The sequence below is a fragment of the Clostridium sp. CAG:221 genome (genome assembly GCA_000435835.1).
Lineage (GTDB): Bacteria > Bacillota > Clostridia > Clostridiales > Clostridiaceae > Clostridium.
This window is the reverse complement of the sequence record FR883370.1, coordinates 1-57671: the sequence shown is the minus strand read 5'-3', so window position 1 is coordinate 57671 and position 57671 is coordinate 1. Positions and strand designations below refer to the sequence as shown.

The window sequence follows — 57671 nt, the reverse complement described above, 5'->3', positions numbered from 1 at the left end:
CAGAAGTACATTTAAAACTATTGCCAGGAGAACGTGGTGAAGGAATAGTATTTGAAAACAGATGTCATAATGATTATCTAACACCAGGACAACAAAATCTAATAAAGACCCATATCTTTGAGAAAAAGCATAGAGGAATATTAACAGGTTCAGAAATTGATGATATTAAAGTAATCTTGATTACAGGACGTGCTCATATTAAGCATACTGAAGGTGGCGATTTTAGGGAGGCTACTAAAAGGGCTTTAAGACAAGGTTTAGATAGTGCAGAAAATATTTTATTGGAGCCTTATTATAATTTTAAAATAGAAGTTGATAACCAATTATTAGGTAGAGTTTTAAGTGATGTTCAAAAGATGAATGGCACTTTTAATGAACAGCAGAGTGTAGGAGACAGAGTCATTATTACGGGAAGGGGACCGGTGGCTACATTTATGGATTACTCTTTAGAATTTCAGGCTTTAAGCAAAGGAAAAGGTGGACTTAGCTTAATGTATGGTGGATATGATGTATGTCATAATTCAGAAGAGGTTATAGAGAGAATAGGATATAATAAAGATGCTGATCCAGAATACACATCTTCATCAATATTCTGTGCTAAAGGAGTAGGATATAGCGTAAAAGGTGATGAAGTTGTGAATTATATGCACTGTTTAAAGAAATAATTATTACTGTAGTGCCTAAAAACTATTTTACGTTTTTAACAAAAGTTGTAGCATTTAAAGCAAAACTATCATAATTTAGATTGATTTGGCCTTTTTTAATTAAAGTATTATTTAATGGATTACTTTTATAAAAGAGTATAATTATAATTATTTAAAAGTTTATTTTTGGGGGAAAATAAAATGGAAAAAAGAAAACTAAATATTATTATTTTTATAGTAAGTATAATGTGTTCAGCAATAGCAATGGTGTATTTACCGGATATATTACCAAGTTATTTTGATGCAAAAGGAAATATAATTAGATATGCCAGTAAATATGAAAAGTTATTAATATATCCTATTGTATCATTACTGGTTAATGCATTATTAGATTTTATAGAAAAAAGGCTTTTTGATAATGAACATAGGCATATTTCAGGATTTTTCAAAACATATTTTATTATGTTTTTTGCTTTTGAAAATATAAAGGGAATTCTAAATGCTGTGAATATAAAAGTGCTTAATTCAGCAATGTTAATTTTTGTAATAGAGATATTTATGATAATAATATCATGGCAGTATAACATATTAATAGAGAAGAGTAATAAAAATAGAAGAAGACGAAAACGTGCATAAAAATAGGATAAACTAGAGGACTATTTTTCTTTAATGAATTTGAGAAAGGACAGCTTAGGCTGTCCTTTTTTTATGAAGCACTTATATATTTTGGAGTGGTCATTGTAGCTGGATTTAGTATAGAGTCCAATTTTTCTTTAGTAAGAATGCCGTTTTTTAGTACAAGCTTTCTTATTGGAATACCAGTTTTTAATGATGATTTAGCAATTTCAGCAGATTTTTTATAACCTATATAAGGGCATAAGGCAGTAGCAATACCAACACTTTCTTCAAGAAGTTCCAAGCAATGATCTTCATTGGCAGTTATGCCAATTATACAATTATCTACCAAGGTTGAAATAGCATGGCTTAATGTTTCTAGTGATTCAAAGAGATTATAAAATAAAATAGGCTCAAAAGCATTAAGTTCCAATTGTCCAGCTTCAGCAGCCATTGTTATAGTAAGATCATTTCCTATTACATTAAAGGTAACTTGGGATACTACTTCTGGAATAACAGGATTTATTTTGCCAGGCATTATGGAGGAACCATTTTGCTTAGCAGGAAGATTTATTTCTCCAATACCAGTTTTTGGTCCGCTGGATAAAAGTCTTAAGTCATTGCACATTTTTGAAAGATTAACGGCACAAGTTTTTAGAATTCCAGATACTGCAACGAAACAATCGATATTTTGTGTAGCGTCAATTAAGTCCCTAGCTTGCTTTAAGTCTAAATTAACTACAGTTTTTAAAGTTGGAACTATATTTTTTACATATGAAAGTGGTGCATTTATGGAAGTACCTATGGCTGTAGCTCCTAGGTTTACTGTTTTCATTTCATCTAAGCTTTTAATGAGCCTATCTATATCACGGCTAACCATTGTTGCATAAGCATTGAAGCATTGTCCCAAGCGTACAGGCACTGCATCTTGCAATTGAGTACGTCCCATCTTTAGGATATTTTCAAAAGCAAATGATTTAGCAATTAAGGCGTTATATAGCCTTTCCAGCTGTAAAATTACTTGATGTATCATTTTTATTGCAGTAATCTAACCAGCAGTAGGAAAGACATCATTGGTGGATTGGCACATATTTACATGATCATTGGGGTTTACAATATCATAATTACCTTTTTCACCGCCTAATATTTCTATGGCTCTATTAGCAACTACTTCGTTAATATTCATATTAGCTGAAGTACCTGCACCACCTTGTATAGGATCCACAATAAATTGATCATGGAGCTTTCCATGTATTATTTCATCGCAAGCTAGAATTATTGCATGGGATATATCTTTATTTAAATTATTGTATTTTCTATTTGTTAAGGCTGCAGCTTTTTTTATTTCTGCAAGAGAGATTTATATTTAATAAAAGGGGGAGTGTTAATGGATAAAATAGATAGAAAGCTTATAAAGCTATTACAAGAAAATGCAAGGTATCCTTTAAAATATCTGGCAGAACAGGTGTTTTTATCACCACCAGCAGTGGCAACGAGAATTGATAAATTGGAAAAATCAGGAGTTATTACTGGCTATAGCGCCAAGGTGGATAAATTGAAGTTAGGATACAATATAACAGCTTTTATTAATTTAGCCATGAGTCCAAAAGAAAAACCAGTATTTTATCCTTTTATAAATGCATGTCCAAATGTTATTGAATGTAATTGTGTAACTGGGGCTTACTCAATGCTTATTAAAGTTGCTTATGAAACAACTTTAGAATTAGATGCCTTTATAGGGCAGCTACAGAAGTTTGGAAATACTGAAACACAAATAGTTTTTTCAACACCAGTTGAGCATAGGGGCATAGAGATTCCTTTAGATATATAAATAGTTTAGTAGCTTTTTTATTCATAAGAGATGATTAAAAGTAAAAGACATAATGAATTTAGCTTAAGAAAATAAATAAAAAATTCATATAAAGACAAAAATAACTTTATCCATAAAGGAAAGGATAGAGTTATTTTTATGCTTAAAAGTTTAATAAAAAAATATAATGTTAATGTATATAGTATGTTAAAGAATGGTACTGTAGCAGTTATTACCATGTTTGGCGTATGGATATTATTTGGAGTTAAAAATATAATGATAGCTTTTCCTATTGCATTAACATCAACAGTATTAGGAAGGCAAAATTTTTATGTTAAGACTTTCTATAAAGTTATTTGGTTGATAATTTTAGATATGCTCATAGTGGTTACTTCATTTATATCCTCATTAAATCTTTATACTGGAATAATAATAAATTTTATATCAATATTTCTAATAATGTACAGCATAATTTCACAATATGATTTAACTTTTTATAAACCATTTATTATGCTTTATATATTTACTCAATATGCTACAGTATCTTTTAGTGAGCTACCAGAAAGGCTTTACTCAGTACTTTTTGGAGTGGCAGTTATTGTCTTAGCAAGCTTTATAAAGAAAATAAATGAAAAATCTGTATTAGGTAGCAGCATAGTTGTGTATATAAATATGTTAAAAGAGCAGGTGAAAAATATTAGGGAAAATCATTATTCAGATGAGCTTAAAAATAAATGTACTGGAAAGATGAGAGATTTGACTTATAAAATATATATAAGCAGACATAGAAAATATTTAACTACTAATATAGGAATCATTCAATTTAATCTTTTGATAAATTTAGAATATCTTAATTTGCTCTTAAAAGATATAGCTACAGAAAAAAATATAAAGGAAAAGGAACTTGCTGATATTGAGTTGTTGTTAGATAACTTTGAGAAATATACTTCAGGAAATATAGATGTGGTGGACTTAAAAGAAAAAGTAGAATATTTTATTAATGATAATATTAATAAGAGTGAGATTTTTGAACTTATTGGTAACATATTTATGGAAGTATATAAAAATTTAAAGCGTTTAGCTGAAATGAATAAAAGAGAAATTAATAAAGTATATAAACAGTGGCAAAGATCTGATTTAGATACATTTAAAAATGTTTTTAAAGAATATTTTAATGTAAATAGTATAAGGTTTAAGTTTGCTATAAGAATGGCTATAACATTGACAATAGCACTTTTAGTAGGAGAGTTTTTAGGATTTTATAAAATAATATGGGCAATTATAACAATTATGTCTATTATGCAACCATACTATGAAGATACTATAACAAAAGCAAGAGATAGAGTTAAAGGAAATATATTAGCCATATTGGTTACAGGAATTCTTATTAATATAGTTGATAATAAACTTATAACTATATTAATTCTAATAGGAGCTTTGTATCTTTTATATGGATTTAAAGAATATTATAAAATTTCATTATTTGCAGCTGTGGCATCAATTTGCGTATCATCATTAACTGAAAATATAAATGTATTAATATTTTTAAGAATAATATATGTCATAGCAGGAGTGATATTAGTTTTAATAGCAAATAAGATTATATTTCCTTATAGACTTAAAGATGGAGTAAGGCAGCTTGTGAAAAAAATAAGACGATATAATGAATATTTAATGGAAGATAGCAAGGATTATTTAAATAATAATAAAAATATTAATAATATAAGAGATGTAATAATTCATTTGATGCTTCTTATGCAGAAACTTAATCTTAGAAATATGCAGTATGGTGATGAGGGAATTAATAGATTTATAGAGATGAATAATTATTATTTGATTAAAATATCTTATGAGACACTTTTTTGTTTTCATAGCAATAGGAAAAATAAATATAATATCATAAAGGCATATGGTGAATTTAATAAATCAAATATGATTTTTAATGGATAGTGATAAATGAAAAGGATTTCTGCATATATAGTAGTGTAGTAATTAAATTGAAAGGAAGTCTAATGAAATACGAAAAAATATATCTTCCCTATTTATTTAATGCTTTGGAACCTTATATAGATAAAGAAACGGTAGAAATTCATTATACTAAGCATTTACAAGGCTATGTTGATAATTTAAATAGGGTGCTTAAAGGATATGAGAATTTTACAAAGGGTAAAACCATAGAGGATATATTAATGAATCCTAAAAAAATACCAAAGGAAATAAGGGAGAAAGTGATAAATAACGGAGGAGGAGTATATAATCATAATTTATACTTTTCAATTTTATATCCTAAGCCTAAAAGAAAACCTGAAGGAAAACTAATGGATAGAATAAAGAAGCAGTATGGTTCCTTTGAACAGTTGATAGAACTTATAAATGAAAATGCTTTAAATAGATTTGGTTCAGGTTATAGCTATCTTGTGAAAGAGAAATGTGGCAGATTACATGTTATGAGTACACTAAATCAAGATACACCACTTAGATGTGGTCTTAAACCAATTCTTTGTATAGATGTATGGGAACATGCTTATTATTTGAAATATAAAAATCTTAGAGGAAAATACCTGGAAAACATATGGCAAATAATAAATTGGGCTAAAGTAGAGGAATTATATAATTGTTAAAAAATACATAATGCAAAGCAGGTTTAGAAATATAATAGCAATATTTTAAGGGAAGCAAATAAAAATAAAGGAGATTGTGTTATGTATCATTAGTATAACAAAAGAAAAAAGTATATTGACAAATAATAATTATTAGTTAATAATAAAGATAAAGAATGTTTATACTAAGGAGAAAAAACATGAGTAATATATGTTTATGTAACAAAGTAACAAAAGAAACAATAGTTTTAGCAGTTAAAAATGGAGCTAAAACTTATGAAGAAGTTAAAGAAGCTACAGGTGCTGGAGCAGGATGCTGTAGAGGAGCAAGATGTAAAGGAAACATAGAAAAACTAATAGATGAAAATAAATAGTAGTTTTTTTAGAGGAGATTAGATAATCTTCTCTTTTTTATTTTATATAAATAAGTAATTGGGGCAATAATTATTAGTTAAATAGAATATAAATACTTTAGGATGGCTTTTTTTAAAAGCAATAGATATCAATGGAGTGAAAATATGAATAAGGCAATAATAAAGTATGCATACATCTTTATAAGTATGGCAATGGCTATAGTTATCATGTTATCTTCAAGATCACTATTAATTAAGATTGTGATAATTATATTACAGATACCTGTTAATATAATGTTAGACAGATATTTTTTTGATAAATTTTATAAAAATATAAAAATAATTAAATTAAAAAAATTAAACTTTTTAGGCTTGAATCCAAAGATAGAAATATTAATAGATATTTATGTTTTTTGCTTTGTATATATATTATTTTCAATATATATGTTAGGATATGATGTAAGCTTTATATCTAGCAAAGTTGCGAAAGTAATATTGATACTCCCTATAATTTTAGTAATAATTGATAGCTTATATAGTAAACATATAGATGTAAGAAAGCAGCAAGATGGAACAATTGTATATGGTGTAAGCTACAATGATAATGAAAATAGCAGCATATTTGGATTAAGAGTTGGCAAGTTTGATAAAGGGATAGTAATAGATGACTATATTTTTTATGATGAGGAAATAAACTTTACTACTTATAGTCAGGATTTTGAATTTATTTTTATTTTAAAAGATGAGAGTAAAATAGTAATTAAAGACAAGCGAGCAGTGAGATTTTTTAAAGAAATGTTTAAGTAATTGAAAATTAAAAATAAAAAATTAAAAATAAATGATAAATTGAGGAATAAACTCACAGAGTTTAAAAATAAGTTTTAAAAATTCTGTGAGTTTTATAATTATTCATAATTAACTAAACTTGTGAAAAGTATTTATGGTTAACTTTCATATAGTTTCATATAGTATATAGTAGAATGAATAAAAATAAAAAAGAGGATAGAATTTACAAAAAAATAAGGAGTGATATATATGAAAAAGTGCATATGTTGCGGAATGCCTATGAATAAGAAAAATGATTTTGCCATGGGAGATGAAAGTAAAGATTATTGTGTTTATTGTGCAAAAGAAGATGGCAGCATGAAATCATTTGATGAAGCTGTAGAGGGAATGGCTGAATATATGTCAGAAAGTGAAAAGATAGATAAGAATTTTGCTAGGAAAAAAGTATTAGAATATATGAAGTCAATGCCAGTATGGAAAGAAAATTTTTAAAAAGTAACTTAACTAAAGTTAATTTTTTTATTATACTTAATTAATGAGGTAAATAGGCATAATAAAAAAAGAGGTGATAGCAATGGTTCAAATAATAATGATGATAATAAATATAATAAATTTTTTGGCTATTTTTTATATGATTTTTAAAGAAAAGAGATCTGCCAATAGCATAATAGCCTGGGTGCTAGTAATTTATATTGCTCCAGTGATAGGATTTATTGCATTTTTATTAGTAGGAAGAAAAATGAATAATTCCAATATGTTTGGTATTAAAGAAATTGAAGCAAAATTATTTAAGGATTATATAAAGCAGATACATAAAGAAGGTTATATTGAAAAAGATAATAAAAACTTTGATATGATTAATTCCATAGAGCAAATGGGACATTCGCCTTATAGGGAAAATAATGAAGTTATGATGTATAGCGATGGAAAAGAATTCTTCACTGCTTTATTGGATGCTTTAAGAAAGGCTGAAAAGTGTATCAATATAGAATTTTATATATTTAAGATCGATGGAATAGGAAGTGAAATACTTTCAATTTTAGAAGAAAAAGCTGCAAAAGGTGTAGATGTAAGGCTTTTATATGATTCTGTTGGTAGCAGGACTTTAAATAAGAGGGTCCTTAAAAATTTCATTTCAGTAGGAGGTAAAACTGGTGAGTTCTTCCCATCATGGCTTAAGATAATAAATCTAAATATGAATTTTAGAAATCATAGAAAGATTGTTGTTATTGACAATAAAATAGGCTTTGTTGGAGGCTTTAATGTTGGAGATGAATATTTAGGTAAGAACGAGAAGTTTGGCTACTGGAGAGATACTCATGTAAAAATAGAAGGAGATGCTGTTAAGGATTTAAATTTAAGATTTCTAGCCGATTGGAGATATGCTACTAAAGAAGAAGTGGATATAGAACATATAGTTGAAGAAGAGAGCAGAGTATGTACAGGAAATAAAGGTATTCAAATATTATCAAGTGGACCAAATCTTAGTGATAGATTTGAAATTAAGCTTGCGTATTTAAAAATGATTCAAAAAGCAAAAAAGTATATTTATATACAATCTCCATATTTAATTATAGATAATAGTATATCTGATGCATTAAAGCTTGCTGCATTATCTGGTGTGGATGTAAGAATAATGATTCCTGGAAAAGGAGATCATCCATTTGTTTATTGGGCTAATCTTTCCTATGCAGGTGATCTTTTAGATTTTGGTGTAAAGATATATCATTATGATAGAAATGCATTCTTACATGCCAAAACTCTTGTTATAGATGATGAAATTTGCTCTGTAGGTACGGCTAATATGGATACTAGAAGTTTTGAGCTAAACTTTGAAATAAATGCATACATATATTCTAGTGACATAGCATGCAAGCAGAAAAAACAATTTGAGAAAGATATCCTAAAAAGCAATCAGCTTACTTTGAAAATGTATAAAGGAAGAAATAATAAAACGAAAATTAAAGAAGGTTTATCAAAACTATTTTCATCAATATTATAAAAGGAAAAACATGGATTATATTAATCCATGTTTTTTCATTAACAGTTAGTTTTTTTGGAAAAGTTATTTAATTCATCGATAAAAACTTGAATTGCCTTTGACATAGTAATGTTTTTTGGTGTTATATAAGAGAAATATCTGTTATATTCATCATTAAAGTTATTAATACAGATTTCTCCATTTGCAACAGCTTCTTCAGTAACTAGACTTGATGTAAGAGTGATTCCAAGGTTGTTTTTTACAGCTTCTTTAATAGCGTAGTTACTACCTAAAACTAATATTTTATTAGGAATTATCTTATTGCTTTCTAAGAACATATTGAAATATTCCCTAGTACCTGAACCATCCTCTCTTACAACCCATAAATGATTATTTAGCTCTTCAAAGGACTGGATATTTGTAAGTTCACTATTATTAGGATTAAAGGCTAAGACCAATTGATCCTTTAGGAAATATTCTTGATTAAAGCTTCCGGTGGAAGGAGTTCCTTCTATAAGTCCAATATCAAGAGTTAAGTCTTTTAAATGTGAACATATTAATGAAGTGTTTTCAATAATAATTTCCACATCTATGTCAGGGTATTTTTTTGAAAAAAGTGAAAGGAATTTAGGAAGAAAATATTCTCCTATGGTAAGACTTGCACCTACCTTTAAAGTGCCTTTTAATGAATTACTATTATCCTTAACTTCCATATATGTAATGTCAAGTAAATTTATTATTTCCTTTGCTCTTTCATATAATTTATATCCATTTTCTGTTATAAATATAGTTTTTTGTTTAACAGAACGATTTATTAAGGTAACACCAAAGGATCTTTCTAAATTTTTTATATGTGTACTAACGCTTGGTTGTGATAACTTTAAGTATTCTCCAGCTCTGGTAAAGTTTTTATATTCTACTACTGCAATAAAAGTTTTTAATTCTTCTAGCATAATATTCTCCTTTTAGAGTGATAATAAAAATATAAGCGTACTATCAAAAATGTTAATGATATTTATTTTTAATATTTATTTTACTTATGAATCTATGAAGATTATACTATACAAGTAACATCTAAGGGAATAGAATTCTAAAATAAATCTTTTAAACATAAGAAAAGGAAGGAAATAGGATGAGAAAAATAAAAGAAATATTTCCAGGTCTAGTGGTATCAGTATCAGTTGGAATAATAAGGATATTATTAGGAAGATTTATACCTAAACTTGGAGCCGCAACAATAGCTATATTTTTAGGAATGTTTGTAGGGAATTTATTCTTAAATCAAGATATATTCCAAAAAGGTTATAAATTTTCCGAAACTGATTTATTATCGTATTCAATAGTATTATTAGGAGCTACATTAAGTGTTTCAACACTTATGGAATTAGGTATAGGAGGCATTACATTTATAGTTGTACAAATGACTATAACTATAATTGGTGCTTTATATATAGGAAAAAAACTTGGCTTTGGACAAAACTTTAGATTTATGATGGCTAGTGGTAATGCTGTGTGTGGTTCATCGGCTATAGCAGCTACAGCACCGGTTATAGATGCAGATGATAAAGAAAAAGGCATTGTAATTACCATAGTAAATGTTACAGGTATATTTTTAATGTTTTTACTACCACTAATAGCTAACTTATTATATAATTTAGAACCTATGAAGACATCGGGATTAATTGGTGGTACATTACAATCTGTCGGACAAGTTGTTGCCAGTGGAGCCATGGTAAGTGAAGAGGTAAAGGACTTAGCAACAATATTTAAAATAGTAAGAGTTATTTTATTAGTAGTTGTTGTATTGATATTTGGACATTTAAAACATAAAACTAATGAGGAAATAGTTGAAGAAGAAATTAAAGATGTAAAGAAAGGGAAAGTTAAAGTACCTTGGTATGTAATAGGATTCTTTATTACATGTGCATTATTTTCAATAGGTATTATTTCACCAGCCTTATCAGATGTATGTAAGGCTGTAAGTAATAAGCTTGAAATATTTGCTTTAGCGGCAATAGGTTTAAAAGTTAATGTAAAAGACCTAATTAAGCAAGGGAAGGCAGTTTCTCTTTATGGATTATTTGTAGGTGTATTACAAATAATTTCAGCAGTGATTTTAATAAGTATATTTATAGTATAAGAAGATTTTTAGGATATAATAATTAAATTATTATATCCTTATTTTTATATAAAATGGTATAATTTTACATATAGACTATATGGATGGAAGGTGAGGAGATATGAAAGTAAACATTAATAAGTTTACAGGATTTTGTGGATGTGGTAAGGAACATAAGATTTTAGTGAAGGATATAATAATCGAAAGTGAAGCTATTAAAAAACTACCAGAAATCATGGAAAAAGAAGGATTTAAAAATATAACAATAATATGTGATGAAAATACTTATGTTGCAGCAGGAGAAGAGGTTGAAGAAGTTATTCCTAAAGGAAACTTTATAAAGTTAAAGTCTGAAAATCTTCATGCTAATGAAGTAGCAGTACAAAAAGTGTATGAATGCTTAGTAGCAGAAAGCGATGTCTTGATAGCATTAGGGGCAGGGACTATACATGATATAACTAGATATGTGGCATATAATAAAGATATTCCTTTTATATCTGTTCCTACAGCTGCAAGCGTAGATGGATTTACTTCTACAGTGGCTGATATGACTTGGAGAGGGTATAAAAAAACATTTACAGCAGTATCACCTATTTATGTAGTAGCTGATACAGATATATTTAAAGAAGCACCATATAGGCTTACAGCATCTGGAGTATCAGATTTAATAGGAAAATATATAGCTTTAGTTGATTGGAAAATCTCAAGTATAGTTATAGGGGAGTATATTTGTAATAGAATATGCAATATGGAAATAGATGCAATAAATAAAGTTTGCCAATGTGTAGATGAATTAGTGCTTGGTAATACGGAAGCTTATGAACAATTGATGTATGCTTTAATTATATCAGGACTTGCTATGCAAATAATAGGAAATTCAAGACCAGCTTCAGGAGCAGAGCATCATATGGCTAATTTGTGGGAAATGGAAGTAATAAATGAACATTTAAATGCATATCATGGAGAAAGGGTATCAGCAGCCTTAATATTAGTAATGGAGGAATATGAAAAAATAAAAAAGGCTATTGAAAATGAAAGGTGTAGAGTTAAGAAGTATTCTGGATTGGAAATGGATATGCTTAAAGAGGTATTTAGAGGTAGAGAAATGTATAATTCAATTATTAAAGAAAATACACCAGATCCATTATTAAATGTAAATAAAGTCATATTGCAAAATAGATTAGAAAATATTGCAGAAATATTAGAAAAGCTACCTACATTGGATTTTGTAAAGAATACATTAATGAGAGCAAAAGCTGTTACAACTTTTGAAGAGATAGGTTTGCCTCAGGGAATAAAAGAAAAGAGTCTTAGAATATCACCATATACGACCAATAGGCTTACCCTTATGAGACTTTCAAAGATGTTAGATTATTAATAATATAAGAAATGCTATAGAAATATAGCATTTTTTAACTGAATATAATAATTAATAAAATTGGAATATATTGTTGAGTATTTTTAAGGCCTATTATATAATATTAGAGAAAATAATAAAAAATAAGGAGAAAATAATGGTTATTATAGCTGTTTTTTGTGGAGTTTTATCTATTTTGATAAGCTGCATAGCTGTTTATCAATCAGAGCATTTTAATAAATTATCAAGAGAATTAAATAAAGATACTATGTTAATGATTGATTGCAATGAGAAGTCTATAAATAATTTACATAGTACACTTGAGGAGATAATAAACAAAGAGGAAACAAAATCTGAAATTATAGAGGAAGAGTTAACATTTATAAAAAATGAAATAGTACTGATAAAGATGAGCAATTATGATTTAGAAAATAAGTTTAGTGTATTACATAGCATTATGTATTTAAGTAATATGTTGGCATCAAAATCTATATCAGATTTAGAAATGTGGCTTGATAATGATGAACCTAAAGTTATCTTAAAGCTTTCAAAAGATATTAATCCAGAGGAATATAAAAATATTGATGTAAATTTAAAACAATTAGAGAAATACGGAATATGGATATGTTTGAATATAGATTTATATAGAAACATAAAAGAGAAAATAGAGATAAATTAGAAAATGATGAATGGGGAAATAAGATGGAGATTTTAACTATTATATTTAGTACTATATCAATAGCTATAAGCTTATATGCTTTGTATCAATCAGAATCATTTAATATAGAGACTAAAGAAATAAACAGTGAAACAAGAAAAATGATTGCTTCCAATGAAAAATCAATAAGCAATTTACATATTTCTTTAAGAGAAGTAATGGAAAAGGATTCCATAAGACTGAAAACAGATGGGTTAAGTATTATTAAGCTTCAAAGTTATAGTAAGTCATATAGTAAGATTGTTATGAAAGAAATTAGCAAACTATATAAAGTCTTAGATACAGTGAAGATGAATGAAATAGATAGCTGGTTAAACTCAGAAAAAGAGTCTATAGAAATAACTTTAAATAAAGAGCTAACAAGAGCTAATTATAATGATATGGAAAGTGTTTTTGAAAATGTAAGGAAGTATGGCATATGGATTACTGTAAATATAGCTGGTTATAATAATATTGAACGTGCTGGATAAAGAGATGTTATTTATAAAAAGGAGCTACGCTAGCTCCTTTTATTTTTATGGTGTTAAATATTTTTTTGATAACTCAGTAAGGATTTGAATATGGACTTCTTCATCAAGTATTATCCTATCAATAATTGAAATTATGTTGGAATCATTTATTTTTTTCTCGGCGCTAATATATTGTTTAATGGCGAGCTTTTCATCAGCAATATCATAATTTATCATTTCAGTTACATTTAAGCCATAGTTAACAAAGGAAGAATTCCAGTTTAAATTTCTATCTTTTTTGTTAATCCAGTATCCTGGGTTTCCACCAAGTTTTATTATTAGCTTACCTAAGATTTCTAAATGATACATTTCAACTATGGCAATAGATTCTAGGGCTTTTGAAATTTCAGGATATTGGTCTTCTGTTCTTAAGTGATGATATATATATTGAGATATGGCAGAAAATTCAGATACAGCACCAGCAAAGCTAGTTTGTATTATTTCAGCATAATGCTTATTTGGCTTAACAACAACTATTGGAGGATAAGGAAGCTTTGCTCTGTATAAGTCAAGATTATTTTCCATAATAAAAAAACTCCTAAAAACAATTATATATATAACTATGTTTAAGGAGCATTAATAATTACTATACAAGAATTAGTTTTATTTTTAGAGAATCAATTCTATTTTTCCATTCATCTGATAAATTTGCATCTGTAATGATAGTATCAAATTCATTCAAGTCAGCAAAGTAAGAAGAATTTACTTTGCCAAACTTTTCAGAATGTAAAAGAAGTATCTTTTCAAAGGAAGAGTTTAGAATTGCTTTTTTTGTAGCTACTTCATAATTGTTAGAGCAAGTAACACCAAGTGTTTCATGGACTCCAGAAGCAGAAACAAATACTTTAGAGGCTCTTATATTTTTAATTAAAGATATTCCTTCTGGAGACTCAAACATTTGTGTATTTGGATGATAGTATCCACCAGAAAAAATCATCTTTATATTTTTCTTTTTTCTTATAACATCTAAAATATTAGCATTATATAATAATGCTGTAATTTCTAAGCTATTATCAATATTCATAGCAAGTTTCTCAGTGGTAGTACCTGTATCAATAATAATTACATCATTATTTTTAATAAGCTTGGCAGCAGCTTTACCTATTTTATTTTTTTCATGTTCAAATTTAATTAATTCGTCATTGATATTATAATTTGAAGATAATTTATCTATACTATTAGATGGATTATAAATGGTTGCACCGTATACTTTAGTGACAATATTGTTAGATTTAAGAAACTCTAAATCACGCCTTATGGTCATTTCAGATACTTGTAAAATATTAGCAAGCTCCTTAACGGAAGCACCATTTTTTTCTTTTAGTATTTCAATTAGTTTGTTAGTTCTATCTAACTTTTTACTCATAATTATTTCACCTATAATAGTTTTTATTTTATTTAAATGAATACTTAATCTTAGAGATAGATTATTGGATTTAAAGTATCATTTAAATTTTAACATCTTTCAAGAGAGGATGCAAAAGTATGAACAAAAGATAATAAAATGTTAAAGTTCGCACAAAAAATGTTTGACTTATTTATAAGCGTTGCTTATTATAATAAATAGATAATTTAAAATGTCATAAAGAAAGAGGGAGTATTATGGATAAAAAAGAAATATTAAAACATATAGATCATACGTTATTAAAGGCTGTTGCTACTTGGGAAGATATAAAAGTATTATGTGATGAAGCTATTAAATATGAAACAGCTTCAGTATGTGTTCCTGCATGTTATATTTCACGTATTCATGAAACATATGGTGACAAAATTAATATTTGTACAGTAGTAGGATTCCCTTTAGGATATTCTGTTACAGAAGCTAAGGTTTTAGAAACAAGAAAAGCAATTGAAGATGGTGCCAATGAAATTGATATGGTTATCAACATTAGCGATGTTAAAAATGGAGACTTAGAAAAAGTAACTAAAGAAATAGCTGCTTTAAAGGAAGCTTGTGGAGATAAAATATTAAAGGTAATAATTGAAACTTGCTATTTAACTGAAGAGGAAAAAATAGCTATGTGTAAAGCTGTTACAGAAGCTGGTGCTGATTACATTAAAACTTCAACTGGATTTGGTACAGCAGGTGCAACTATAGAAGATATAAGATTATTTAAGAAATATATAGGGCCAAATGTAAAGATGAAGGCAGCAGGTGGTGTTAAGACTGTAGCTGATTTAGAAATGTTTATAAATGAAGGATGTGACAGAATAGGAACAAGTTCTGCTGTTAACATGCTTAAAGGTGAAGAAGTAACTGGATATTAATTAATTTTATTGATGTTTACTTGTTATAGTGTTAGAATAAAATATATTATATTAGGAGGAATAATTATGAAGGCAATTAGTATTAATAATCAAAATTTAATACATCATCATTACTGGTAGGCTTGGGCTGTCTTTATGGCAGATACAGGCCTAAGATTATTGGGTTTGTATCTGCTGGTAATGAAATAAAAGTGCTTCATAATTATTGAAAGCCATGCAGATTAATTTATCTGCATGGCTTTTTTTTATATAAATTAATTTTGAAAGGAAGTAATAAAATGAAAGACAATAAAATTAAACCATCAATATTACCAGGATTTATGGAACTATTACCTAGTGAACAGATTATTTTTGAGGATATTGTTAAAAAGATAAGAAAGGTATATGAAGAAAGTGGGTGTCTTCCTATGGATACTCCTATAATTGAAAAATCAGAAGTATTATTGGCAAAATCAGCAGGAGAAACTGAAAAGCAAGTATATAGATTTAATAAAGGTAAAAATGATTTATCTTTAAGATTTGATTTAACAGTACCATTATCTAGATATGTAGCTCAGTATTATAATGAACTCACTTTTCCATTTAAAAGGTATCAAATAGGAAAGGTATATAGGGGGGAAAGAAATCAGAAAGGAAGGTATAGAGAGTTTTATCAATGTGATTTAGATATCATAGGCAATGGAAAGCTTAGTATAGATAATGATGGATTTGTTATTAGTGTTATTAATAAAGCCTTTAAAGCCATAGGATTAGAAAATTTTAAATTTCAAATAAGCAATAGAAAAATATTAACATCTGTATTAAAGTATTTAAATATTGAAAATGATATGGAAGTATTAATTTTAATTGATAAGTATGAAAAAATATCTATAAGTGAATTTAATAATACTTTAATTTCTTATATAGGAGCAGAAAAGGCTGATATCATTAATAAAATAATGAATATAGATGGAAGTAATAAGGAGATATTAAAGCAGCTTAAAGAAATGAATATTAATGATGACACTTATTTAAAAGGTATAAATGAATTAGAAAGAGTACTAAGTATATTGAAGATTTTGGGAGTGTATGAAAAAAATTATAAGATTAATTTAAAAATTATAAGAGGGTTAGATTACTATACTGGAACAGTGGTTGAAACAGTATTAGAAGGTAATGAGCAGTATGGGTCAATATGCTCAGGAGGAAGATATGATAATTTAGCAGAAAATTATACTAAAAATATATTGCCTGGAGTTGGAATTTCCATAGGATTAACAAGATTATTTTTTGTTCTTAAGGAAATAGGATTTTTAAATAATTATAAGGTAGATAGAAATGAGAGATATCTTATAATTCCTATTGGGGATACTTTAGAAGCCTGTGGATTAATAAAAAATAAATTAGAGAAAGAAGAAAAATCTGTGGAAATATATTTTGAAAATACTAAGCTTAAGAAAATCATGGATTATGCTAACAAAGCAAGCTTTGATAAAGTTATCATAGTTGGCGAAGACGAAATTAAAAGTGGCGAATTTATGATAAGAAACATGAAGAATGGTCAAGTAGAAAAAATAACTTTATAGGAGATTGGATGAAAATTTTTGAATAAATAGCAGATATAGTGTATTATTAACAGTGGAAAAATGTATAAAATATGTATTAAGGATGATATTATGGCAGATGTTAATAATAAATTTTATATGGATTTAGCTAGTAATTTAAAAATAGACTGTGAAAAATGTTTTGGCTTTTGCTGCAGCGCACTTTATTTTGCCAAGGCTGAAGGATTCCCTGAAGACAAAGTGGCTGGAAAGCCATGTATGAATTTAAAGGAAGATTTTAAATGCAAGATCCATGAAAGCTTATCTAAAAAAGGGTTAAAAGGATGCACTACTTATGAGTGTTTTGGAGCAGGGCAAAAGATAGCTCAAGATACTTATAAAGGAGAAAGCTGGCTTGATAACAAAGAAAAGGCTAGTTAAATGTTTGACGCCTTTGTTAAAATGATGCAGCTTCATGAAATGTTATGGTATTTGGCAGAAGCTTATAGAATTGAAAGAGAAGGAAAAGCTAAGGATGCAATTAAAAAGGTTATTGATGAGACAAAAAATATTTCTAATTTAGCAGGAGATAAATTAATTAAATATGATTTAGTAGCACATAGGTTTAAGGTAAATAAATTACTCTTAAAAACCAGTGAAAGTGTAAGAAAATATTATAAGGGAAAATATAAAGGTAATTTTAAATGCAAGAAGTTTATGGCAGGAAGGCCTAATTTAATAAATGCTGACTTAAGAAGAAATGAATTAAGAGGAGAAAATTTAAGCAGTGCTCTTCTTATTGCAGCCAATTTAAGCAAGATGGATTTAAGTGGAATAGATTTTTTAGGCGCAGATTTAAGAGATACTGATATTACTGGAAGCAATTTAAGAAATGCAGTTTATCTTACACAATTTCAAATTAACTCTGCTAAAGGTGATGGGAAGACAGTCCTTCCGCCAACTTTACAGAGGCCGCTTAATTGGCTAAAATAAATTTTAAAAAGCCTATTGACCTTCACGCTGCGTAAAGGTGTATATTAAATTTGTCAGGAGGTGAAGAGGTTTGGAATATAGTATTAAAAAGTTAAGTGAAATTGCAGGGGTATCTACTAGAACACTTAGATATTATGATGAAATAGGACTTTTAAAGCCGGCAAGAGTTAGTTCATCAGGATACAGAATATACGGAAAAAAGCAAGTGGATATATTGCAGCAAATATTATTTTATAAAGAGCTTGGAATAAGCTTAGATGGAATAAAAGAAATAATACAAAATCCTAACTTTGATAGAATTAATGCTTTAAAAGAGCATAAAATTAAGCTTCTTGAAAAGAGAAAACAAATTGATATGCTTTTAGATAATGTGGAAAGAACATTATTAAGTTTAGATGGAGGTTGTAAAATGTCTGATAAAGAAAAGTTTAAAGGGTTTAAGAAAACTGTAATAGATGAAAATGAGAAAAAGTATGGAAAAGAAATTAGAAGTAAATATGGTGATGAAACCATTGATAAATCTAATGAAAAGTTTATGAAGATGTCAGAAGAAGAATACAATGAAGCAGATGCTTTAGCTAAGGAAATAATAGAACAATTAATTGCAGCTAAGAAAATAGGTGATCCATCATCTAAAGAAGCTCAAGCTTTAGCAGAATTGCATAAAAAATGGCTATCTATTTATTGGGATAAGTATTCTAAAGAAGCCCATGCAGGGGTGGCACAAATGTATGTGTGTGATGAAAGGTTTAAGGAGTACTATGACAAGCATGGAGAAGGTTTAGCAGAATTCTTAAGAGATGCAATTGTAGAATATACCAGTAGATAGTTAAATAAAAGAAAGATAATTAAAAGAAGATGTTCTCTTTAAGAATGAGAGCATCTTCTTGCCCTTAATTAAGATGATTTATGTTAGAACAGATATTGTTCTTTTTTAAAAAATTAGTCATGGTATTATAGCCAGAATTAAAAAGTTTTTCTTTATTGCTATAAGAGATATAAAAATCTGTAACAGCAATATCAAAGGTAGGTAGTTCTAAGGTATGGATATTATTTAGTGAGCTAAAATAAATAGATTCATTTTTAGCCATGCAGGCATCTATAATGTCCATTAAGTATTTGTTTAAAGAGCATTTTTCAGCATAAGTTATATTTTTATCTTGATTACTTATAAGTTTTAAGGCAAGGGTAGGATACTTTGTATTGCTATTAAAGAGCCAGATAGGGAGATTACTTATAAGTCCACCGTCTACTATGTAGCAGGAACCTTTAGGAGTTTTTATCTTTTCAGGGATAAATATTAAAGGTAGGCTTATACTCATTTTTACAGCTTTAGATATTTCAAAATTCAATGGATCAATATTATATTTTTTTAAATCTTCAGGAAGAATCAATATTTGTTTTTGAGTTATATCAGTAGCAATAAACCTTATATAATTGATATCTTTATTAATATCTTTAAAATATTTTTTTCCTTTCACACTATAAAGCTTTGTAAGTAACTCTTCAATGGCTGTAGTAGAAAAGATGCCTTTGGACTTGAAGAGGCTTAAATTTTTTCCTAAAAGCGGTATAGATGCCAATACGGTTTTATTAATATATAAGCTAAAATCAAGATCAAATAAGATTTTCTTTATTTCATAAGCTGAATAACCTACAGCCATAAGTGAAGTTATTAAGGCACCTACTGAAGTGCCAGCAAAGGAATTGAAGGTAAAACCGTAATCTTCCAGTGCGCATAAAGCACCTATATGAGCAATTCCTCGCACTCCTCCTCCTTCACATACCAAGTTAATTTTCATAAATATCACCTAAAAAAATATTTCTATAAATAGTTTAGCAAGAGAAATTAATATTGTGAAATATAAATATTGTGAAATATATATTAAAGGGAATTCCATAAGGAGTTCCCTTATTAATTCTCTATTTTACATTGTATATTATTAATTGTTTCTGTAATTTTCAACGTAAATATTAAAGTTCCATTTATCTAAGAATTCTTTAGCTGAATTGTAGCCGGAGTTAAAGAGTTTTTCTTTTTTTTCTTTTGATATATAGAAGTCTAATGTACTTATATCAAAGGTTGGTATATCAATGGTACGAATGGAATCTTTATTATTTAAATAAGCCTCTTCATTGGAGGAAATTGCAGTATCAATAATATTAAATAAATATTTTAAAAGTCCTGTGTCTTTGGCAGCAGTAAAGTTATCTTCATCATCACTTTTTAGCCTTAAACCAAAAGTTGGCCATCTTGGAATACCTTCCACATCAAAAAGCCATACTGGAAAATTACTGATTAATCCTCCATCTACCATAAAGCTTGATTTATCATTGTCTTCTATAAGGATAGGTTTAAAGATAAAGGGAATTGAAATGCTCATTCTGACAGCTTTAGCAATACTAAAATTCAAAGGGTCAATGTTGTATTTCACCAAGTCATCAGGCAAAACAACTAATTCCTTTCTTGTTGAGTCAGCTGTGATAATCTTTAGAGGGCTTGTACCATTGATAGATATATCCTTAAATTGGGTTTTACCTTTTGCTTTTAATTTTTCCTCCATAAATTTTTCCAGAGCATCACCTTTGAATATTCCTTTATTTTTTACAATACTTAAGAAAGGACCAGCTAAAGGAATCTTGCTTAGTGATGTTTTGTCCATGAAGTTCTTAAAGTCAAGAGCAAATGAAATTTCTTTTAGTTCATAACCTGTATAACCAACAGCTACTAAGGAAGCAAAAATAGCTCCAGCTGAGTTGCCAGCTATCTTTTTAAACTCATATCCATGTTCTTGTAGATAAGTAATTGCACCAGCTAGAGCAACCCCTTTAACTCCTCCGCCTTCACATACAAGATCAGCATTCATATAAATCACCTCCTAATTTTATTATATGCTTGTTATGTAAAGTTGTAGCAATTAAATTTCATTTTATAATAAAGAAGCAATATAAATTAAATTTTTCTAGCTCAAAAATGGAGAATAAGAATATTATAGAGAAAAAAGAAAATCCTAAAAGGTTGCAGAGAGAAATCAATAAGGAGCTTAAAAAGAAAACTATTGGAACAAAAGCACAAATTGCCTTGTCAAAAGCTTATGAAGAGAATAAAATTGAACGTAAGAAGAAAATCAAAGACAGTTTGTAATTAAACAGATAAAGAAAAAAGCATAAAGGCCATTAAAGGAGAAATGTATGAAAAAATGTTTATATTGTAAAAGAGAATTAGATAAAGATTACCTAGTTAATAAAATAGGGGAGTTTTGTAGTGAGGAGCATTATGATGAATACTTAAAATCTTTATCAAAGGAAGAATATATAGAGTTGCAACATTCATTGTGTGTATGTAGTGATGATTAATAGAAAAAAGATAGTAGAGTTTCTACTATCTTTTAAAACTATTGAATGCCTAAAGTATTCTTAGCGTCAGTTACTAATTTGTGTAATTCCATTCTTGCATCATGAGGAGCTCGTGCTAAAGCTCTTAATCCCTTAATAATCTCATCTTTAGATAATTTAGCATAATCCTTGGCTTTTTCAGAAAAAGTTGAATTATAATCATCCACAGATATAATTGCTTTATCAATTGAAGTTATAACTTCTGCATTAACTTTATCAACTTCAGCATTTCCTTTAGCAACATTAGTTTCTAAATCATTTTTAAATGATACTAAATCTCTTTTTAAATCCTCATAATTTCCGTTATAAACTGTTATAAACTCATCATATGTATCGTCAAAAGTGAAGTCATCTACATATATATCATATGTAGTATCTAAGGCATAATTATCAAAATAATAATTATATCTATCTGTCAAATATGTATAGTATTCTTCATTAGTAGGAGCAGCAGTGTTATTAGAATTATTATTTGTAGAATTGTCAGCTGCAGAGTTATCAGTTGTATTAGTGTTGTTAGAGTTATCTGAGACATTATTAGAAGTATCGTTGCCACATCCAGATAATAAAAGCATGCTTATAGATAGAGATACAATTAGTAAAGATTTAATTTTAAATTTCATTAAAAAGACCTCCTAAAATAATTTCTACATATAGTTTGCTTTAGAAAAAAATTTGTATACATTTTAGTGATAGAAAATATAAAAGCATCTTTTAATAATAGTTATTGATTAAGAAGTGAATATGATGAAGAATATTGACAAAAAATGTGTGGTGTGATAATCTGAAAACAAGTAGTTTTAAAAACTACGTTATTAGGTTTTGGATAAATTAAGTAAAATATAGAGGAATGGGGAAATAAAAATGATTAGAATAATATCAGATTCATCATCACTTTATTCAGAGAAAAAAGGTCAAAAAAAGAATATAACAATTGCCTCACTAACAGTACACATAAATGGTAAAAATTATAGAGAATACGAAGATATAGAAACAGAAGAATTTATAAATATAATAAATGAAGGACATATACCAACTTCATCTCAACCATCAATTGGACATGTTGTTGACATGTACAATCAGTATGAAGAAGATGAAATAATAAATATTTCAATGGCTGATGGTTTATCTGGTACATATAATTCAGCTTGTGTAGCAAGAGGAATGGCTAAAAATCCAGAGCGTATACATGTAATCAATTCAGAAACTTTATGTGGTCCACAAAAATATTTAGTAGACTTAGCAGTAACACTTGTGGAAGAAGGAAAAGAATGCAAAGAAATAGTTGATGAAATTAATAAGGCTTTAAAAGAATCTAAATCATATTTAATTCCACATGATTTTGATTATTTAGTGCGAGGTGGAAGAATATCTTCAATAGTTGGTAAGATAGGAAGTGCGATAAAGTTAGTTCCTGTAATGACAATGTCAGAGGATAAGAAATCTTTAGTAAAGTTTACCACAAAGCGTACTTATAAAAAAGCTGTTCAAAAGATAATAGAACAGATGGCAGAGGATGGTATAAATTCTCAACATAAGCTTTATGTTTATCATGCATGTAATGAAGAGGTGGCAGAGGAAGTTAAGAAAATAATATTATCAGCTATGCCAGATGCTGATATTGAAATGGGATTATTAGGACCAGCTTTCACTACTCAAGGTGGACCAGGATGTATTTCAATACAACATATTAAGAAGCATGATGCTTTAAAATAAGCTTTAATTAATCTAGAATTAAGGAATATACAGATAAATAATTGAATTGCTAAAACAATCATAACCCCTACAATATAAATTTAAATTATTTTGTAGGGGTTATGACTATTCTATAATAAATTGATCTAATATTTTACCTTTAATATTTATGGCTGTAATTTTAATATAATCATGGTATGAATCAGCAAGTAAATAATGATATTCGGCAATAGGTGCAACTATTACATCTTTCTTACTTTTATATTTATCTCTAAGCTTTTCACCAGCACCACCAGTTATAATTTGATATAAGTCTTTTAGATTATCAGTTTTATTTATAAGGCGTCTAGAGTAATTATGCTCATGTCCGCAAAAAACAGCATCAATGCTACATTCTTCTATAGTAACTAATAAATCATCACGATTAGCTGTATATAAATCTAAACAGTGCCCTAAATGAGCTCCTGTTGGAAAAAGTGGAGAATGTATGAAAAGGAGTTTTTTCTTAGTGCAATCAGCTGTTATTTCCTTAAGCCAATTAAGAACTATTTCACTAACTTTTTGAATTTCACCATAGTGAAATGAGTTTAGAACAATAATCCGTATATTAGAAAAGTCTAAGAAGTATACTGTTTTATTATATTCCACAAGACAATTGCTTTCAGGAATCATATTATCATAAATTGATGCAAATATTTTTTCAAAGCGATCATCTGTAGGATTTATATTAACTTCATGATTACCAATTACAGGTAAAATATGGGCGCTTGGATAATGTTTATTTATTATGCTATTAAAATCTTCAAGTTGGAGTTTTAAAAGTTTAGGGTCTTTTGAACCAGCAATTGAATCGCCACAAATTACTATAAAATCAGGTGAAGGAGCATATTTTTTAGATGATTTTAACAAGCTATTTAAAACTTTTTTATTTATACCATTGTCTTTTCCTTTAGAATCCCCAAAAATAATAAATTTCATATAAACCTCTCCAAGAATAAGTAGTAAATATTTTAGATATTTATTATATAATTTTAAATTAATTATTTTTACATAATGTAAAGTTAATCTCTAAATTCAATAATAATATATGATGTACTTAATTTATTTGTCATAAATATAAATGGCATACGAAAAATTCATATGCCAAAGAAAACTAATTAATAAAAAATTTAAAAGAATAAAAATAATAATGGAAGCCAGTATAAGCTATTGTTAAAACCAAAATTTCCATAACCATAGTTTCCATAGTATCCATTATAGCATTGACAAGGATTACAGCAGCAGTTGTTATTATACATGCTAGTTACCTCCTGAACATTTATATACTACAGTATATTCAACATATTTTAAAAAGTGTCTAGTATTATATATTTATTTTTTGTGAATAGAATTACTATTAGGAGGCGAGTTAATGAAGAAGTCATTGTATTAATAAAAAGTTCAATAGATGAATTTCTTTTGTTATAGGTATAGGAAAATTTTGATGATGAATTATAAATAAAGTATAATTAAGGTATAAAAAATTAAGTGGATTTAAAAAAATAGTAGGTGAAAAAGGATGAAGATAGGGTTAGTTTTATCAGGTGGAGGCGGAAAAGGTGCATATGAACTTGGAGTATGGAAAGCATTAAAGGAGCTTAACTTAAATAAGTATATCTCAGTTTTTTCAGGAACATCTATTGGAGCTTTTAACGCAGCTTTATTTGCCATGGATGATTTGGAAAAAGCAGAAAAATTATGGGATGAAGTTACTATGGACAAGCTAGTACCAATCAGTAAAAAGGAATTAATAAAAAGAGGAATTGGACTATATTTAGGCGGAAAAAGCCCACAGCTTGCAATGAGATTCTTAAGTGATAAATTAGATCATGGTGCAATAAGTAATGAAGGCGCTATTGAAGTATTAAATAAGTATATTGATTGTAATAAAATTAATGAAAACAATAAAATATGTTATGCTGCATGTACTAAGATTCCAGAGTGTTCTGTTAAATATTTCAGAATAAATGATTATGAAGAGAATGAAGCTAGGAAAATGATTTTAGCTTCGGCATCACTTCCGTTAATTTATGATAGTACAGAAGTGTTAGGAGATAAATATATTGATGGTGGTATGGTGGATAATACGCCTATACAGCCAGTTTATGATGAGGGATGTGACATAATAATTGTTGTACTGCTTTCCAAGGAAGTAACAATAGATAGGAGTCTTTATCCAGAGGCAAAATTAATAATAATTTCTCCTGAAAGACTTGTGGAAAATACTTTAAATGGAACTTTGAATTTAGATGCAGATGCTAAAAGAATACGGATAAATGAAGGATATAATGATACTATGAACAAGCTTATGCCTATAGTGGAAATGGTAAAGTTTATTAAAGAAAAAGAAGAGGAGAAAGCTAATCCTAGATTATATAAAGCTTATAATTATTCTAAAAAGATAGTGGATAAATTTATATCTAGGTAAATAGATTTTTATAGAAATAGATTAATTGATAAATATATTATATAAATTTGTTAAAAATATTAAGGGAATATAATAATTAAATATGGAGATAAGAAATGAATGAACTTGTTTGCGAATTATGTAAAAGATCTGGCGTGCCTAAACTTACAGAACATCATCTTATTCCCAGGGAAAAGGGAGGAAGAGATAAGGAAACCGTATTGTTATGCGAAGATTGCCATAAACAAATTCATGCCTTATATACTAATAAGGAACTTGCCATGAGACTCAATACTTTAGAAAAACTTAAATGTGATTATAAGATTGAAAAATATCTTAAGTATGTAAAAAAGCAATGTCCATCAAAGAAGCTATCCATAAAAAAGTCTAGGGAAGTAAGAAAGAAAAGCAAGAGGTAAAGAATAAATAAAATACTTACAACTTAATTAGTTTAATATACCCATAAATAAGATAATATATCTTATTTATGGGTATATTTAGCTATTATATTTTTGAAAGAGATTCAAAATAACTAAACAACATAATATAGATAAAAATTATGATTTATTAATACTTAAAATAAGAAAAGTCTTTAAAGGGATATATGTAAGTGGTAAGATAAAGAAAGTAACCGGTTGTGTAACCGGTAAAATATAAAACTAGTTAAATTAACTAGTTTTATAATGTATTAATAATATTAAAACCTTTTGACTCCCTATAGTCTATTGAGGTTTTTACATGAACAGTTTTAAATGGCGTAGAATTATCTTTGATACGTGAAATAATTAATTCAGCTGCTAAATTGCCCATATCATAACTAGGAATAGTAATAGTAGTAAGTTGAGGTACTATAATTTTTGCCTCCAATGAACCATCAAACCCACATACTAAAGTATCTTCAGGAATAGAAATATTAATTGATTTTAAAGCATTTACCAATGATACAGCAATAAAATCATTTGCACAGATAAATGCATCAGGAAGTTTATCTAGTTTCTTAATATTATCTCTAAGCCATGAAGAATCTGAATATGGATTTGAATCATTATCTAATATACATGTGCTTTTATCAAGTTGAATATTATAATCAAGTAATGCTGAGCAGTATCCTTGCCAACGTTCATAAAAGCTTTGGCAATGATTAGGATCACCTACGAAACTTATATTTTTACAACCATTATTTATTAGGTTTTTAGTTACAGTATAAACACTATTATAATTTTCCATCAGTAGAATATCTGATTCAAGATTAGGACATTCTTTAGTAGTAGGGCAATCGATGAACAGTGTAGGAATTCCTAGCTTACAAATAAAGTTGCTATAATTAGCATCAAACATTTCTATGCAAATAATTGCATCTATTAATTCAGTTTGAAAGTTGCTTGGTAGCTTTCTAGAGAGTAAATCATCTTCTCTAATTATATATATTGATAACTTTATCCCCAAACTACTTATCTTTTTTTCAAATCCAGATAAAAATTTAGAACCAAAGTGTGAAGAGTTTGGCATATTAGTGGTAAAAAGTGCAATTTCTTTATTTTTAAAAGTAATATTTTTATTTTCTTGAGAAAAATTCTTATAGCCCATCTCAAATGCAGTTTGGATTACTTTCATCTTAGTATCTTCAGATATATTTCCAGTATTATTTAGCGCTTTGGAAACAGTGTTTCTTGATATATTTAATTTATCAGCTATATCTTGTGCTGTAATTTTCTTGTTTTGCATTATTTATAACTCCTCATTTTTACAAATTTACAAATTTTTAAAATATTTATAATAAGTATAGCAAACTAACTATAAAAATAAAAGATAAATACATAATTATTGTTACAAAAGTAAAAGAGTATAGTTTACAATATAAAAAGTATATAGTTTACAATATAAAAGTAAAATATTGGTAAATGTAACAAAAATAGTTGACAATGTAAAATAATGGTGATAATATTAGTTTATAGAGAAATGAAAATGTTTGCAATGGTATAAAGGTAAGCGGAATTGTTTCTAAAATTATAAGAAGGGATGAGATTATATTGAGAGAGCTAAAAAGTGATGTTTTAGTTACAAATGAAAAAATACAGGGAGAATTTTTCAGCAGTAAAAAGCAAGATTTAAAAGTAAGTATTTATAAAAAATTAGATTATATGAAAAAAAACTACCAGTTATATTTGTTTTTTACATTACCTCCATTACTGTTGTTAATAATTTTTAAGTATATTCCTATAGGTGGAATACTAATTGCTTTTGAAGACTATAACCCTATCAGTGGAATACTAGGAAGTGAGTGGGTTGGATTAAAACATTTCCAAAGATTTATGTCCTCACCAGATTTTATGACCTTACTGATGAATACTTTAAAATTAAGCGTTTATGGATTGTTATGGGGATTTCCAGTACCAATTATTTTAGCTTTACTTTTAACTAGGGTAAAAAGTGAAAGAATAAAGAAAATAGTGCAATTAATAATTTATGCACCAAACTTTATTTCTGTAATAGTAATATCAGGTATGATTATATTATTTTTATCTCCTGTTGGACCTGTAAATCAATTTTTGGGAACATCAATTAATTTTATGACTAAGCCAGAAGCATTCCGTACTATATATATTGCCAGTGGAATTTGGCAAGGGGCAGGTTGGGCGTCTATTATTTACACCGCAGCTCTTTCTAATTCAAGTAAGGAACTAACAGAAGCTGCTGTCATTGATGGAGCTAATATTTTTCAACAGATTTGGAATGTTGATATTCCAGCTATAAAGCCAATTATGATTATTCAATTTATTTTATCAGTAGGTGGAATAATGAGTATAGGATTTGAAAAAGCACTTGCTTTACAAACAAGTTTAAATATGCCTACATCTGATATATTAGCTACTTATACTTACAGAATGGGGTTACAGTTAGGTGATTATAGTTTCTCTACAGCAGTTGGATTATTTAACTCAGTAATAAATATAATACTACTTATTATGGTGAATGTAACTATAAAGAAAATGAACGAAGATGAAGAAGTAGGCTTATAGGAGGGTAAAATGGTAAAGAAAAGAAAAAGAAATCTTTCAATGTCAGATAAAATTATTTTAAATAGTGGATATATATTGCTAGGAATTTTTCTACTTGCTATTATAATTCCACTTGCATATATAGTTATTGCTTCATTTACAGATCCTACTGTGCTAAGCAGTGAAGGAATAACATTCGATTTTAGCAAATGGTCATTAGATGGATATAAGAGAGTTCTGCAAGATGATATGATTTTAAGAGGATTTTTAAATTCTATTTTTTATTCAATTTCATATGCAGTAATTTCAGTTGCAGTTACACTTATGGCAGCATATCCGTTATCAAAAGATAAGTTTGTGGGTAAGACATTTATAAACACTTTATATGTAATAACTATGTTTTTAGGTGGAGGATTAATCCCAACATATTTATTGATGGATAAATTAAATCTTTTAAACACTATATGGGCTATGTTATTACCAGGAGCCATAAATGTATGGAATATAATGCTTGCAAAAACATATTTTAAGTCACTACCTAAAGAATTAAGAGAAGCTTCATCTATAGATGGAGCAAGTGAAATAAAGCATTTCTTTAAAATAGTGTTACCAGTATGCAAACCAATTATAGCAGTATTGATGTTATACCAATTTGTAGCTCAATGGAATGGATATTTTGATGCAATGATTTATTTAGATGATTCTAAGCTACAGCCACTACAACTAGTAATAAGATCAATATTAATTCAAAATTCACCATCTACAGGAATGATAGCTGATATACAAAATATGGCTGAAATGTCTAAGATGGCCGAATTATTAAAGTATTCAACAATAGTAATTTCAAGTTTACCATTGTTAATTATGTATCCATTTTTCCAAAAATATTTTGATAAAGGTATAATGATGGGCTCAGTAAAAGGCTGATATTATATAAAAGGGAGAGAGTAAAATGAGAAAAAATAAGATAAAAAGAATTTTAAGTATTGTAATGTTAACTGTAGTAACTACATCTTTAAGTGCTTGTGGAAGTAAGAAGGAGGAAAATGTAACTGTACATTCTGATGTATCATTTCCACTAGAGGAAACTGCCACTTTAACTATGCTTACAAGTGCACCAGCAGTATCAGAACAAAATCCTAATAATAGACTTATATTTAAAAGATTACAAGAAAAAACTAATGTAGAAGTAGATTGGACATGCTATCCAGATGATCAATATGGCGATAAAAAAAGTTTAGCATTATCTAAAAAAGATACACTACCTGATGTAGTTTTTAATGCTGGAATGAGTAATTATGATTTACTTCGTTACTCTAAACAAGGCGTAATTATTGCTGTTGAAGATTTGATAGATGAATATATGCCTAATTTAAGCAAGATATTAAATGAAAATCCTGAGTATAGAAAGATGATAACAGCTCCTGATGGACATATATATTCATTCCCTTGGATTGAGGAATTAGGTACTGGAAAAGAAGCTATACAGGCTGTAGGAGATATGCCTTTTATAAATAAAAAATGGCTAGACGAATTAGGGTTAGAAGTACCAACTACAACTGATGAATTAGTTGAAGTGCTAAAAGCTTTTAGGGATAAGAAACCAGAAGGTAGAACAGATGTAATACCTATGACGTTCATTATAAATAATGGAGACCAAGATCCAGGAATATTATTAGGAGCTTTTGGAGAAGGGGACAATAGTGATCATTTTCTTGTAACAAATGATAAAAAGGTTATTTATTCAACTGTACAAGAGGGATATAAAGAAGGTATAAGCTGGCTTCATTCACTTCAAGAAGAAGGACTTATAGATCCAGAAGCATTTACACAAGATTGGGCAACTTATGTATCTAAAGGTAATAATGGAAGATATGGAATGTTCTTTACTTGGGATGCAGCAAATATAGTTACAAATCCAGAAGATTATATTGCATTACCAGCACTAGCAGGACCAAATGGGAACGTTAATGTACCAAGATCAAATGGAGCAGGTATAGACATTGGAAGATGTGTAATAACTACTGCTAATAAGAATTTAGAATTAACAGCAAAATGGATAGATGAATTATATGATCCATTACAATCAGTACAAGATAACTGGGGAACTTACGGAGATGAAGAACATCAAAATGTATTTGAACTAAAAGAAGATGGTTCATTAGCACATTTACCTTTAGGAGATACTTCACCTTGGGAAGTTAGAGTAAATCAAAATGTAGGTGGTCCTTTAGCAGTTCTTAATGAATACTATGGAAATTATACAACATGTCCAGAGGATGCCCAAGAAAGGTTAAATATACTCCATGAAACTTATGTAAAAGATATGAAGGCAGAGTATAACTATCCTGTATTACTTATGACTCAAGAAGATATAGAATTGTTTACTCAATATGAAACAGCAGTACGACAATATACTGAAAGAAAAAAAGCTGAATGGATTTTAAATGGAGGCATAGAAAAGGAATGGGATTCTTATCTTGATGAGATGGAAAAATTAGGGCTATCAAAAATGTTGGAAATAAAGCAAAAATATTTAGATGAATATTTTAAATAATAAACATACGCAAGTGGCAGATTGTCACTTGTGTTTACTGAAAAATATTAGAGGAGTGGATTAGGGTAATTATGAGTAGTTCAGTTTTAGAGAAAGCAAGAGATTATGAGAATAGATTTATTGAGAGTATAAAAAGCGAAGAAAGACCAGCTTTTCATATATCAGCACCAATTGGTTGGATTAATGATCCAAATGGATTTTCAATTTTTAATGAAGAATATCATTTGTTTTATCAATATAATCCATATGGTACAGTGTGGGGGCCAATGCATTGGGGGCATAGTAAATCAAAAGATATGATAAAGTGGCAACAGCTACCAGTAGCTATGGCACCAGATAGTAAATATGATATAGATGGATGTTTTTCAGGGAGTGCTATAGAAGATAATAATAAACATATACTTATGTATACTGGAGTAGTTGATAAGAAAAATGAAAATGGTGAGCATTATGTAAGACAAGTTCAATGTATAGCTATTGGTGATGGAGAAAATTATTTTAAGCTAGATAGTAATCCAGTTATAACTGATGAATTATTACCAGAAGGAAGCAGTTTTGAAGATTTTAGGGATCCTAAGATATGGAAAGAAGATGGAGATTTTTATTCAGTTGTTGCTAGTAGAAGTAAAGATGGTAGTGGACAGATATTAATGTTTAAGTCAGAGAATTTAAAAACTTGGGAGTTAGTTACTATCTTAGACAAGAGTGAAAATAAATTAGGTCGTATGTGGGAGTGTCCAGATTTCTTTAATATAGATGGAAAAAATGTACTTGTAATTTCACCACAAGAGGTTAGAGCTACCAAAGATGGATTCCATAATGGGAATAATACTGCATTTTTAATTGGAGAGTATGATAAAGAAAATAAAAAATTTAATAGAGAAAAAACAAAGGTAATAGATTTTGGATTAGATTTTTATGCACCTCAAACATTTGAAGATAAAGATGGTAGACGTATAATGATTGGATGGATGCATTCTTGGGAAAATAGAATTATTCCTAATGAGTTTAAATGGTGTGGAATGATGACAATACCAAGAGAAATTAGAATAAAAGATAATAATGTAATTCAAACGCCAATTAAGGAAATTGAAAATTACTATGGTGATACAGTAAAATATGAAAAAATAACTATAGATAAAGAAGTTTCGCTAGAAGGAATTAACGGAAGAGTACTTGATATGACTTTAGATATCGACGCTTCAAAAGCTGAAGAATTTGAAATCAAATTTGCAAAAAATAATGAGTATGAAACGATAATAAGATATTATTCAAAAAGAAATACAATAGAGTTTGATAGAAGTTATTCAGGAAAATATGGAGATATTCTTCATAAAAGAGAGATGAAGGTTAAAGATAATGATGGTAAGTTAAGAATGAGATTAGTTTTAGATAAATATTCTGCTGAAATATTTGCAAATGATGGAGAACAAGTAATGACTTCAACATTTTATACACCATTGGATGCACAAGATATAACACTTTCATCAAAAGGAAAATCAATACTTAGCATTGAAAAACATAAAATCGACATATAAATTATAAAAATTAATCAAAATATTTAAAGTTATAAAATAGAGTACTAGGAAATGGAGATTAAACTATTATGAAAAAAGTAATTTGTCCTGGAGAGGCGTTAATAGATTTTGTATCAACAGATGTAGGTAAATCATTAGAGAATACAAATGGATTTGTAAAAAAAGCTGGTGGGGCTCCAGCAAATGTAGCATCAGCTATATCTAAATTAGGAGCAGAAGCTTATTTTGCAGGAACTGTAGGAAAGGATGCTTTTGGAGCATTTATAGAAACTACTTTAAAAGCTAATAATATTAATACAAGTTTATTGTTTAAGCTAGAAAATCATAGTACTACATTAGCATTTGTTTCGTTAATGGAAGATGGAGAGAGAGATTTTGAATTCGCAAGGGATGCTGATTCGCTTTTATCAATTGATATGCTTAAGGATAAATTAGAGTGTTTTGATTTATTTCATTTTGGAAGTGCCACAGCATTTCTTGAAGGAGAATTGAAAAAAACATATTATAAATTAAAAGAGTATGCAGTTGAAAATAACAAGTTAATAACATTTGATGCTAATTATAGAGAAAATTTATTTGCTGATAAAAAAGAAGAATTTATTAAATGCTCTGTTGATTTTATAAAGGATAGTTTTATTGTAAAACTAAGTGATGAAGAAGCATTGTTAATTAGTGGTAAAAATGAAGTTAAAGAAGCTGCCCAGTATATTGTAAAATTAGGTTGTGAAAATTTGATTATAACATTAGGTAAAAAAGGCTCTTTAGTAACAACGAAGAAAACACAAGTATTAGTGCCAACAAAAGAAATGGTAATGATAGATGCTACAGGAGCAGGAGATGCTTTTATGGGAGCTGTCATTGCTCAGATTATAAATAAACCAGATAAAGATATTGTTGAAATTGTTAAACTAGCTAATTTAGTAGGAGGAATAACCACAACTAAAATAGGTGCACTTGAATCAATACCTACTTGGGAAGAAGTTGAAAAGTATAAATAAGGAAATACTGAGATTTAGTTAACTAAATCTCAGTATTTTTTATACGTATAAATATTAAGAAGTTGTCTCTCTTTGAATTAATTCAGTGTCTATATTAATATGTTCAATAGTTATAGGCATATTTTTATTTTTAGCATTAATTTGTCTAAGAATTAATTTCATTGAGTCCTCAGCAATTTTAACAATATCTTGCTTAACAGTGGTAATTGGAAGGATAGACTCCATAGAAATTGGTGAATTATCAAATCCTATTATTTCATATTCATCAGGTATATTTTTTTTATTTTTTATTAAAATATTCAATAAAATATTGGCATGAGTGTCATTGCTTAAAAATATACCTTTTTTTCCATTAGGATATTTTTTTTCAATGTCTTCATATATATTATAAATATTATGATAAGCTGTATCAAATGTACTTCCTATTTTAGAAAGATAACATTTATAATTAATGTTATTAGTCTCACAAGCAGTTTTAAACGCTTCAATACGTTTATAAGAAGGAGTGTCTTCCTTTACACCTCCGTTTATATGAATTAACATATCACAATTATTGTTAATTAGTAAATTAGTTGCTTGCAAAGAGCCATAATAATTATCACTATTAACACTTGAAATATACTTGTCTTCTCTTTCAATAGAGACTATAGTAATATTTAATTCACTTAGGGTTTTAGAATCTATAGAATGGCTTAGTATAATTAATCCTTCGATTTGATAAGCTAATAATTCGTGTATATAATTCATTTCTTCATCTCTATTGTTATTTCCAACAAATACTAAAAATTTATACTTGTATTTTGGATAAGTATTAATAAGAGAATCTAAAATTTGAGAATAGTAATGTAAAAATAAATCAGGAATAATAATACCAATCATTTCTGTTTTACCATTAGCTAAACTTCTAGCAACTTTATTTTCTTTGTAGTCTAATTCAACTAAAGCATTTTCAATTTTTTTCTTAGATTCTTCAGTTAAAGAATCAGGATTATTGAAATATCTAGAGATAGTTGTTTTAGAAAAGTTTGTTTTTTTTGCTATATCGTTAAATGTAATTTTTTTCTTCATACGCACCTCACCTAAGTATATTATATCAAAAAAGGATTTCAAATGAAAATAAAATGCTTATAGAACATTGACATGTAATCGATAACACGATAATATTACCTTAAAATAACCGCTTATGTTACCGGTTACTAAAACTAGGAGGGAATTATATGGGGAGACCTAAGATACATTTAACAGCACCGAGAAATTGGATTAATGATCCAAATGGATTTATTTATTATAAGGGAGAATATCATTTGTTTTATCAATATTTCCCATATGACTGTAGATGGGGAACAATGCATTGGGGACATGCTACCAGTGGTGATTTAATTAAGTGGAAACATCATCCTATAGCATTATATCCAACAAAAGAATATGATCAAAATAGATGTTTTTCAGGAACAGCGTTAATTAAGGATGATAAATTACATCTTTATTACACAGGAGTAAAATATGATAAACATAAAGTGGGAAATATTCATTCTCCATATGATAATGAGTCTTTTGAGTCATCACAAGTAAAAATATTTTCTGAAGATGGATATACATTTAATAATTTAGAAGATAAGAAAATAATTATAAAACCGATTATGGATGAAAAGTTAGGACATAGAACTCATACAAGAGATCCAAAAGTATGGAAATATAAAGATAGATATACGTTAATACTTGGGAGTAAGTTTATAGAAAGTGGTAGTGATAAGTTTACTGGAGAAGTTCTATTTTACACTAGTGAGGACGGCGAAAACTGGAGTTATAAAAATAGGTATTATGATAAAAAAATAGGAGATATGTGGGAATGTCCAGATTTATTTGAAGTCGATAATGAATATATATTAATTATGCTCCGGAACATTTAATAAGTGATGGAAATAATTACACTAATAATACTGTTTACTCAATAGTTGGCTTTGATGAAGAATCCTGTGATATGAAGATTGATGATGAAGTAATGATATTAGATGAGGGATTAGATTTATATGCAGCACAAACAAATATTGATAAATACGGAAATAGGATATTAATTGGATGGATGCGTATGCCTAGCAAGCCTTCTAATGAAGAGTGGATAGGAATGATGACACTACCAAGAAAAATAACAGTTAGGAAAAATCAAGTGTATTTTAGTATACCTGACTATATCGATGATAAGTTTAATAAAAAAATAGATATAGGCAAATTTGATATAAATAATCCATGTAAAATAAATGTTACGTTAAAAGAAAATAGTGTATTAGATATAGGAGGATACAAGATTTTCATAGAAGATGATAGAGTAGTAGTTGATAGAAGTGAAGTTTTTGTGGAGACAAATAAAGTATGAAAAATGTTTAAATCATCAATTTTAAAAGGAAAATATGAATTAAAAATATATATAGATAATGGAATAATAGAAGTGTTTATAAATGATGGCAAATATGTAATTTCCAATATAGTTTATGATTTAAAATCTTATGTAAAAGTTAATGGTATAGAGAAAATAGAAATAAATGAAATGATTTTTTAAATAATTATAAAAAATGTGGGAGGGCTAACTTTGAGTAAAGAGAAAATATATGAGAGAGCTGCAGCACAATTATTACAACTTATTGGAGGAAAAGACAATGTAATAAGTGCAGCTCATTGTGCAACAAGATTAAGAATTGTATTGAAGGACGACAAAAAGGTAAATATTAAAGAAATAGAAGAAGTTGATTTAGTTAAAGGTAGTTTTAATATCTGCTAAAAAAGCAAACGTATTGCAAAGGTTCTTAAAGGCTCTTGCAGATGTATTTGTACCAATATTACCAGCACTTGTTGCAGCAGGGTTATTAATGGGTCTTAATAATGTACTTACAGCTGAAGGTTTATTTATAAAGGGACAGTCATTGATAGAGGTATATCCTAAATTTACAGATTTGGCAGAAATGATAAATACTTTTTCTAGTGCTGCATTTACATTTTTACCAGTTTTAATTGGTTTTTCAGCAACTAAAATTTTTGGTGGAACGCCTGTTTTAGGTGCAGTTATTGGGGCTATAATGATTCATCCTGATTTATTAAATGGATATTCATATGGACAAGCACTTTTAGATGGAACAGTACCAGTTTGGAATATACTTGGTGTTGAAATTGCTAAAGTAGGATATCAAGGAACAGTATTACCAGTAATAGTATCCTCATTCATAATTTACTATTGTAGGACCTATTATGAGGACAGTAGGAGATTGGATGACTGCAGGAGTTATGTGGCTGTTTTTTGATTTGGGATTTATAGGAGGGGCAATTTATGGAGTAGTTTATCCACTATTAGTTATAACGGGAATGCATCATAGCTTAGTAACTGCAGAAACGCAAATATTAGCTAATATTGAAACATTAGGGGGATCACCTACATTTGCAGTAGTTGCAGCTTCTAATGTTGCACAAGGTGCAGCAGCACTTGCAGTATTCTTTATTATGAGAAAAAATGCAAAGATGAAGAGTATTGCTTCAGCATCAGGAATTTCAGCTCTATTAGGAATTACTGAGCCAGCCGTATTTGGGGTAAATTTAAAATTAAAGTATCCATTTGTAGGTGCATTAATAGGTTCTGCCGTAGGTTCAGCATATGCTACATTTATGAAAGTATTATCATTATCTCAAGGACCAGCTGGGTTACCTGGAGTTATAGTGATTAGACCAGAGTCTATGGTACAATATATGGTAACAATGGTTATTACATTTGTTACAGCAACTATAGCAACAATTTTGCTATCCACGGTTTTTCAAAAGAAAGAGAATAGCACTAACTAGATAATTTAATAAATATATAAGGCTGTATCAAAAAGTTTATTATTTTTGGTATAGCTTTATTGTTTTGAATAGATAGTTTTAAATATATGTAAGATTAATAAACTAATAATTATATTATACTTGAAATATGTTTTATTAATATATATAATATTGAAGGAATTAGTATGGTGCTTTTAGTTTATAAATATAAATAGGCAAAAGTTAAAAGGGAATGTGATGAAATTTCACAACAGCCCCCACTACTGTGATAGAGGATGAAAGCTAAAATTATAAATTCCATTGAGAGATTTTCTTGAGAAGGAGTTTAGTGAGTAAAGAGATTCTTAAGTCAGGAAACCTGCCATAACTTTAATAGTGTTTTTCTTTGGGAGGGAGAGAACAAAAAAGGAGAAAAAAATGAATAAATTATTTAAAAGGTTTGCAGCAATATCTTTATCCACTATGATTGCTTTTGGCTTAATTAGCTGTGGAAATAATGCAGAAAAAAAAGATAATACTGCAAATCAATCATCTCAAGTTGGAGAAGTAGTATATCCAGTAACTATAACAGATTCTTTTGGTAAAGAGGTAACTTTAGATAAGGAACCTAAAAAGATTATTTCTGTAGCACCTAACATAACAGAAATGATATATGAACTTGGAGCAGAAGGCAAACTTGTAGGAAGAACTGATTATTGTGATTATCCAAAAGAAGTAACAAATATTGAATCAATTGGTAGTTTAATGACGCCAGATATTGAAAAAATAATAAGCTTAGAACCAGATTTGGTAATTACTTCAACTCATTTTGATAAGGAAAATACAGCTAAACTTGAAGCAGCTGGTATTAAGATTATAGGATTATATGAAGAACATGATGTTGATGGTGTTTACACTATGATGGAAACATTAGGAAAAGCTTTAAATAAACAAGATGAAGCAACTAAGGATGTAGCTGCAATGAAATCTACTATTAAAGAAGTAACTGATGCTGTTAAAGATTTAGAAGAACCTACAGTTTATTATGTAGTAGGATATGGAGAATATGGTGATTTCTCTGCACCAGAAAATACTTTTGCAGGAGAAATTATTAAATTAGCTGGTGGAGATAATATAGTACCAGCACAAGACAATTGGTCATATAGTTTAGAAGCACTTTTAGAAGCAGATCCTGAAATAATCATTATAGGTAATGGTATGAAGGATGGATTTGAAACAGCTGAAGGATATAAGGAGTTAACTGCTGTTAAAGAAGGAAAAGTATACGAAATAGATAATAACTTAATAGACCGTCAAGGTTATAGAAATGCAGAAGGAGTAATGACTTTAGCAAAGATATTCCATCCAGAAGCCTTTCAACAATAGGAGGAGCATATTTTGGAATCAAAGAAAGCAAGAAACTATATTTATATTAGCTTATTGTGCGTTTTTTTATTCCTATGTATAGTGGTTTCTGCATCAGTAGGATCATCATCTATTAATCCAGTGGAAAGTTTAAAGCTTGTGCTTAATAAAATTCCTTTGATAAATAGAGTTATTGATACTACTGATATAAAGGAAATATATGAAGTAATTATTTGGAAGGTGCGCTTACCAAGAATTTTGCAAGCATCTCTTGTTGGAGGTGGGCTTGCAGTGGTAGGTTGCACCTTTCAAGCAGTATTTAGAAACTCTTTAGCAGATCCACATATATTAGGTATTTCATCAGGAGCATCATTAGGAGCAACAATTGCAATATTGTCAGGTTTAACACTTAATTTTTTAGGAATAGGTATTATTAGTATATTTGCTTTTATTGGAGCAATAGCAACTGTAATGTTGGTATATAAAGTAGGTGGCTTAGGTGGAAAAATAATAACTACAAATCTTTTATTAACTGGTACAGCTATAGGAACAATGTTAAGTTCTGTTATTTCACTACTTATGATTTACAATAGAGATAATTTAGAAAAAGTTTATTTATGGACACTAGGCAGTTTTTCTTCTGCCAATTGGAGCAAAGTATTATTTATGTTTATAGTATCTTTAATATCCGTAGTAATATTATTTGTTTTCAGTAGGGATTTAAATGTAATTCTTACAGGTGATGAGGTGGCAGCAAGTTTAGGAATAGATACTGTAAAATTAAAAAATCTACTTATAATTTTTTGTGCTATATTAGTTGCAGCAAGTGTATCAGTAAGTGGAACTATTGGATTTGTAGGGCTTATTATTCCTCATTGCATGAGATTACTAGTAGGTTCAGATCATAGATTACTTTTACCATTTTCATATTTTGGTGGAGCTGCATTTATGATAATATGTGATACTATAGCTAGAACAATAGCTGCTCCTACAGAAATACCTGTAGGAGTAATAACAGCTGTTTTTGGAGCACCATATTTTATATATTTACTTTATCGTAATTCAAAAAATGGAAAGTTTTGAGGTGGATTAGATGAATGAAAATATTTTATCAATTAGCAATCTAAGCTGGCAACCCAATAATGAAGAAAAATATATATTAAATGACATATCCAGTGATTTTAAAGAAGGTGGCTTTTATGGTATATTAGGGCCAAATGGTTCAGGAAAGACTTCTTTAATAAAACATATTCTTAGATTTTTAGAAGTGAAAGAAGGAAGCATTTCCTTAGATGAAAGAAACATAAATAAGTATTCAAGAAAAGAGTTGGCAGCGAATATTTCTTTTGTGCCTCAAAATGTTAATATGGATGTGAATTTTTCTGTATATGATATTATTGCTATGGGAAGAACTCCATATTTAAAAAGATTTCAAGATTTAACAATGGAAGATAAGAGAATTATCCAACATGCTATGGAAATTACAAATTGTGTTTATTTAAAAGATAAGATGTTTGCTAATTTAAGTGGTGGTGAATCACAAAGAGTATTAGTAGCTAGAGCTATAGCACAAGATACTAAGTATTTAATCTTAGATGAGCCTATTTCACATCTTGATATAAGATATCAAGTAGAATTGATGGAAACATTAAAAAGACTTAATGATGAGGAAAACAAGACAATTATTGCTATTTTGCATGATTTAAATTTAAGTTCAGCATATTGCAAAGATATAATACTTATGAAAAATGGGTCCATTTATTCTAAAGGAAGTGTAGAATCAGTACTTACTAAGGAAAATTTAAAGGATGTATATGAAATGGATTTTGAAATACAACGCTTAACTAAAAGTAATCAATTATTTTTTGTACCTTTGGTATCTGGATTATTAAATAAATATAAATAGAAAATATGCTATTATGAATTGCCCTCTGTCTATGTGACAGAGGGCAATTCATAATAGCATATATTTTTTTTAAAAATAAATTAAATATAATAAATAATAAATGATGTGGAAAGATATATAGTAGTAAATTTAAAGGAGGAATATAGAATGGAAAATAATATGGCTATGGAGTATCCAATGTTTTGTTATCAATGTGAACAAACAGCAGGGGGAAAAGGATGTACTAAGATGGGGGTATGTGGAAAAACACCAGAAGTAGCCAATCTACAAGATTTATTAATATTTCAGTTAAAAGGAATAAGTTGTTATGCAAATGAACTTATAAAAAAAGGAGAAAATGTTGATAAATCAATAATAGCTTTTATTGAAGATTGTTTATTTACAACATTGACAAATGTAAATTTTGATGCAGATAATCATGTTAAGTTATTAAGAGAATCTCAAAAAATAAAAGATGATTTAAAGAAGAAGGTTGGTAAGATTAAAAATGATACAGCTCATGTAACTTATACATTAAGAGAAACAAAAGCAGAAATGCTTGAAGATTCAAAAATAGCAGGAATTATGTATGATCAAGATTTAGATCCTGACATACGTTCATTAAGACAAACAATTGTATATGGATTAAAAGGTATAAGTGCTTATGGGCATCAAGCAAGATATTTAGGTTATTATGATGATCAAGTAGATAATTTTTATGTAAGAGCTTTGGAAGCAACAACAGATGATAGTTTATCAGTAGAGGAGCTTATAAGATGGACTATGAGAACTGGTGATATGAGTATTGCTGTAATGAAAAAATTAGATGAAGCAAATAATGAAGTATATGAACATCCTTCACCACATAAAGTAGATGTAAAGATTAAAAAGGGTCCTTTCATTATAGTTTCTGGTCATGACTTAAGAGATTTAGAGCAACTATTAGAACAAACTGAAGGAAAAGGTATAAACATATATACTCATGGAGAAATGCTACCTTCACATGGTTATCCAGGATTAAAGAAATATCCGCATTTGATTGGAAATTACGGAGGTGCATGGCAAGATCAACAAAAAGAATTTGATGGTATTCCTGGATGTATACTAATGACTACCAATTGTCTTATGAGACCAAGAGAAACATATAAGGATAGAATATTTACAACTAATGTTGTTGGATGGGATGGAGTTATAAATATACCAAAAGGAAAAGATGGTAAAAAAGATTTTACACCAATAATTGAAAAAGCATTAGAATTAGGTGGTTTTGAAGAAGACCAAGAACCACATGAAATTACTGTAGGATTTGGTCATCATGCAACTTTAAGTAATGCAGAAGCTATTGTAGAGGCAGTAAAGGATGGAAAAATAAGACACTTCTTTTTAATAGGAGGTTGTGATGGAGCAAGACTAGGTAGAAATTATTATACTGAATTTGCAAAGAAGGTACCTGATGATTGTATAATTCTTACTTTAGCATGTGGAAAGTATAGATTTAATAAATTAGATTTTGGTGAAGTAGCAGGTTTACCTAGATTATTAGATGTAGGACAATGTAATGATGCTTATTCAGCAGTTAGAATTGCAACAGCTCTTGCAGATGCATTTGGAACAGATGTAAATGGATTACCATTATCTTTTATTATTTCATGGTATGAACAAAAAGCAGTAGCAGATCTTTTGGCTTTATTGTCTCTTGGGGTAAAAGGAATATTTTTAGGGCCAACATTGCCAGCATTTTTAAGTCCTAACGTACTTCAATATCTTGTTGATACTTTTAATTTAAGACCTATAAGCACTGCAGAAGATGATTTAAAAACTTGTTTACAACAAGGAGTTTAATTTAAAGTTATTAAAAAAGTGATTGTTTTAGACTTAGAAAATAAGCTATAAAACAATCACTTTAATTACATAACGAAAAGATAAAGATATAAACTAAGAGGAATTTTAATTTGCGTAACAATTGTTACATAAGTTTTAATCATAGGAAGCTATACTAATATCATAGAAGATAAGAAAATTATAAAAAGGAGAAAAACAAATGAGTTTATTTTTAGGTAAAATACATTTTTGGTTATTTAATAAGGTATTATGGTTTGAAGGTTTAGAGGATGAAATTATAAAGTTAGCACAAGAAGAAGGTTTAAATGTGGAAGCATTAAGCGCTGAAATTAATGCTAAGTATGGACAAAAAACTGAAAATAAAAATTTAGAAGAAATAATAGACACAAGTAATATTCATGGATGGTTACAAAATAAAATTCATAGTGCAGAAGGAAGAATGGCAGCATGGACAAAAGCTATCTTAGAAAATAATGAAGCTGCAATTGGAAAATTAGAAAGTGTATATGCTAATCAAGGAATAAAAGCAGCTAAAGAAGTGAAAGAAGAAAAGGACATTATTAGTGCTAAAGAAATATATGATAGCATAAATGATTATATTCTTGATGGTATGCCTTGTGACAGAGTTAATGAAGTTATAATAGCTGAAGAAGACAAAGTGCAATGGAAAAGAAGAATATGTGTACATAAAGATATTTGGCAAAAAGAATCAATGGATGTGTCTGTATTCTATCAATTAAGAAATATATGGATAAAAGCATTTGTTCAAGAAATAAATAGTCAATATGAATATGTTGAAATAGATGAAAGTACAATGGAAATAAATAAAAAGTAATGAGGAATAAAGATATGAATGCTATAGAATTAATGAATGAAGAACATAAAAATATACTAAGAATCATTAAAGTTGTAAGGAAGGTATGTTTCAACATAATGAAGGGTACAGAAATTAATTATAAAGATTTAGAAGATATAATTGAATTCATTAGAAATTATGCTGATAGTCATCATCATAAAAAAGAAGAAGACATATTATTTAATAGGATTACTGAAAATTTAGGTCAGTTAGGAGAAAAGCTTGTAAAGCATGGAATGCTTGTGGAGCATGATTATGGAAGATTTTATATAAGTAATTTAGTTGAAGCTATTGAAAAGGTAAAAGGTGGCGATGAAGAAGCTAAGCTAGATATAATAGCAAATGCTATTTCATATACTCATCTAATGGAAAGACATATTGATAAGGAAGATAGGGTAGTATATACTTTTGCAGAAAGAAATTTAAAAGAAAATATATTAGATGAAATCAATAGTGAATGTTTAAAATTTGAAGATGATAATGAAACTGTAAAAAATAAATATTTAGAAATCTTAAGTAAATTAGAAGCCAAATATATTATGTAATGATAAGGTAGCAGAAGAGTAAATATCTGCTACCTTATTATTAATAATTAGAATCTAAAATCTCTTTTACCATCATTTAATTCACTCAAATGCTCCAGTACTATTTTCCTAACTTTTTCATTAGGTATTTTTTTAATTTCTGTAGCAATTACTTTTTCTCCATTTTCTTTTGTAATAGGAGAAGCATAATCTTCTAAATACTCCTTTAAAGTCATAAGGGCATTTGGTAAGCAGCAATTGGCTATTTGACCACTTTTCACAAGACTCATAAATCTATCGCCAGTTCTGCCTTCTCTGTAGCAGGCTGTACAGAAGCTAGGTATATGTCCCATTTCCAATAGCCAATTTACAATCTCGTCTAAAGTTCTGTCATCACTTATATCAAACTGAGCAGAGCTTTCCTCTTTTTTTTCTTTATTTACATATCCTCCAACGCTTGTACAAGAAGCACCACTTAATTGAGATACTCCAAGCTCTAATACTTTTTCTCTAGTTTTTTGTGACTCTCTAGTGGAAACTATTAAGCCAGTGTAAGGCACTGCAATTCTTAACACAGCAACTATCTTAGCAAAAATTTCATCAGAAATGGCATTGGCAAATTCATCAGGATTAATATCGTCAGCAGGTCTTATTCTTGGCACACTTATGGTATGAGGACCAACCCCCTTAGCTGCTTCCAAATGCTCAGCATGCATTAAAAGACCTACAAAATCATATCTATAAAGATTTAATCCAAATAATACTCCACAGCCAACATCATCAATACCACCATCCATGGCTCTATCCATTGCTTCTGTATGATAAGCATAATCATGTTTAGGACCAGTTGGGTGTAATTCTTCATAAGCTTCTTTATTGTAAGTTTCTTGGAATAAAATATATGTTCCTATACCGGCTTCCTTTAATTTTTTATAGTTTTCTACTGTAGTGGCAGCTATATTCACATTTACTCTTCTAATAGCTCCATTTTTATGCTTAATGCTATAAATTGTTTTTATGCTTTCAAGTACATATTCTATAGGATTATTAATGGGATCTTCACCAGTTTCTAAGGCAAGCCTTTTATGTCCCATATCTTGTAGTGCTATTACTTCTCTTTTTATTTCCTCTTGAGTAAGTTTCTTTCTAGGTATATGTTTATTTTTAAAATGATAAGGACAATATGTGCAGCCATTTACGCAATAATTTGATAAATATAGAGGTGCAAACATAACAATTCTATTACCATAAAATTTTTCTTTTATTTCTTTGGCTAAACTATAAATTTTATTATTTTCTTCTTCTAAATCACATTCAAGAAGTACAGCAGCTTCTCTATGGCTAAGGCCTTTACAATTTCTAGCCTTTTCAATTAGTTCATTGATTAATGTTTTATTATTTTTATTTTCTTCTGCATATTTAAGTGTTTCAAGTATTTCCTCATGATTTATAAACTCAGTTGCTTTATTTGATTTTACATTATACATATTTAAACATCTTCTTTCTTTAATAGTTTATTTAAAATTCTATTCTTTAATGTATACTAATTTACTTTAAATTACATATAAGTAAATTTTATCATAAAAAGTTACTTATATCAAAAGTTATAATAAGTAATAAATTATAGAAAAATAGTTTATTTTTACATAGATTTGTTAATAATAGATTTTGAAAGGAGAGATGTAATGTGGATTTAGAAAAAACATTCTTAAAAGCTTTTCTTAAAAACTTTGAAGAAGAATCATTTATTGTGAATTTATGGGATGGTGAAAAAGTAATTGTAGGAGAAGGTGAGCCTCAGTTTACCATTAATATAAAAAATCCTTTAAAAAAGAAGGATTTAATAAATAGTACGTCCTTAGCTTTTGGAGAAGCATACATGAATGGTAATGTTGAATTTGAAGGGGATTTATATACTATACTTGATGTGATTTTAAGGCATATTAATAAATTTAGTACTAAATTTGAAAACTTACCTCAAATTTTTCACAAAGTAACTAATAAGTCTAAGCAGAAAGAAGAAGTAACGTCACATTATGATATAGGAAATGATTTTTATAGCTTATGGCTTGATAAGACTTTAAGCTATTCTTGTGGGTATTTTCAAAATAACAATGATTCTTTATATGATGCGCAAATGAATAAAATAAATCATATATTAAAAAAACTTAATTTAAAAGATGGGTTATCTTTGCTTGATATAGGCTGTGGATGGGGAGGATTACTTATTGAGGCAGCTAAGCAGTACAAAGTAAAAGGACTAGGTATTACTTTAAGTGAAGAGCAGTATATTAAGTTTAAAGAACGTATAAAAGAAGAACATTTAGAAGAATATTTAGAAGTAAGATTAATGGATTATAGAGATTTAAAAAAATCTAAGATGAAGTTTGATAGAATTGTAAGCGTAGGAATGCTAGAACATGTAGGCAGATCAAATTATGATTTGTTTTTTGAAAATGTTGATGCAGTTTTAAAGGAAAGTGGTTTATTTCTATTACATTACATAAGCGGAATAAAAGAAAGTGAAGGAGATGCTTGGATTAAAAAATACATTTTTCCAGGAGGAGTGATTCCAACATTGAGAGAGATAATATATATTTCAGCAGAATATAATTATCATACTATAGATGTTGAGAGTCTTAGGATGCATTATACAAGAACACTTTTGGAATGGTATAAAAATTTCCAGAATAATAAAGACAAAGTTAAGGAAATGTTTGATGAGAAGTTTATTAGAATGTGGAGCCTATATCTTTGTTCTTGTGCAGCTGCATTTAATAATGGTGTAGTGGATCTTCATCAAATTTTATTTAGTAAAGGAATTAATAATAATTTACCAAGTACAAGAAAATATTTGTATGTAAAAGAATAAATATTTTATCAATAAATTATTAAAAAGCATAAATTAGAAAGTGAAATACTTTATTGAGGTAACAAATATTGGAATTAAAGGATTATATTTTGGTGTGGAAAAAGGATATAAATGTTGGTATTATACACAATTTAAAGGAAATTATTTATTTCATTCAATAATATATAATTTAGATGGAAGCATACGTGATGGTAGGTTAGGTATGAAGCTATCTGATGGATGTATAAGATTGGCAAAAGTTAATGCAAAATGGATATATGATAATGTTCCAGCTGGTAGCACAGTATATATTGAATAAGGGGAAAATGTCAAGATGAGCCTAAAAATGGCTCATCTTTTATTTTAACTCTGTTAAGTGATTCCAATATCTTTTAGGCATATATTGACGTCTAAGCTTTGGATTTTCTCGTTCTTTTATATTAACAGAGGAATAAAAAGTCTTCCAAAGATTTTCAAAGTAGCCATCGCTGTTACTATTTAAAAAGATATTAGCATCTTCTTTATTAAATTCTGTAATAGTAACATTTTTTTTATTATAAATAATGGCTGTATTTCTTTTTAAATCGTGTATTATAAAATTCTGATCAGAAAATCTCTTTGTAAAATGATTAATTAATAATGGAAGAATATTATGATCAGGTTCAATACTAGCATAAAAGTTTAGAGGTGTTATTTCTTTAAAGCGAACAAAACCAGTAAATCTATGGGCTTCGCAAGTAACACGACGGCTATATTTATCCACTAAAATAATTATATCATTGTTTTTAGCTAAATTAATGCTAGCACCGTAAGAATAGCAAAGCTTAAGATAATTTAGCACTAAGGTATCAGTTTCTTTTATGTCACTTAAGTACAAATGATATATTTTTATTAAAACTGAATTATCAAGTTTTGTTAGTATACTATTATATACACGTTCAAACTTATCTATTTCTGTTTTCACTTCTAATACTTCATTAAGTAATGAAGGAAGATAATCCTTATTTTTTGTTATGATGGAATCTTTTTCAGTATAAGCATAAAAAATAGCTGTAAATAATCCTTCAAAGCTATTATCATATACAAATTCTTTCAATATATCATCTCCTATAATTCACCTGTTAAAGATGTAGATTTATCATTTAACAAAAGAAGCTTATTATTTTCGCTTATAGAAGGAGCATCAAAGAAGCTAATTTGTTCTATATCTTCATCTATATAATTTAAATCTACTTTTGGCTTTAAGGCTTTTTTTATTTTAAGTTCATCAAAACTTACAGCACCAAAATATTTTCCGCGGCAAGTTATAAAATATTGTGCTCTCTTTAAAACTATTCCTAGTTTTTTTAAATCTAAAAAATCTAAGGAATTAACTCTTCTTGCACTAACTATTTTTTTAGCACCACGTATACCGATACCTGGTACTCTAATAAGCATTTCATATGGTGCTTTGTTAATTTCCACTGGAAAAAGATGAATATTGTTTAAAGCATAAGTAGTTTTTGGATCAAAATTAATATCAAAATTAGGATTGGCTTCATTTAATAACTCATTAGAATTAAAGCCATAAACTCTTAATAACCAATCACCTTGATATAACCTATGTTCTCTTAAAGTAGGTGGATTTTTTATATCAGGAAGATTTTTACCACTATTTACAGGAACATAAGCAGAGTAATAGACTCTTTTTAAAGCAAACTTATTATAGAGATTTTCAGAAAGTGTAAGGATATTTAAATCCGTTTCTTTTGTGGCTCCAACAATAAGCTGAGTACTTTGTCCGCCTGGTACAAAAATAGAAGAGTTTTTATACTTTCTACGTTCCTCTTTATTAATAATTATTTGATTTTTTATGTTCTTTATAGGTTTGAAAATTTCTTCTTTATTTTTTTCAGGTGCAAGTAGTTTTAAGGATTTATCAGAAGGGAGTTCTAAATTTACACTCATTCTATCCACAAGTCTGCCAGCTTTATTTATAAGTTCTTCATCAGCACCAGGAATAGCTTTTAAATGAATATACCCTCCAAAGTTATGCTCATTCCTTAATTTTTCAACTACTTCAGTAAGTATTTCCATAGTAAAATTAGCGTTTTTTATTATAGCAGAACTTAAAAATAATCCCTCAATATAATTACGTCTGTAAAAGTTCATAGTAAGATTCACTACTTCATCAGCTGTAAAAGTAGCTCTTTCAACATCATTAGATCTTCTGTTAATGCAGTAAGAGCAATCGTAGATGCAGCAATTAGTTAAGAGTATTTTTAATAGCGAAATACATCTACCATCAGGTGTAAAGCTATGACATATTCCACTAGAAGATGCAGAACCAAGGCTTCCTTTCTTTCCACCTCTGTTTGAACCAGAAGAAGAGCAAGAAACATCGCATTTAGCAGCTCCACTAAGGATTCTTAATTTTTCACTTAATTCCATATACATCACCACTTTTATATTATTAATAAAATTATAACTTAAGTGCTGTTTAAGAACAAGTGTTCTGATGAAGGAAAGTAAGTATTTATTATGGAATGAAAGAATTAAAATGGAAAAGTTACTTATTTGAAAGTTGTATACGAATAAATATTAAGTCATAGCATAAAGCAGAATTGAATAATAATAAGTATATAATAGCAGAGCTGTAATCATACAGCTTTTTAATATTTTGGAGGGAATTATGGGATTTAAAGAAGATATTAGAAAGTTTAATGAAAATCATAAGATGAATACAGTAAAGATTGGAGGAAGTAATTTTAATTATATACTTTCAGGTAATGGAGAGAAAAAGGTTGTATTATTTACTGGAGGAAGTGGCTTATATGAAGGATTTTATCGGCATATACAATTGCTGGAGAAAAAGTATACGGTAGTAGCTTTTGATTATCCAAAGGGGAAAGAAAATATTTATCAGTTAATTAATAGTGTTGCAGAATTTTTGAAGAGTATAAATTTTAACAAATCTTATTTAATTGGAGAATCATTAGGTGGATTAGTAACAGAGTTATTTATGAAAGAACATCCAGAAATGATAGAAGGTGTGGTGCTTACTAACACTGGAACTATAACTAGAAATATCTCTAATACCATAAGAAAAGAAGTTATTGATGGAATAAAATCTGCAATTAAGACTGTACAGATGACACCTGCATATATCTTAAAGTCAGCAGTAATAAAAAAGGCCTTAAAAAAGATTAAAGATGATTTTGATGGTACCATTGATAGCACATATGCTAAGGAATATGTAACATATCTTATGGAAAAAGTAAGTAAGGAAAAAGCTATATATCTATGTGGTATTGCTTTAGATTTTGCTGAAAATGTAACTTTTGATAAAGGAGATTTTAAAGATTTTAAAGGAGATATATGTATAATAAACACCAATGATGATGAGGTTTTTGATGAAAGAATTAAAGCTGAATTAAAGAAACTATTTGAAGATAGTATTAGTAAAACAATAAAAAATGGTGGACATGCATCATTTTTATTTAGACCAGAAGAGTATGTAAGGATGTTAGAAGATATAATCATTTAATAATTTATGAGTATTAGAAAAAGATATTAATAACTAGCTTGTTGCTAATTATTAATGTCTTTTTTTAATCACATTTTAAATAAAAAAATAATACTATAATATGCAAACCCATTTTTGTTTATGAATATGTACAGTATCATAATGTTTAATTATTCGAGAAAGATTAAGTAACCAGCTAAAAAACAAGGTCATAATAAAGTAGAAAATAAAATTCCATTAAATTAATAATAACTTTCTATTATTATTGGGGGAAGGTTTTATGATTATAGACAACGGAATTAATGAGGAAACGATTCTTCATGTGTGGAATTGGTCATTTAAAACCATAAAAGAAAATATCAAGGAAATAGTTAATGCAGGATATACTTGGATACAAATATCTCCAGTTCAAGGTACAAAAGATAAAAGTTTAGTAGTTAAGGATTGGTGGATGTTATATCAGCCAATTAATTTTAAAATAGGTAACTTTCAAATAGGAAGTAGATCAGAATTTATTGAAATGTGTGCAGAAGCTCATAGGTATGGATTAAAAGTAATGGTAGATGTGATATTAAATCACATGGCTAATAGAGGTGGAGGTAGTGATAGTAATTTCCCACATGAGACAGTTGAATCATTTATTAGAGATGACATTAATTTTTGGCATGAAAGAAAAAAAGTAGAGAATTGGAATGATAGATGGCAAGTTACTCATTGGTGTATAGGGCTTCCAGATCTAAACACATCCAATCACATGCTTCAAGATATGATTATAGATTTTCTAAATGACGTTATTGAATGTGGTGCAGATGGGCTAAGATTTGACGCAGCTAAGCATATTGAACTACCTGAAGATCCAGGTGGAAGTGATTTTTGGCCAAGAGTTATACAATCATTAAAAAATAAAGAAAAATTGTTTTTATATGGAGAAGTATTGCAGTGCGGAGCATCAAATTATGAAAAGTATACAAAATATATGAGATTATCAGCAGAAGGTTATAGTTATGCTATAAGGAGAAGTGTTGGTTATAAAGCAGAAAAAAATATTAATAATGCTAAAGAATATCAAGTACCTTATGGTGTTAATGGATCAAACTTAGTGACCTGGGTAGAATCTCATGATGATTATGCCAGTGATATTGAAAAAAGTTTTGCATTAAGTGAATGGCAGATAAAGATGGGATGGGCAATAATTGCAGCACGAAGTGAATCAATACCATTATTTTTCAATAGGCCTAAAGGTAAAATGTGGCTTGAAGGGACTATGGGAGAGGCAGGAAATGATTTCTGGAAAAGTAGTGAAATTGTTGCAATAAATAAATTTAGGTTAAAAATGAAAGGGGAAAAGGAAAATATCATTACTTTAGGCAATAATCTAATGATTATTGAAAGAGGTAATAAAGGTGTAATAATGATTAATATTGGTCAGCGCTACCATATAAATATATATACTAGTTTAAAGGATGGCATGTATAAAGATAAAATTTCAGAAAAAGTATTCTATGTAAGAGATGGACAATTAAATGGAACTGTTGAAGAAGGAAAAATCTCAATAATATATCATGAAGTGGACGAAGATTTCATAGCAGAAGATATATATTATCTTCGTGATAATAAGGTGTTTTTCACAAATCCTTTAAGATGGAATAAACCAAGAGTATATATATATAAGGAAGTAAATCATAAAGCTATAGAGCTATCACAATGGCCAGGAAGAGAAATGTATAGAGAAGGAGAAAATATATATAGTTATCCAATTGAAGATTATTGGAGTAGCGGAAGAGTTATATTTACCAATGGTATTAGTCAGATACCTGAGTTTGCTAAAGAAGGATTGCTTATTTTAAAGAATAAATAAAATTTTAAAGTGTAACTTTATCTAAGTGTATGGTTATTTAGGAACTATAAACTTAGATAGAGTTGTTTTTTATTTATACATATTAAATAAAATGAAAAAATTTTAGTGAGTATCATAGAAAGAAAAATAATTAATATACTTTACTAAAACTAAATGAAGGAAGTGTTTAGTATGGCTATATTCAATAAAGAAGAAGGTTCAAAGATTATACTTACAGACCATAAGCTTATTATAAAAAAAGGTATTATAAAAAAGACATTTAAAAGACGAAAGATAAAGAGTATAAAAATCACAGAGGATTTTAAAATAAGTATTTTATATGGTAATAATATATATTCAATAATTATAGATAGGATAAATGAAGAAGAACTTCAGAGAATTAAGGAAATATTTGATGTGTTAAATAAAGAAAAAATACTTTTCTATTCTGAAGATAATAGGGTAAAGGAAAAGAGTTATATATTCATATGTATACTATTTTGGGGCTTATCAATTTTAAGTGGTTTTAAGATGATTTCTTTACAATATATTTTATTTGTTATAGGATTAGGGTATTTTATTGGTTTTTTATATATTAAATTGACACTACAATATAGTTATAAAGTACTATATAAGGCAAATACTAACGAATTTATAATTAAATACGGAATAAATAAGCAGATGAAAATATTTCTTAATGATGAACAATATAAGATAAAATATGATAGAGAAAAGCATAAATATTTGCTCAGGAAAAATAATAAAAAAATCATAAGTTTTTATAATGGAGTTATTTATCCTCTTTATTATAAAGACCATTTAAATAAGATGATGAAAGAAAAATTGGATATAGATTAATGAAATGTAATAAAATTAGGAAGGAGCTACAGCTTCTTCCTAATTTTTTACTTAGTAAAGTATGCAACACCAATACTTCCAGGGCCAACATGTAGCCCGATTATTGGTCCAATAGTATCAATTTGCACGTCTACACCTAATTGTTTTTTTATTTTTGCTGCTAGGCTAAGTCCTTCATCTTGACAATTTATATGATGGACAATAACTCCACCTAATTCTTTACCTTGCAAATCATTAACTAATGTAGTAACAAGAGTATCTACTGCTTTTTTCTTAGTTCTAACTTTGGTAAATACAGTAGTTTTTCCATCACAAACTGTTAGTATAGGTTTTATTTGAAAAAGAGTACCTAAAAGGGCTGAAGCTCCACCAATTCTTCCACCTTTTTTTAGATAGTCTAATGTATCAGGTGTAAATAAAAATCTGCTGTTATTAATAACAGAAGTACATACATCAATTACTTCCTCCATGGATTTACCAGCTGCTGCTGCTTTTGCAGCTTCAATGGCTACATATCCCATCTGCATACAGTTGCTTCTAGAATCAACAATTTCTATATGAGCAGTTGGATACTTTTCTAAAAGCATATTTTTTATAAGGTTAGCACTAGATACAGTACCGCTCATATCTGAAGAGATAAAAATACCAACTATAGAATTACCTTCTTTGATTATATTTTCAAAGGTATTATATATTTCATCTGGTGATGGCTGAGAAGATGAAGGGATTTCAGTGCTTTCTTCCATTTTGCTATAAAAAGTTTCATTGTCTAAATCAACTTCTCTTATAGATTCTCCATTCATAATTACGTTAAGAGATACTACAGATATGTCATATTTATTTATAAATTCCTCTGGTATATATGATGTGCTGTCTGTAACAATTTTTATTGCCATATATAGAGTCCTCCTCGTTATTCTTTTTAATTATATAATTATAGCTCAAAAGTTATAAAAAAAATTATTAATTATCAATAATTATCATAAATTTAATATTAATCCTTAGCAAGTACAATTAACAAAATATACTATAATTATATTATATTATATTACATAATTATTATATTTATAGAACAGTTGTCAAATAAATGAGAAAAAAATATTTAATAAACGAACATTATTTTCTTTTCATGAATAGTATAAAATGTAATGTATATTACAAGGAGAATAATGTAAATGAATGGCTATGAACTTATAAGAAAGCTACAGAGCAAGATGCAAGATCCTAATTTTGCTCAAAAGTTTAATAGATTAGCTCAAGAATTAAATAGTATTCCAGGATTACAACAGGAGATAATGAGAATAGCTCAAATCACTAATGAAAGAGAAAGGCAAAAAGCCATAAAAAGATTGCCGGATAATGTAAAAAACTCTGTTGCTGAATTAATTCAGTTATTAAATAATTAAATATATACCAAAAAGTTCCTCAATTAGAGGAGCTTTTACTTAATACTTAATAAATATATATTTGTTAATTAAAATACAAAGAGTAATTGAGTTACTTAGTGTAATAATATATAATAAGAATATATTTTTTAATTTATATAAATATACATATGATTTAAGGAGATATACAGATGAATATAGTTATAGTAGGAGCAGGGAAAGTAGGATATGCCTTGGCCAAATATCTTTCTATAGAAGGTGACAATGTTACTATAATAGATAATAATATTGCTGCTTTAGAAAGAATTAACAACAGTCTAGACGTAATGTGTGTTAAAGGAAATTGTACAAGTTTGAAGGTGCTTAATGAAGCAGGGGTTAAAGATGCAGATTTATTAATTTCTGTAACAAATAGTGATGAATTAAATATGCTTTGTTCTTTAGCTGCTAAAAAATTAGGTACTAAGTATACTATATCAAGAGTAAGAAACCCAGAATATGATGAGGACATAACTTTATTATCAGATGCTGTAGGAATTGACTTAGTAATTAATCCGGAAAAAGCTGCAGCTAATGAAATAGCAAAACTAATAAAGTTCCCATCAGTATGTAGTATAGATGATTTTTCCGAAGGAAAAGTAAATTTAATTGGATTTAAAATTACTCCTAATACTGACTTAGTGGGAAAGAGAATTTCTGAGCTAGGTTCTATTAGAGGTAATATATTATTTTGTGGAGTTGAAAGAAATGATGCAGTAATAATACCTAAAGGTGATTATGTTTTCCAAGTAGATGATAGAATATACGTTATTGGAGAGCATAAAGAAATTCAAGATTTCTTTAAAAGATTAGGAAAATATGAAAAAAGAGTTAAAAATTCAATGATTATTGGTGGAGGTAAGATAAGCTACTATTTAGCTAAGAAAATCAACGACGTTGGTGTAAGCTGCAAAATAATAGAAAAGAATATTAAAAAATGCGAAGAATTAACTGAGTTATTACCAGATTCAATAATAATTAATGGAGATGGTATGGATCAGCAATTGTTAATGTCTGAAAATTTAGGTGAAGTTAATAATTTTATTGCCTTAACTGATAGAGATGAAGATAATATAGTGGCTGCCTTGTTTGCAGCAAATAAGAGTGTTAATAACATTATTACTAAGGTTACAAGAGAAAATCATATCACTATAGCTGAAAGTGTAGGAATTAATTCAATAGTTAGTCCTAAACTTGCAACAGCTAATAAGATAATTAAATATGTAAGATCTCTTAAAGGGCAAAGAAAATACTTAATTGAAAACATGTATATGATTTGTAATGAAAAGGTTGAAGCAATAGAATTTATAGTGGATGAAAATACTAAAAATTTAAATAAAAAGTTCAAGGATATAACAATATCTGATGATATAATTTATGCAACTATAGTTAGAGATGATAAGATAATCATACCTACAGGAGATGACTGCTTAAAAATTAATGATAAAGTAATAGTTGTGTCACAAAATAAGAAGTTTGAAGAGATAATCTTCGGAGGTGACAAATAGCATGAATTATAGAGTAGTACTAAAGCTACTGGGTAATGTATTAAAATACGAAATCTTCCTTTTAATGATTCCATTCTTAGTAGCTTTATATTATGGTGATGGAGACGCATTATCATTTTTTATAACAATGGTGCTTATGTTACCTATAATGATTTTCTTATGTAATATTAGGACTGATAAGGAAGAAATATATGCAAAAGAAGGATTCCTAACAGTAGGATTAGCATGGATATTAATTTCAGTAGTAGGTGCACTTCCTTTTGTAATCAGTGGGGCAATTCCTTCATTTATTGATGCATTTTTTGAAACATCATCAGGTTTTACAACAACAGGAGCTTCTATATTAACAGAAATTGAATCACTTCCAAGAGGAATATTGTTTTGGAGAAGTTTTACCCATTGGATTGGAGGAATGGGATTCCTAATATTTATACTGGCATTAATACCATCATTATCAACTAATACAATATTTTTATTAAAAGCAGAAAGTCCAGGACCTAATCCAGGTAAAATAGTTCCTAAAATAAAAGAAACAGCAAAAATATTATATATGATTTATTTTATTATGACAGTGATAGAAACCATACTGCTTATGATGGCAGGATTATCACTATATGATGCTTTAATTCATGCATTAGGAACTGCAGGTACAGGTGGTTTTTCTAATATGAATAGCAGTGTTGCATCATTTAATAATCCAGCAGTTGAATGGATTATAACAATATTTATGTTGCTGTTTGGAGTTAACTTTGTGTTATATTTCCAAATGTTTAAAGGAGATTTTAAAAGCGTATTTAAATCTGAAGAGCTTAAATATTATATATTAATGGTAGTGGTATCAATTGTCCTTATTACAATAAATATAATTGATTTTAATGGAGGAAATATTGGTCTTTCAATTAGAGAATCATCATTCCAAGTTGCTTCAGTTATAACCACTACAGGATATGCCACAACAGACTTTAATCTATGGCCTACTTTTAGTAAAATCATATTAACATTACTAATGTTTGCTGGTGCCATGGCAGGATCAACAGGTGGAGGAATTAAAACCGTAAGAATAGTTTTAATTTTAAAAGCTATTAAAAGAGAAATAGATAAAATATTACATCCAAAGAGAATACAAAGAGTAAAAATGGATGGAAAAGTAGTTGAAGAAGAAGTAGTTTCAGGGGTATTATTATTTATTGGATCATACATAGTCATATCATTAATTGCTATTTTTATAGTAGCTTTAGATGGATTTGACTTAGTAACAACTACAACATCAGTTATTGCAACTATAAGTAACATAGGACCTGGATTTGAAATGGTGGGAGCTACAGGTAACTTTGCAGCCTTTTCACCTTTAAGTAAGATTGTTTTATCTTTCTGTATGTTAGCAGGAAGGCTGGAAATATATCCAATGCTAATTTTATTTAGCCCATCAATTTGGAGAAAAAAATACTAATTTATAAAAAAATCACACAGCTATGGCTGTGTGATTTTTTACAGACTGTTGACAAAGTGTCAACAGTCTTTAATTTTA

General features: G+C 28.3%; 57 protein-coding genes, 4 pseudogenes and 1 riboswitch (1 of these 62 running past the window's edge). Of the genes and pseudogenes, 46 read left to right on the top strand and 15 right to left on the bottom strand.

The annotated features are described in order from the left end of the window. Positions 1–665 carry the 3' portion of a translation factor GTPase family protein gene (locus Q5O44_RS02695; RefSeq protein ID WP_022166849.1) on the top strand. The gene continues 1285 nt to the left of window position 1, outside the view, so 665 of the gene's 1950 nt are visible here — the last part of the coding sequence; its start codon lies beyond the left edge, outside the window; the stop codon is at positions 663–665. A gap of 180 nt (positions 666–845) precedes the next feature. Further along, entirely contained in the window at positions 846–1280 is a 435-nt protein-coding gene (locus tag Q5O44_RS02690; protein ID WP_022166848.1) for a DUF1648 domain-containing protein, read from the top strand. A 70-nt stretch (positions 1281–1350) separates the two neighbouring features. Here the strand turns inward: Q5O44_RS02690 and Q5O44_RS02685 are convergent. Further along, positions 1351–2619: pseudogene (locus Q5O44_RS02685) on the bottom strand (aspartate ammonia-lyase); the annotation flags it as partial. Between the two features lie 27 nt (positions 2620–2646). Between Q5O44_RS02685 and Q5O44_RS02680 the strand changes: the two are divergent. From Q5O44_RS02680 to cls, 7 genes are all read left to right on the top strand, one after another. After that, positions 2647–3090, top strand: a complete 444-nt coding sequence (locus Q5O44_RS02680) for an Lrp/AsnC family transcriptional regulator (protein WP_022166846.1) — start codon at positions 2647–2649, stop codon at positions 3088–3090. Between the two features lie 138 nt (positions 3091–3228). Then, entirely contained in the window at positions 3229–5019 is a 1791-nt protein-coding gene (locus Q5O44_RS02675) for an FUSC family protein (RefSeq protein ID WP_022166845.1), read from the top strand. A gap of 62 nt (positions 5020–5081) precedes the next feature. After that, complete coding sequence (locus Q5O44_RS02670) at positions 5082–5690, top strand: superoxide dismutase (RefSeq protein ID WP_291735587.1); 609 nt, start codon at positions 5082–5084, stop codon at positions 5688–5690. Positions 5691–5869: 179 nt separating this feature from the next. Continuing rightward, positions 5870–6043, top strand: a complete 174-nt coding sequence (locus Q5O44_RS02665; RefSeq protein WP_022166843.1) for a (2Fe-2S)-binding protein — start codon at positions 5870–5872, stop codon at positions 6041–6043. Between the two features lie 144 nt (positions 6044–6187). Next, the gene (locus Q5O44_RS02660; protein ID WP_022166842.1) at positions 6188–6829 is read left to right on the top strand and encodes a hypothetical protein; all 642 of its coding nucleotides are present in this window, start codon (positions 6188–6190) and stop codon (positions 6827–6829) included. A gap of 228 nt (positions 6830–7057) precedes the next feature. Continuing rightward, positions 7058–7300, top strand: coding sequence for a zinc ribbon domain-containing protein (locus tag Q5O44_RS02655; RefSeq protein WP_022166841.1), 243 nt, complete (start codon positions 7058–7060; stop codon positions 7298–7300). An 82-nt stretch (positions 7301–7382) separates the two neighbouring features. Further along, positions 7383–8810: a cardiolipin synthase gene (cls, locus tag Q5O44_RS02650; RefSeq protein WP_022166840.1), complete on the top strand. Its 1428-nt coding sequence runs from the start codon at positions 7383–7385 to the stop codon at positions 8808–8810. Between the two features lie 38 nt (positions 8811–8848). On the opposite strand, the gene Q5O44_RS02645 is transcribed toward cls, so the two are convergent. Continuing rightward, on the bottom strand, positions 8849–9742 hold the full coding sequence (locus Q5O44_RS02645) for a LysR family transcriptional regulator (RefSeq protein WP_022166839.1): 894 nt from the start codon (positions 9740–9742) through the stop codon (positions 8849–8851). Between the two features lie 179 nt (positions 9743–9921). Between Q5O44_RS02645 and Q5O44_RS02640 the strand changes: the two genes are divergently transcribed. The 4 genes from Q5O44_RS02640 (at position 9922) to Q5O44_RS02625 (ending at position 13453) form a co-directional block, all read left to right on the top strand. After that, complete coding sequence (locus Q5O44_RS02640; RefSeq protein WP_022166838.1) at positions 9922–10929, top strand: YeiH family protein; 1008 nt, start codon at positions 9922–9924, stop codon at positions 10927–10929. Positions 10930–11029: 100 nt separating this feature from the next. After that, positions 11030–12286, top strand: coding sequence for an iron-containing alcohol dehydrogenase (locus Q5O44_RS02635; protein ID WP_022166837.1), 1257 nt, complete (start codon positions 11030–11032; stop codon positions 12284–12286). Between the two features lie 136 nt (positions 12287–12422). Continuing rightward, positions 12423–12944 carry a hypothetical protein gene (locus Q5O44_RS02630; protein WP_022166836.1) on the top strand — a complete coding sequence of 174 codons (522 nt, stop codon included), beginning with the start codon at positions 12423–12425 and terminating at the stop codon, positions 12942–12944. 23 nt (positions 12945–12967) lie between these two features. Then, complete coding sequence (locus tag Q5O44_RS02625; RefSeq protein WP_022166835.1) at positions 12968–13453, top strand: hypothetical protein; 486 nt, start codon at positions 12968–12970, stop codon at positions 13451–13453. A gap of 45 nt (positions 13454–13498) precedes the next feature. Here Q5O44_RS02625 and Q5O44_RS02620 read toward each other — a convergent pair whose 3' ends face one another. After that, on the bottom strand, positions 13499–14017 hold the full coding sequence (locus Q5O44_RS02620; RefSeq protein WP_022166834.1) for a ferritin family protein: 519 nt from the start codon (positions 14015–14017) through the stop codon (positions 13499–13501). Positions 14018–14078: 61 nt separating this feature from the next. Next, the gene (locus Q5O44_RS02615; protein WP_022166833.1) at positions 14079–14858 is read right to left on the bottom strand and encodes a DeoR/GlpR family DNA-binding transcription regulator; all 780 of its coding nucleotides are present in this window, start codon (positions 14856–14858) and stop codon (positions 14079–14081) included. A 236-nt stretch (positions 14859–15094) separates the two neighbouring features. On the opposite strand from Q5O44_RS02615, the gene deoC reads away from it, so the two are divergent. The 4 genes and pseudogenes from deoC to Q5O44_RS02595 all read left to right on the top strand — a co-directional run bounded on the left by deoC (position 15095) and on the right by Q5O44_RS02595 (position 19105). Then, on the top strand, positions 15095–15760 hold the full coding sequence (gene deoC, locus Q5O44_RS02610) for a deoxyribose-phosphate aldolase (RefSeq protein WP_022166832.1): 666 nt from the start codon (positions 15095–15097) through the stop codon (positions 15758–15760). A 278-nt stretch (positions 15761–16038) separates the two neighbouring features. Continuing rightward, positions 16039–17325: a histidine--tRNA ligase gene (gene hisS / locus Q5O44_RS02605; protein WP_022166831.1), complete on the top strand. Its 1287-nt coding sequence runs from the start codon at positions 16039–16041 to the stop codon at positions 17323–17325. Between the two features lie 117 nt (positions 17326–17442). Continuing rightward, positions 17443–18276: pseudogene (locus tag Q5O44_RS02600) on the top strand (pentapeptide repeat-containing protein). 70 nt (positions 18277–18346) lie between these two features. Next, complete coding sequence (locus Q5O44_RS02595; protein WP_022166828.1) at positions 18347–19105, top strand: MerR family transcriptional regulator; 759 nt, start codon at positions 18347–18349, stop codon at positions 19103–19105. Positions 19106–19169: 64 nt separating this feature from the next. Here Q5O44_RS02595 and Q5O44_RS02590 read toward each other — a convergent pair whose 3' ends face one another. Next, the gene (locus Q5O44_RS02590; protein WP_022166827.1) at positions 19170–20078 is read right to left on the bottom strand and encodes a patatin-like phospholipase family protein; all 909 of its coding nucleotides are present in this window, start codon (positions 20076–20078) and stop codon (positions 19170–19172) included. A gap of 141 nt (positions 20079–20219) precedes the next feature. After that, on the bottom strand, positions 20220–21143 hold the full coding sequence (locus Q5O44_RS02585) for a patatin-like phospholipase family protein (RefSeq protein WP_022166826.1): 924 nt from the start codon (positions 21141–21143) through the stop codon (positions 20220–20222). 29 nt (positions 21144–21172) lie between these two features. Here Q5O44_RS02585 and Q5O44_RS02580 point away from each other — a divergent pair, with 29 nt between their 5' ends. Beyond that, positions 21173–21421, top strand: coding sequence for a DUF2992 family protein (locus Q5O44_RS02580; RefSeq protein ID WP_302637185.1), 249 nt, complete (start codon positions 21173–21175; stop codon positions 21419–21421). A 47-nt stretch (positions 21422–21468) separates the two neighbouring features. Then, the gene (locus tag Q5O44_RS02575; protein WP_022166825.1) at positions 21469–21633 is read left to right on the top strand and encodes a hypothetical protein; all 165 of its coding nucleotides are present in this window, start codon (positions 21469–21471) and stop codon (positions 21631–21633) included. Positions 21634–21671: 38 nt separating this feature from the next. On the opposite strand, the gene Q5O44_RS02570 is transcribed toward Q5O44_RS02575, so the two are convergent. Beyond that, positions 21672–22295 carry a hypothetical protein gene (locus Q5O44_RS02570; protein ID WP_022166824.1) on the bottom strand — a complete coding sequence of 208 codons (624 nt, stop codon included), beginning with the start codon at positions 22293–22295 and terminating at the stop codon, positions 21672–21674. Positions 22296–22536: 241 nt separating this feature from the next. Between Q5O44_RS02570 and Q5O44_RS02565 the strand changes: the two genes are divergently transcribed. Continuing rightward, entirely contained in the window at positions 22537–23388 is an 852-nt protein-coding gene (locus Q5O44_RS02565; RefSeq protein ID WP_022166823.1) for a DegV family protein, read from the top strand. Positions 23389–23493: 105 nt separating this feature from the next. Here the strand turns inward: Q5O44_RS02565 and Q5O44_RS02560 are convergent, their stop codons facing one another. Both Q5O44_RS02560 and Q5O44_RS02555 read right to left on the bottom strand, forming a co-directional pair. After that, the gene (locus tag Q5O44_RS02560; protein WP_022166822.1) at positions 23494–24345 is read right to left on the bottom strand and encodes a metallophosphoesterase; all 852 of its coding nucleotides are present in this window, start codon (positions 24343–24345) and stop codon (positions 23494–23496) included. A gap of 191 nt (positions 24346–24536) precedes the next feature. Further along, the gene (locus Q5O44_RS02555) at positions 24537–24665 is read right to left on the bottom strand and encodes a hypothetical protein (protein ID WP_291659875.1); all 129 of its coding nucleotides are present in this window, start codon (positions 24663–24665) and stop codon (positions 24537–24539) included. A 260-nt stretch (positions 24666–24925) separates the two neighbouring features. On the opposite strand from Q5O44_RS02555, the gene Q5O44_RS02550 reads away from it, so the two are divergent. Together Q5O44_RS02550 and Q5O44_RS02545 are read left to right on the top strand one after the other, a co-directional pair. Further along, the gene (locus Q5O44_RS02550) at positions 24926–25834 is read left to right on the top strand and encodes a patatin-like phospholipase family protein (RefSeq protein WP_022166821.1); all 909 of its coding nucleotides are present in this window, start codon (positions 24926–24928) and stop codon (positions 25832–25834) included. Positions 25835–25929: 95 nt separating this feature from the next. Continuing rightward, entirely contained in the window at positions 25930–26232 is a 303-nt protein-coding gene (locus Q5O44_RS02545; RefSeq protein WP_022166820.1) for an HNH endonuclease, read from the top strand. A 259-nt stretch (positions 26233–26491) separates the two neighbouring features. On the opposite strand, the gene Q5O44_RS02540 is transcribed toward Q5O44_RS02545, so the two are convergent. After that, positions 26492–27538, bottom strand: coding sequence for a LacI family DNA-binding transcriptional regulator (locus tag Q5O44_RS02540; protein ID WP_022166819.1), 1047 nt, complete (start codon positions 27536–27538; stop codon positions 26492–26494). 416 nt (positions 27539–27954) lie between these two features. Between Q5O44_RS02540 and Q5O44_RS02535 the strand changes: the two genes are divergently transcribed. The 5 genes from Q5O44_RS02535 to Q5O44_RS02515 all read left to right on the top strand — a co-directional run bounded on the left by Q5O44_RS02535 (position 27955) and on the right by Q5O44_RS02515 (position 33905). After that, positions 27955–28833, top strand: a complete 879-nt coding sequence (locus tag Q5O44_RS02535; protein WP_186834621.1) for a sugar ABC transporter permease — start codon at positions 27955–27957, stop codon at positions 28831–28833. Positions 28834–28842: 9 nt separating this feature from the next. Continuing rightward, on the top strand, positions 28843–29739 hold the full coding sequence (locus Q5O44_RS02530) for a carbohydrate ABC transporter permease (RefSeq protein WP_022166817.1): 897 nt from the start codon (positions 28843–28845) through the stop codon (positions 29737–29739). A gap of 25 nt (positions 29740–29764) precedes the next feature. Beyond that, entirely contained in the window at positions 29765–31369 is a 1605-nt protein-coding gene (locus Q5O44_RS02525; protein ID WP_022166816.1) for an extracellular solute-binding protein, read from the top strand. A 71-nt stretch (positions 31370–31440) separates the two neighbouring features. Beyond that, positions 31441–32907 (top strand): glycoside hydrolase family 32 protein, encoded by a 1467-nt coding sequence (locus tag Q5O44_RS02520; protein ID WP_022166815.1) that lies wholly within the window; start codon positions 31441–31443, stop codon positions 32905–32907. A 68-nt stretch (positions 32908–32975) separates the two neighbouring features. After that, a complete protein-coding gene (locus Q5O44_RS02515; protein WP_022166814.1) occupies positions 32976–33905 on the top strand; it encodes a carbohydrate kinase in 930 nt (309 codons plus the stop codon). Between the two features lie 54 nt (positions 33906–33959). On the opposite strand, the gene Q5O44_RS02510 is transcribed toward Q5O44_RS02515, so the two are convergent. Then, positions 33960–34973, bottom strand: a complete 1014-nt coding sequence (locus Q5O44_RS02510; protein ID WP_022166813.1) for a LacI family DNA-binding transcriptional regulator — start codon at positions 34971–34973, stop codon at positions 33960–33962. 149 nt (positions 34974–35122) lie between these two features. On the opposite strand from Q5O44_RS02510, the gene Q5O44_RS02505 reads away from it, so the two are divergent. The 11 genes and pseudogenes from Q5O44_RS02505 to Q5O44_RS02455 all read left to right on the top strand — a co-directional run bounded on the left by Q5O44_RS02505 (position 35123) and on the right by Q5O44_RS02455 (position 44181). Continuing rightward, positions 35123–35815: a glycoside hydrolase family 32 protein gene (locus Q5O44_RS02505; protein ID WP_022166812.1), complete on the top strand. Its 693-nt coding sequence runs from the start codon at positions 35123–35125 to the stop codon at positions 35813–35815. A 71-nt stretch (positions 35816–35886) separates the two neighbouring features. Continuing rightward, positions 35887–36279: a sucrose-6-phosphate hydrolase gene (locus Q5O44_RS02500; RefSeq protein WP_022166811.1), complete on the top strand. Its 393-nt coding sequence runs from the start codon at positions 35887–35889 to the stop codon at positions 36277–36279. A 3-nt stretch (positions 36280–36282) separates the two neighbouring features. Then, a complete protein-coding gene (locus Q5O44_RS02495) occupies positions 36283–36462 on the top strand; it encodes a GH32 C-terminal domain-containing protein (RefSeq protein ID WP_022166810.1) in 180 nt (59 codons plus the stop codon). 30 nt (positions 36463–36492) lie between these two features. Then, the gene (locus Q5O44_RS02490; protein WP_022166809.1) at positions 36493–36681 is read left to right on the top strand and encodes a PTS transporter subunit EIIB; all 189 of its coding nucleotides are present in this window, start codon (positions 36493–36495) and stop codon (positions 36679–36681) included. Positions 36682–36769: 88 nt separating this feature from the next. Beyond that, a pseudogene (locus tag Q5O44_RS02485) lies at positions 36770–37730 on the top strand (PTS transporter subunit EIIC). A gap of 148 nt (positions 37731–37878) precedes the next feature. Beyond that, a riboswitch (cobalamin riboswitch) is annotated at positions 37879–38090 on the top strand. A gap of 36 nt (positions 38091–38126) precedes the next feature. After that, a complete protein-coding gene (locus Q5O44_RS02480) occupies positions 38127–39074 on the top strand; it encodes an ABC transporter substrate-binding protein (RefSeq protein WP_022166806.1) in 948 nt (315 codons plus the stop codon). A 12-nt stretch (positions 39075–39086) separates the two neighbouring features. Further along, on the top strand, positions 39087–40136 hold the full coding sequence (locus tag Q5O44_RS02475; RefSeq protein ID WP_022166805.1) for an iron ABC transporter permease: 1050 nt from the start codon (positions 39087–39089) through the stop codon (positions 40134–40136). Between the two features lie 10 nt (positions 40137–40146). Then, entirely contained in the window at positions 40147–40959 is an 813-nt protein-coding gene (locus tag Q5O44_RS02470) for an ABC transporter ATP-binding protein (RefSeq protein WP_022166804.1), read from the top strand. A 147-nt stretch (positions 40960–41106) separates the two neighbouring features. Further along, entirely contained in the window at positions 41107–42780 is a 1674-nt protein-coding gene (gene hcp / locus Q5O44_RS02465) for a hydroxylamine reductase (protein WP_022166803.1), read from the top strand. A gap of 199 nt (positions 42781–42979) precedes the next feature. Beyond that, positions 42980–43615: a hypothetical protein gene (locus tag Q5O44_RS02460; RefSeq protein WP_022166802.1), complete on the top strand. Its 636-nt coding sequence runs from the start codon at positions 42980–42982 to the stop codon at positions 43613–43615. Between the two features lie 14 nt (positions 43616–43629). Beyond that, positions 43630–44181 (top strand): hemerythrin-like protein, encoded by a 552-nt coding sequence (locus Q5O44_RS02455; protein ID WP_022166801.1) that lies wholly within the window; start codon positions 43630–43632, stop codon positions 44179–44181. A 47-nt stretch (positions 44182–44228) separates the two neighbouring features. Here Q5O44_RS02455 and hydG read toward each other — a convergent pair whose 3' ends face one another. After that, complete coding sequence (gene hydG / locus Q5O44_RS02450; protein ID WP_022166800.1) at positions 44229–45647, bottom strand: [FeFe] hydrogenase H-cluster radical SAM maturase HydG; 1419 nt, start codon at positions 45645–45647, stop codon at positions 44229–44231. Positions 45648–45847: 200 nt separating this feature from the next. On the opposite strand from hydG, the gene Q5O44_RS02445 reads away from it, so the two are divergent. Beyond that, the gene (locus Q5O44_RS02445) at positions 45848–47032 is read left to right on the top strand and encodes a cyclopropane-fatty-acyl-phospholipid synthase family protein (protein WP_022166799.1); all 1185 of its coding nucleotides are present in this window, start codon (positions 45848–45850) and stop codon (positions 47030–47032) included. A 67-nt stretch (positions 47033–47099) separates the two neighbouring features. Continuing rightward, positions 47100–47330 (top strand): annotated as a pseudogene (locus tag Q5O44_RS02440) (L,D-transpeptidase); the annotation flags it as partial. A gap of 39 nt (positions 47331–47369) precedes the next feature. Here Q5O44_RS02440 and Q5O44_RS02435 read toward each other — a convergent pair. Further along, positions 47370–48107 carry a TIGR03915 family putative DNA repair protein gene (locus Q5O44_RS02435; RefSeq protein WP_022166797.1) on the bottom strand — a complete coding sequence of 246 codons (738 nt, stop codon included), beginning with the start codon at positions 48105–48107 and terminating at the stop codon, positions 47370–47372. Positions 48108–48118: 11 nt separating this feature from the next. Continuing rightward, a complete protein-coding gene (locus Q5O44_RS02430) occupies positions 48119–49441 on the bottom strand; it encodes a putative DNA modification/repair radical SAM protein (protein WP_022166796.1) in 1323 nt (440 codons plus the stop codon). A gap of 241 nt (positions 49442–49682) precedes the next feature. Between Q5O44_RS02430 and Q5O44_RS02425 the strand changes: the two genes are divergently transcribed. From Q5O44_RS02425 to Q5O44_RS02415, 3 genes are all read left to right on the top strand, one after another. Continuing rightward, on the top strand, positions 49683–50537 hold the full coding sequence (locus tag Q5O44_RS02425; RefSeq protein ID WP_022166795.1) for an alpha/beta fold hydrolase: 855 nt from the start codon (positions 49683–49685) through the stop codon (positions 50535–50537). A gap of 259 nt (positions 50538–50796) precedes the next feature. Next, a complete protein-coding gene (locus Q5O44_RS02420; RefSeq protein ID WP_022166794.1) occupies positions 50797–52374 on the top strand; it encodes a starch-binding protein in 1578 nt (525 codons plus the stop codon). 171 nt (positions 52375–52545) lie between these two features. Further along, positions 52546–53211 (top strand): hypothetical protein, encoded by a 666-nt coding sequence (locus Q5O44_RS02415; protein ID WP_022166793.1) that lies wholly within the window; start codon positions 52546–52548, stop codon positions 53209–53211. A gap of 47 nt (positions 53212–53258) precedes the next feature. On the opposite strand, the gene Q5O44_RS02410 is transcribed toward Q5O44_RS02415, so the two are convergent. Beyond that, complete coding sequence (locus tag Q5O44_RS02410) at positions 53259–54107, bottom strand: DegV family protein (protein WP_022166792.1); 849 nt, start codon at positions 54105–54107, stop codon at positions 53259–53261. A 279-nt stretch (positions 54108–54386) separates the two neighbouring features. Between Q5O44_RS02410 and Q5O44_RS02405 the strand changes: the two genes are divergently transcribed. The 3 genes from Q5O44_RS02405 (at position 54387) to Q5O44_RS02395 (ending at position 57593) form a co-directional block, all read left to right on the top strand. Further along, positions 54387–54617, top strand: coding sequence for a hypothetical protein (locus Q5O44_RS02405; protein WP_022166791.1), 231 nt, complete (start codon positions 54387–54389; stop codon positions 54615–54617). A 170-nt stretch (positions 54618–54787) separates the two neighbouring features. After that, positions 54788–56143, top strand: a complete 1356-nt coding sequence (gene trkA / locus Q5O44_RS02400; protein WP_022166790.1) for a Trk system potassium transporter TrkA — start codon at positions 54788–54790, stop codon at positions 56141–56143. Between the two features lies 1 nt (position 56144). Then, entirely contained in the window at positions 56145–57593 is a 1449-nt protein-coding gene (locus Q5O44_RS02395; RefSeq protein ID WP_022166789.1) for a TrkH family potassium uptake protein, read from the top strand. Positions 57594–57671 lie beyond the last annotated feature (78 nt).

What these genes read in the sequence shown, in the direction of transcription:
- Q5O44_RS02690 (WP_022166848.1), top strand. Translation starts at nt 846, where the DNA reads ATGGAAAAAAGAAAACTAAATATTATTATTTTTATAGTAAGTATAATG.
- Q5O44_RS02680 (WP_022166846.1), top strand. Translation starts at nt 2,647, where the DNA reads ATGGATAAAATAGATAGAAAGCTTATAAAGCTATTACAAGAAAATGCA.
- Q5O44_RS02675 (WP_022166845.1), top strand. Translation starts at nt 3,229, where the DNA reads ATGCTTAAAAGTTTAATAAAAAAATATAATGTTAATGTATATAGTATG.
- Q5O44_RS02670 (WP_291735587.1), top strand. Translation starts at nt 5,082, where the DNA reads ATGAAATACGAAAAAATATATCTTCCCTATTTATTTAATGCTTTGGAA.
- Q5O44_RS02665 (WP_022166843.1), top strand. Translation starts at nt 5,870, where the DNA reads ATGAGTAATATATGTTTATGTAACAAAGTAACAAAAGAAACAATAGTT.
- Q5O44_RS02660 (WP_022166842.1), top strand. Translation starts at nt 6,188, where the DNA reads ATGAATAAGGCAATAATAAAGTATGCATACATCTTTATAAGTATGGCA.
- Q5O44_RS02655 (WP_022166841.1), top strand. Translation starts at nt 7,058, where the DNA reads ATGAAAAAGTGCATATGTTGCGGAATGCCTATGAATAAGAAAAATGAT.
- cls (WP_022166840.1), top strand. Translation starts at nt 7,383, where the DNA reads ATGGTTCAAATAATAATGATGATAATAAATATAATAAATTTTTTGGCT.
- Q5O44_RS02645 (WP_022166839.1), bottom strand. Translation starts at nt 9,742, where the DNA reads ATGCTAGAAGAATTAAAAACTTTTATTGCAGTAGTAGAATATAAAAAC.
- Q5O44_RS02640 (WP_022166838.1), top strand. Translation starts at nt 9,922, where the DNA reads ATGAGAAAAATAAAAGAAATATTTCCAGGTCTAGTGGTATCAGTATCA.
- Q5O44_RS02635 (WP_022166837.1), top strand. Translation starts at nt 11,030, where the DNA reads ATGAAAGTAAACATTAATAAGTTTACAGGATTTTGTGGATGTGGTAAG.
- Q5O44_RS02630 (WP_022166836.1), top strand. Translation starts at nt 12,423, where the DNA reads ATGGTTATTATAGCTGTTTTTTGTGGAGTTTTATCTATTTTGATAAGC.
- Q5O44_RS02625 (WP_022166835.1), top strand. Translation starts at nt 12,968, where the DNA reads ATGGAGATTTTAACTATTATATTTAGTACTATATCAATAGCTATAAGC.
- Q5O44_RS02620 (WP_022166834.1), bottom strand. Translation starts at nt 14,017, where the DNA reads ATGGAAAATAATCTTGACTTATACAGAGCAAAGCTTCCTTATCCTCCA.
- Q5O44_RS02615 (WP_022166833.1), bottom strand. Translation starts at nt 14,858, where the DNA reads ATGAGTAAAAAGTTAGATAGAACTAACAAACTAATTGAAATACTAAAA.
- deoC (WP_022166832.1), top strand. Translation starts at nt 15,095, where the DNA reads ATGGATAAAAAAGAAATATTAAAACATATAGATCATACGTTATTAAAG.
- hisS (WP_022166831.1), top strand. Translation starts at nt 16,039, where the DNA reads ATGAAAGACAATAAAATTAAACCATCAATATTACCAGGATTTATGGAA.
- Q5O44_RS02590 (WP_022166827.1), bottom strand. Translation starts at nt 20,078, where the DNA reads ATGAAAATTAACTTGGTATGTGAAGGAGGAGGAGTGCGAGGAATTGCT.
- Q5O44_RS02585 (WP_022166826.1), bottom strand. Translation starts at nt 21,143, where the DNA reads ATGAATGCTGATCTTGTATGTGAAGGCGGAGGAGTTAAAGGGGTTGCT.
- Q5O44_RS02575 (WP_022166825.1), top strand. Translation starts at nt 21,469, where the DNA reads ATGAAAAAATGTTTATATTGTAAAAGAGAATTAGATAAAGATTACCTA.
- Q5O44_RS02570 (WP_022166824.1), bottom strand. Translation starts at nt 22,295, where the DNA reads ATGAAATTTAAAATTAAATCTTTACTAATTGTATCTCTATCTATAAGC.
- Q5O44_RS02565 (WP_022166823.1), top strand. Translation starts at nt 22,537, where the DNA reads ATGATTAGAATAATATCAGATTCATCATCACTTTATTCAGAGAAAAAA.
- Q5O44_RS02560 (WP_022166822.1), bottom strand. Translation starts at nt 24,345, where the DNA reads ATGAAATTTATTATTTTTGGGGATTCTAAAGGAAAAGACAATGGTATA.
- Q5O44_RS02555 (WP_291659875.1), bottom strand. Translation starts at nt 24,665, where the DNA reads ATGTATAATAACAACTGCTGCTGTAATCCTTGTCAATGCTATAATGGA.
- Q5O44_RS02550 (WP_022166821.1), top strand. Translation starts at nt 24,926, where the DNA reads ATGAAGATAGGGTTAGTTTTATCAGGTGGAGGCGGAAAAGGTGCATAT.
- Q5O44_RS02545 (WP_022166820.1), top strand. Translation starts at nt 25,930, where the DNA reads ATGAATGAACTTGTTTGCGAATTATGTAAAAGATCTGGCGTGCCTAAA.
- Q5O44_RS02540 (WP_022166819.1), bottom strand. Translation starts at nt 27,538, where the DNA reads ATGCAAAACAAGAAAATTACAGCACAAGATATAGCTGATAAATTAAAT.
- Q5O44_RS02535 (WP_186834621.1), top strand. Translation starts at nt 27,955, where the DNA reads ATGAAAAAAAACTACCAGTTATATTTGTTTTTTACATTACCTCCATTA.
- Q5O44_RS02530 (WP_022166817.1), top strand. Translation starts at nt 28,843, where the DNA reads ATGGTAAAGAAAAGAAAAAGAAATCTTTCAATGTCAGATAAAATTATT.
- Q5O44_RS02525 (WP_022166816.1), top strand. Translation starts at nt 29,765, where the DNA reads ATGAGAAAAAATAAGATAAAAAGAATTTTAAGTATTGTAATGTTAACT.
- Q5O44_RS02520 (WP_022166815.1), top strand. Translation starts at nt 31,441, where the DNA reads ATGAGTAGTTCAGTTTTAGAGAAAGCAAGAGATTATGAGAATAGATTT.
- Q5O44_RS02515 (WP_022166814.1), top strand. Translation starts at nt 32,976, where the DNA reads ATGAAAAAAGTAATTTGTCCTGGAGAGGCGTTAATAGATTTTGTATCA.
- Q5O44_RS02510 (WP_022166813.1), bottom strand. Translation starts at nt 34,973, where the DNA reads ATGAAGAAAAAAATTACATTTAACGATATAGCAAAAAAAACAAACTTT.
- Q5O44_RS02505 (WP_022166812.1), top strand. Translation starts at nt 35,123, where the DNA reads ATGGGGAGACCTAAGATACATTTAACAGCACCGAGAAATTGGATTAAT.
- Q5O44_RS02500 (WP_022166811.1), top strand. Translation starts at nt 35,887, where the DNA reads ATGAAGATTGATGATGAAGTAATGATATTAGATGAGGGATTAGATTTA.
- Q5O44_RS02495 (WP_022166810.1), top strand. Translation starts at nt 36,283, where the DNA reads ATGTTTAAATCATCAATTTTAAAAGGAAAATATGAATTAAAAATATAT.
- Q5O44_RS02480 (WP_022166806.1), top strand. Translation starts at nt 38,127, where the DNA reads ATGAATAAATTATTTAAAAGGTTTGCAGCAATATCTTTATCCACTATG.
- Q5O44_RS02470 (WP_022166804.1), top strand. Translation starts at nt 40,147, where the DNA reads ATGAATGAAAATATTTTATCAATTAGCAATCTAAGCTGGCAACCCAAT.
- hcp (WP_022166803.1), top strand. Translation starts at nt 41,107, where the DNA reads ATGGAAAATAATATGGCTATGGAGTATCCAATGTTTTGTTATCAATGT.
- Q5O44_RS02460 (WP_022166802.1), top strand. Translation starts at nt 42,980, where the DNA reads ATGAGTTTATTTTTAGGTAAAATACATTTTTGGTTATTTAATAAGGTA.
- Q5O44_RS02455 (WP_022166801.1), top strand. Translation starts at nt 43,630, where the DNA reads ATGAATGCTATAGAATTAATGAATGAAGAACATAAAAATATACTAAGA.
- hydG (WP_022166800.1), bottom strand. Translation starts at nt 45,647, where the DNA reads ATGTATAATGTAAAATCAAATAAAGCAACTGAGTTTATAAATCATGAG.
- Q5O44_RS02430 (WP_022166796.1), bottom strand. Translation starts at nt 49,441, where the DNA reads ATGGAATTAAGTGAAAAATTAAGAATCCTTAGTGGAGCTGCTAAATGC.
- Q5O44_RS02425 (WP_022166795.1), top strand. Translation starts at nt 49,683, where the DNA reads ATGGGATTTAAAGAAGATATTAGAAAGTTTAATGAAAATCATAAGATG.
- Q5O44_RS02420 (WP_022166794.1), top strand. Translation starts at nt 50,797, where the DNA reads ATGATTATAGACAACGGAATTAATGAGGAAACGATTCTTCATGTGTGG.
- Q5O44_RS02415 (WP_022166793.1), top strand. Translation starts at nt 52,546, where the DNA reads ATGGCTATATTCAATAAAGAAGAAGGTTCAAAGATTATACTTACAGAC.
- Q5O44_RS02410 (WP_022166792.1), bottom strand. Translation starts at nt 54,107, where the DNA reads ATGGCAATAAAAATTGTTACAGACAGCACATCATATATACCAGAGGAA.
- Q5O44_RS02405 (WP_022166791.1), top strand. Translation starts at nt 54,387, where the DNA reads ATGAATGGCTATGAACTTATAAGAAAGCTACAGAGCAAGATGCAAGAT.
- trkA (WP_022166790.1), top strand. Translation starts at nt 54,788, where the DNA reads ATGAATATAGTTATAGTAGGAGCAGGGAAAGTAGGATATGCCTTGGCC.
- Q5O44_RS02395 (WP_022166789.1), top strand. Translation starts at nt 56,145, where the DNA reads ATGAATTATAGAGTAGTACTAAAGCTACTGGGTAATGTATTAAAATAC.